This window comes from Neobacillus niacini, assembly GCF_023715415.1.
Classification (GTDB): domain Bacteria; phylum Bacillota; class Bacilli; order Bacillales; family Cytobacillaceae; genus Neobacillus; species Neobacillus niacini_C.
In genome coordinates this window covers 115,344-173,014 of sequence record NZ_JAMBOB010000009.1, presented here as the reverse complement: position 1 = coordinate 173,014, position 57,671 = coordinate 115,344, and the positions used below count along the sequence as shown (strand labels likewise).

At 38.3% G+C, this 57,671-nt stretch carries 56 protein-coding genes (1 of these 56 only partly in view); 12 read left to right on the top strand and 44 right to left on the bottom strand.

Annotated elements, in window-relative coordinates:
- Positions 1-4: 4 nt before the first annotated feature.
- The 10 genes from M3189_RS20985 to M3189_RS20940 form a co-directional block, all read right to left on the bottom strand.
- The gene (locus M3189_RS20985) at positions 5-733 is read right to left on the bottom strand and encodes a Type 1 glutamine amidotransferase-like domain-containing protein (protein ID WP_251637481.1); all 729 of its coding nucleotides are present in this window, start codon (positions 731-733) and stop codon (positions 5-7) included.
- A 24-nt stretch (positions 734-757) separates the two neighbouring features.
- The gene (locus M3189_RS20980) at positions 758-1,618 is read right to left on the bottom strand and encodes a phosphotransferase family protein (RefSeq protein WP_251637480.1); all 861 of its coding nucleotides are present in this window, start codon (positions 1,616-1,618) and stop codon (positions 758-760) included.
- Between the two features lie 81 nt (positions 1,619-1,699).
- Entirely contained in the window at positions 1,700-2,167 is a 468-nt protein-coding gene (locus M3189_RS20975) for an SRPBCC family protein (protein WP_251637479.1), read from the bottom strand.
- Positions 2,168-2,186: 19 nt separating this feature from the next.
- A complete protein-coding gene (locus M3189_RS20970) occupies positions 2,187-2,909 on the bottom strand; it encodes a GDSL-type esterase/lipase family protein (protein WP_251637471.1) in 723 nt (240 codons plus the stop codon).
- A gap of 105 nt (positions 2,910-3,014) precedes the next feature.
- Entirely contained in the window at positions 3,015-3,581 is a 567-nt protein-coding gene (locus M3189_RS20965) for a DJ-1/PfpI family protein (protein ID WP_251637469.1), read from the bottom strand.
- Positions 3,582-3,583: 2 nt separating this feature from the next.
- Complete coding sequence (locus M3189_RS20960) at positions 3,584-3,961, bottom strand: cupin domain-containing protein (protein WP_251637467.1); 378 nt, start codon at positions 3,959-3,961, stop codon at positions 3,584-3,586.
- Positions 3,962-4,098: 137 nt separating this feature from the next.
- On the bottom strand, positions 4,099-4,464 hold the full coding sequence (locus M3189_RS20955; RefSeq protein ID WP_251637465.1) for a DUF488 domain-containing protein: 366 nt from the start codon (positions 4,462-4,464) through the stop codon (positions 4,099-4,101).
- A gap of 97 nt (positions 4,465-4,561) precedes the next feature.
- Positions 4,562-4,792 (bottom strand): excisionase family DNA-binding protein, encoded by a 231-nt coding sequence (locus M3189_RS20950; protein WP_251637650.1) that lies wholly within the window; start codon positions 4,790-4,792, stop codon positions 4,562-4,564.
- A gap of 5 nt (positions 4,793-4,797) precedes the next feature.
- Positions 4,798-5,826: a P1 family peptidase gene (locus M3189_RS20945; RefSeq protein ID WP_251637463.1), complete on the bottom strand. Its 1,029-nt coding sequence runs from the start codon at positions 5,824-5,826 to the stop codon at positions 4,798-4,800.
- Entirely contained in the window at positions 5,823-6,758 is a 936-nt protein-coding gene (locus tag M3189_RS20940) for a dipeptidase (protein WP_251637461.1), read from the bottom strand. Before M3189_RS20940 ends, M3189_RS20945 begins: the two co-directional genes overlap by 4 nt.
- A gap of 207 nt (positions 6,759-6,965) precedes the next feature.
- Here M3189_RS20940 and M3189_RS20935 point away from each other — a divergent pair, with 207 nt between their 5' ends.
- Positions 6,966-7,112: a hypothetical protein gene (locus M3189_RS20935; RefSeq protein WP_251637459.1), complete on the top strand. Its 147-nt coding sequence runs from the start codon at positions 6,966-6,968 to the stop codon at positions 7,110-7,112.
- A 133-nt stretch (positions 7,113-7,245) separates the two neighbouring features.
- Positions 7,246-7,881, top strand: coding sequence for an FMN-dependent NADH-azoreductase (locus tag M3189_RS20930; RefSeq protein WP_251637648.1), 636 nt, complete (start codon positions 7,246-7,248; stop codon positions 7,879-7,881).
- 313 nt (positions 7,882-8,194) lie between these two features.
- Here M3189_RS20930 and M3189_RS20925 read toward each other — a convergent pair whose 3' ends face one another.
- The 6 genes from M3189_RS20925 to uraD all read right to left on the bottom strand — a co-directional run bounded on the left by M3189_RS20925 (position 8,195) and on the right by uraD (position 14,150).
- Positions 8,195-9,436, bottom strand: a complete 1,242-nt coding sequence (locus tag M3189_RS20925) for an ArgE/DapE family deacylase (RefSeq protein ID WP_251637457.1) — start codon at positions 9,434-9,436, stop codon at positions 8,195-8,197.
- A gap of 18 nt (positions 9,437-9,454) precedes the next feature.
- Positions 9,455-10,675: a M20 family metallo-hydrolase gene (locus M3189_RS20920; protein ID WP_251637455.1), complete on the bottom strand. Its 1,221-nt coding sequence runs from the start codon at positions 10,673-10,675 to the stop codon at positions 9,455-9,457.
- A gap of 4 nt (positions 10,676-10,679) precedes the next feature.
- A complete protein-coding gene (allB, locus tag M3189_RS20915) occupies positions 10,680-12,053 on the bottom strand; it encodes an allantoinase AllB (protein ID WP_251637453.1) in 1,374 nt (457 codons plus the stop codon).
- A gap of 8 nt (positions 12,054-12,061) precedes the next feature.
- Positions 12,062-12,421, bottom strand: a complete 360-nt coding sequence (gene uraH, locus M3189_RS20910) for a hydroxyisourate hydrolase (RefSeq protein WP_251637451.1) — start codon at positions 12,419-12,421, stop codon at positions 12,062-12,064.
- Positions 12,418-13,365, bottom strand: coding sequence for a factor-independent urate hydroxylase (gene pucL, locus M3189_RS20905; RefSeq protein WP_251637449.1), 948 nt, complete (start codon positions 13,363-13,365; stop codon positions 12,418-12,420). Before pucL ends, uraH begins: the two co-directional genes overlap by 4 nt.
- Positions 13,366-13,649: 284 nt before the next feature.
- On the bottom strand, positions 13,650-14,150 hold the full coding sequence (uraD, locus tag M3189_RS20900) for a 2-oxo-4-hydroxy-4-carboxy-5-ureidoimidazoline decarboxylase (protein WP_251637447.1): 501 nt from the start codon (positions 14,148-14,150) through the stop codon (positions 13,650-13,652).
- Positions 14,151-14,485: 335 nt separating this feature from the next.
- Between uraD and M3189_RS20895 the strand changes: the two genes are divergently transcribed.
- From M3189_RS20895 to adhE, 5 genes are all read left to right on the top strand, one after another.
- A complete protein-coding gene (locus M3189_RS20895; RefSeq protein ID WP_251637445.1) occupies positions 14,486-14,956 on the top strand; it encodes a nucleoside deaminase in 471 nt (156 codons plus the stop codon).
- 24 nt (positions 14,957-14,980) lie between these two features.
- A complete protein-coding gene (ade, locus tag M3189_RS20890) occupies positions 14,981-16,711 on the top strand; it encodes an adenine deaminase (protein ID WP_251637443.1) in 1,731 nt (576 codons plus the stop codon).
- 119 nt (positions 16,712-16,830) lie between these two features.
- A complete protein-coding gene (locus M3189_RS20885; RefSeq protein ID WP_251637441.1) occupies positions 16,831-17,220 on the top strand; it encodes an SET domain-containing protein in 390 nt (129 codons plus the stop codon).
- Between the two features lie 166 nt (positions 17,221-17,386).
- Positions 17,387-17,614 carry a hypothetical protein gene (locus M3189_RS20880; protein WP_251637439.1) on the top strand — a complete coding sequence of 76 codons (228 nt, stop codon included), beginning with the start codon at positions 17,387-17,389 and terminating at the stop codon, positions 17,612-17,614.
- Between the two features lie 93 nt (positions 17,615-17,707).
- The gene (adhE, locus tag M3189_RS20875) at positions 17,708-20,311 is read left to right on the top strand and encodes a bifunctional acetaldehyde-CoA/alcohol dehydrogenase (protein WP_251637437.1); all 2,604 of its coding nucleotides are present in this window, start codon (positions 17,708-17,710) and stop codon (positions 20,309-20,311) included.
- Between the two features lie 93 nt (positions 20,312-20,404).
- Here adhE and M3189_RS20870 read toward each other — a convergent pair whose 3' ends face one another.
- The 13 genes from M3189_RS20870 to M3189_RS20810 form a co-directional block, all read right to left on the bottom strand.
- Positions 20,405-21,064: an HAD family hydrolase gene (locus tag M3189_RS20870; protein WP_251637646.1), complete on the bottom strand. Its 660-nt coding sequence runs from the start codon at positions 21,062-21,064 to the stop codon at positions 20,405-20,407.
- Positions 21,065-21,114: 50 nt separating this feature from the next.
- Positions 21,115-21,798, bottom strand: coding sequence for a fructose-6-phosphate aldolase (locus tag M3189_RS20865; protein ID WP_251637435.1), 684 nt, complete (start codon positions 21,796-21,798; stop codon positions 21,115-21,117).
- Positions 21,799-21,898: 100 nt separating this feature from the next.
- Positions 21,899-22,261, bottom strand: coding sequence for a PTS glucitol/sorbitol transporter subunit IIA (locus M3189_RS20860; protein ID WP_251637433.1), 363 nt, complete (start codon positions 22,259-22,261; stop codon positions 21,899-21,901).
- An 84-nt stretch (positions 22,262-22,345) separates the two neighbouring features.
- Positions 22,346-23,353 carry a PTS glucitol/sorbitol transporter subunit IIB gene (srlE, locus tag M3189_RS20855; RefSeq protein WP_251637431.1) on the bottom strand — a complete coding sequence of 336 codons (1,008 nt, stop codon included), beginning with the start codon at positions 23,351-23,353 and terminating at the stop codon, positions 22,346-22,348.
- A gap of 13 nt (positions 23,354-23,366) precedes the next feature.
- Positions 23,367-23,912, bottom strand: a complete 546-nt coding sequence (gene srlA, locus M3189_RS20850; RefSeq protein ID WP_285889761.1) for a PTS glucitol/sorbitol transporter subunit IIC — start codon at positions 23,910-23,912, stop codon at positions 23,367-23,369.
- Between the two features lie 4 nt (positions 23,913-23,916).
- Positions 23,917-24,357, bottom strand: coding sequence for a transcriptional regulator GutM (locus M3189_RS20845; RefSeq protein ID WP_251637429.1), 441 nt, complete (start codon positions 24,355-24,357; stop codon positions 23,917-23,919).
- A 29-nt stretch (positions 24,358-24,386) separates the two neighbouring features.
- The gene (locus tag M3189_RS20840; protein ID WP_251637426.1) at positions 24,387-26,309 is read right to left on the bottom strand and encodes a BglG family transcription antiterminator; all 1,923 of its coding nucleotides are present in this window, start codon (positions 26,307-26,309) and stop codon (positions 24,387-24,389) included.
- An 88-nt stretch (positions 26,310-26,397) separates the two neighbouring features.
- Positions 26,398-27,198 carry an SDR family oxidoreductase gene (locus M3189_RS20835; protein ID WP_251637424.1) on the bottom strand — a complete coding sequence of 267 codons (801 nt, stop codon included), beginning with the start codon at positions 27,196-27,198 and terminating at the stop codon, positions 26,398-26,400.
- A gap of 192 nt (positions 27,199-27,390) precedes the next feature.
- On the bottom strand, positions 27,391-29,271 hold the full coding sequence (htpG, locus tag M3189_RS20830) for a molecular chaperone HtpG (protein WP_251637422.1): 1,881 nt from the start codon (positions 29,269-29,271) through the stop codon (positions 27,391-27,393).
- Positions 29,272-29,548: 277 nt separating this feature from the next.
- Positions 29,549-29,908: an ArsR/SmtB family transcription factor gene (locus tag M3189_RS20825; protein WP_251637420.1), complete on the bottom strand. Its 360-nt coding sequence runs from the start codon at positions 29,906-29,908 to the stop codon at positions 29,549-29,551.
- On the bottom strand, positions 29,909-30,328 hold the full coding sequence (locus M3189_RS20820; protein WP_251637417.1) for an SRPBCC family protein: 420 nt from the start codon (positions 30,326-30,328) through the stop codon (positions 29,909-29,911).
- Between the two features lie 164 nt (positions 30,329-30,492).
- Positions 30,493-31,479, bottom strand: coding sequence for a bile acid:sodium symporter family protein (locus M3189_RS20815; protein WP_251637415.1), 987 nt, complete (start codon positions 31,477-31,479; stop codon positions 30,493-30,495).
- Between the two features lie 16 nt (positions 31,480-31,495).
- A complete protein-coding gene (locus tag M3189_RS20810; RefSeq protein ID WP_251637413.1) occupies positions 31,496-31,825 on the bottom strand; it encodes a rhodanese-like domain-containing protein in 330 nt (109 codons plus the stop codon).
- A gap of 179 nt (positions 31,826-32,004) precedes the next feature.
- Here M3189_RS20810 and liaG point away from each other — a divergent pair, with 179 nt between their 5' ends.
- Positions 32,005-32,853, top strand: coding sequence for a LiaG family protein (liaG, locus tag M3189_RS20805; protein ID WP_251637411.1), 849 nt, complete (start codon positions 32,005-32,007; stop codon positions 32,851-32,853).
- A 113-nt stretch (positions 32,854-32,966) separates the two neighbouring features.
- Positions 32,967-33,356 (top strand): hypothetical protein, encoded by a 390-nt coding sequence (locus M3189_RS20800; RefSeq protein WP_251637409.1) that lies wholly within the window; start codon positions 32,967-32,969, stop codon positions 33,354-33,356.
- Between the two features lie 60 nt (positions 33,357-33,416).
- On the opposite strand, the gene M3189_RS20795 is transcribed toward M3189_RS20800, so the two are convergent.
- On the bottom strand, positions 33,417-35,648 hold the full coding sequence (locus M3189_RS20795) for a sensor domain-containing protein (RefSeq protein WP_251637407.1): 2,232 nt from the start codon (positions 35,646-35,648) through the stop codon (positions 33,417-33,419).
- A 191-nt stretch (positions 35,649-35,839) separates the two neighbouring features.
- Between M3189_RS20795 and M3189_RS20790 the strand changes: the two genes are divergently transcribed.
- A complete protein-coding gene (locus tag M3189_RS20790) occupies positions 35,840-37,192 on the top strand; it encodes an MATE family efflux transporter (protein ID WP_251637405.1) in 1,353 nt (450 codons plus the stop codon).
- A gap of 56 nt (positions 37,193-37,248) precedes the next feature.
- Here the strand turns inward: M3189_RS20790 and M3189_RS20785 are convergent, their stop codons facing one another.
- From M3189_RS20785 to M3189_RS20770, 4 genes are read right to left on the bottom strand one after another with little or no spacing between them, the layout of a single operon-like run.
- Positions 37,249-38,217, bottom strand: a complete 969-nt coding sequence (locus M3189_RS20785; protein ID WP_251637403.1) for a sugar phosphate isomerase/epimerase family protein — start codon at positions 38,215-38,217, stop codon at positions 37,249-37,251.
- Complete coding sequence (locus M3189_RS20780) at positions 38,214-39,233, bottom strand: Gfo/Idh/MocA family protein (protein WP_251637642.1); 1,020 nt, start codon at positions 39,231-39,233, stop codon at positions 38,214-38,216. The genes M3189_RS20785 and M3189_RS20780 overlap by 4 nt, the downstream gene beginning before the upstream one ends.
- A gap of 1 nt (position 39,234) precedes the next feature.
- Positions 39,235-40,266, bottom strand: coding sequence for a Gfo/Idh/MocA family protein (locus tag M3189_RS20775; RefSeq protein ID WP_251637401.1), 1,032 nt, complete (start codon positions 40,264-40,266; stop codon positions 39,235-39,237).
- 2 nt (positions 40,267-40,268) lie between these two features.
- The gene (locus tag M3189_RS20770; RefSeq protein WP_251637399.1) at positions 40,269-41,027 is read right to left on the bottom strand and encodes a sugar phosphate isomerase/epimerase family protein; all 759 of its coding nucleotides are present in this window, start codon (positions 41,025-41,027) and stop codon (positions 40,269-40,271) included.
- A 134-nt stretch (positions 41,028-41,161) separates the two neighbouring features.
- On the opposite strand from M3189_RS20770, the gene M3189_RS20765 reads away from it, so the two are divergent.
- Entirely contained in the window at positions 41,162-41,938 is a 777-nt protein-coding gene (locus M3189_RS20765) for an AraC family transcriptional regulator (RefSeq protein ID WP_251637397.1), read from the top strand.
- Between the two features lie 125 nt (positions 41,939-42,063).
- On the opposite strand, the gene M3189_RS20760 is transcribed toward M3189_RS20765, so the two are convergent.
- The 5 genes from M3189_RS20760 to M3189_RS20740 form a co-directional block, all read right to left on the bottom strand.
- Positions 42,064-43,722 (bottom strand): glycoside hydrolase family 13 protein, encoded by a 1,659-nt coding sequence (locus tag M3189_RS20760; RefSeq protein ID WP_251637395.1) that lies wholly within the window; start codon positions 43,720-43,722, stop codon positions 42,064-42,066.
- Positions 43,719-44,771 (bottom strand): LacI family DNA-binding transcriptional regulator, encoded by a 1,053-nt coding sequence (locus M3189_RS20755; protein WP_251637394.1) that lies wholly within the window; start codon positions 44,769-44,771, stop codon positions 43,719-43,721. The genes M3189_RS20760 and M3189_RS20755 overlap by 4 nt, the downstream gene beginning before the upstream one ends.
- Positions 44,772-44,844: 73 nt before the next feature.
- On the bottom strand, positions 44,845-45,681 hold the full coding sequence (locus M3189_RS20750) for a sugar ABC transporter permease (RefSeq protein WP_251637392.1): 837 nt from the start codon (positions 45,679-45,681) through the stop codon (positions 44,845-44,847).
- A gap of 1 nt (position 45,682) precedes the next feature.
- Positions 45,683-46,969 (bottom strand): sugar ABC transporter permease, encoded by a 1,287-nt coding sequence (locus M3189_RS20745; RefSeq protein WP_251637390.1) that lies wholly within the window; start codon positions 46,967-46,969, stop codon positions 45,683-45,685.
- Between the two features lie 157 nt (positions 46,970-47,126).
- Positions 47,127-48,392, bottom strand: a complete 1,266-nt coding sequence (locus tag M3189_RS20740) for an extracellular solute-binding protein (protein WP_251637388.1) — start codon at positions 48,390-48,392, stop codon at positions 47,127-47,129.
- 265 nt (positions 48,393-48,657) lie between these two features.
- Here M3189_RS20740 and M3189_RS20735 point away from each other — a divergent pair, with 265 nt between their 5' ends.
- On the top strand, positions 48,658-50,415 hold the full coding sequence (locus tag M3189_RS20735) for an alpha-glycosidase (protein ID WP_251637386.1): 1,758 nt from the start codon (positions 48,658-48,660) through the stop codon (positions 50,413-50,415).
- A 36-nt stretch (positions 50,416-50,451) separates the two neighbouring features.
- Here M3189_RS20735 and M3189_RS20730 read toward each other — a convergent pair whose 3' ends face one another.
- The 5 genes from M3189_RS20730 to M3189_RS20710 form a co-directional block, all read right to left on the bottom strand.
- Positions 50,452-52,044, bottom strand: coding sequence for a glycoside hydrolase family 13 protein (locus M3189_RS20730; protein WP_251637640.1), 1,593 nt, complete (start codon positions 52,042-52,044; stop codon positions 50,452-50,454).
- Between the two features lie 196 nt (positions 52,045-52,240).
- The gene (locus tag M3189_RS20725; RefSeq protein ID WP_251637384.1) at positions 52,241-52,963 is read right to left on the bottom strand and encodes a ThuA domain-containing protein; all 723 of its coding nucleotides are present in this window, start codon (positions 52,961-52,963) and stop codon (positions 52,241-52,243) included.
- Positions 52,964-53,238: 275 nt separating this feature from the next.
- Positions 53,239-54,066: a glycerophosphodiester phosphodiesterase gene (locus tag M3189_RS20720; protein ID WP_251637382.1), complete on the bottom strand. Its 828-nt coding sequence runs from the start codon at positions 54,064-54,066 to the stop codon at positions 53,239-53,241.
- Positions 54,067-54,271: 205 nt separating this feature from the next.
- Positions 54,272-55,861 (bottom strand): response regulator, encoded by a 1,590-nt coding sequence (locus tag M3189_RS20715; protein WP_251637380.1) that lies wholly within the window; start codon positions 55,859-55,861, stop codon positions 54,272-54,274.
- Positions 55,858-57,671, bottom strand: the 3' portion of a protein-coding gene (locus M3189_RS20710; RefSeq protein ID WP_251637378.1) for a sensor histidine kinase. Its footprint extends 118 nt past the window's final position; the window shows 1,814 of its 1,932 coding nt (coding positions 119-1,932); its start codon lies beyond the right edge, outside the window; its stop codon occupies positions 55,858-55,860. The genes M3189_RS20715 and M3189_RS20710 overlap by 4 nt, the downstream gene beginning before the upstream one ends.

Below are 57,671 nucleotides of genomic sequence, written 5' to 3'. Positions count from 1 at the left end.
AGAACTATATGAACATGTTTCTATTGGAGACAAATTTATAAGAATTTAAGAACGTTGTTTGAAGTTCGGTTTCTACCACTTTTTTTTCGTAGGAAACACGATACGCCTTGCTGGTTGGTCTAGAGCTGACAATGTTACTTATTTCTTGATCAATGTAATGAATAGCAACACCATCATCTGCTGCAATTCCTGCCTGTATTTTCTTTGTGCCAATTAGATTCTGGTAAGCCGGTCTTCGTTCTGCTTCCCCATCATAATGTGGACAATTGCTGCCTTTTAAGAAACCCAAACATTTGAGTGGCTCAAGTCCTTCGCCATAGGAGTCCGTTACACCTTCCTCGAACCAACAAATGGAACCCGCACTAATCCCCGCTAAAAGGATTCCTTGATTCCAAGCTTTTCTCAAAATAGTGTCTAATCCCCAATCCTTCCACAATGCTAACAGATTCTTTGTGTTTCCGCCGCCAACATAAATAATATCCTTCTCCAAAATAAAACTCTCCAAATCCCTGGTCGGCGGTCTGAATAATGATAGATGTGATGGGCTGCAGTTTTGGTTTTTGAAAAAACTATAAAACTTTTGAATATAATCCTCTGAATCTCCACTCGCAGTGGGAATAAAACAAATTTTTGGGTTTTCTTTACCTGATTGCTTAAGAATATAAGAGTCCAATAATGTATTCTCTGGTTCCATCGAGAAACCTCCGCCGCCAAGAGCGATAATTTGCCTCATATGTCTCTCCTCCAATTTAGACTTTTATCTATATGCTTTTATACCATTTTCAAATGCTTCTATATCGTCATTTTCCACACCATGTACGGCTTCTTGTAACGCAAATGTACTTCTATAAAACCTCACTCGTTCAGCTATTTCGGTTCTATTTGGATACAAATTCAAACACCTATTAAAAAAATCTTCCCCGTAACTGGATAGGATTCCTGCAAAATCATAGGCGGGGTCACCTATATCACTGCCGCCAAAATCAATAATCCCCGATATATTATAGGTATAAGGATTCCATAAAATATTGGTGGCCCCAAAGTCACCATGGATCAAAGTGGCGTTTAAGTTTAAGCATGTTTTGCTATCTAGAAAGGTTTCAAAAGAAGTTGAAATTTGTCGTTGTGATTCTTCCCTCATAAATGGATACAGTTCATTTTGTATCCTTTGATAAAGGTTGACCATTTCTTCTCGGGGATTGGTTTCCTCTAATGGCAGTGTTTTTTTAGAAATTGAATGTATTTCAATTAGGAAGGTAACAAGCTGTGATGCTAGCCTTTTTAACACTTCTTCATTTTTAATACTTGCGAAACTTTTTTTCCATAGTGGAGACCCTTGGATTAACTCATAGCCAACAAAAACCTTCCCTGCTTCCCATTTTTCAAAAGATTGATAGATAGGATTGGGTATCGGAATGGATACCTTATTCTTAATAGCTTCCAATATCACAGTCTCTTTTTTCAGACTGTCTATCCCCTTTTTGTATTTCGGAAATCTGAATACCATGGTTCGATTTACAATTACTACATCATTATTTTGGCCAATTTCATTAAGCTGCCAATCCTTAATAGAAAGGCTAGGGTACACCTGATTAATACGTTCAATATAGTTCACCATTGTCTGTACTCCCTTTTAACTCTGCTCATATCAAGTCAAAACGGCAGACTAAATCCATGTAGATTTAGCTGCCTATTACTATTACCAATTTACATTCGCATCTGGTGCCTTGTCGGCTACAAGATTTAATAGAATGTTGTGCTCTAGATACGCCTTTAATCCAGAGAGTACCATTGTGTATCCTCCCATTGAATCAACCGCTTGGTTTACCATTTCATCGCCATCGCCAGAAAAGCCTGAGTTTGTGATGGAGACAAAGGTTTGATTATCTGTTCGGGGGGTAAATATCCACTCCACCTGGGTGCCGTCGGTCCATTCAATTCCAATTACCTTGTTTTGCTCTAATTTCTTAACATATAACTCATCCCCAACACCATACATTTCCCAGTCCCATCTAATCGTTTTACCCTCTTCCAATCTTCCGCTGCTTTTAGTGAACCAGAACTTTGTAGTGATTTCAGGGTTGATAAAAGCTTCATATACTTCCTCAACGGGTTTGCGAATGAGCATTTCTGCTTTTACAACGGGTTTTTCGTTTAGTGTTATCATTGTAATACACTCCTTTTCCTTAGTTTAAACTAAGTTCTTTTAATACTGTTTCAGACACCCGCTCAGCGATTAGTTGATATCCAGCCGGATTGGGATGTAGGGAATCACTGAAATAGGTACTTTTTGGTTTCTCTTGAAATAGGTCCAGGGTGGCAACAAAGTAAGTTTGATCAAAATGATCCGCCACTTTGACAATTTCATCGTTCCAATCTTTTATCGTGCTTAGAATTTCCTCTCGATTCGCGTATTCGACATAGGGTTGATATAAACCTAGAACAAAGATAGGAGCTGCAGAATTATTTTTTCTTATACTTTCAAGAATTTTAGTAAGGTTGGTAGTGAATCTTACTTTACCATCATTTATTCTTTTTACATCAAGTGGGTTAAATTGATAATTAGCACTCTTTCTAAAATCATTCGTTCCGATATAAAGAATGATATATTTACCCTTTTTTATCTGTGCGTTGATTTTTTTATCCTGCAGTTGTTCGAGAACTTTATCGGTAGAATACCTTGGTATAGCGAAGTTACTCACTTTGATAGGAGTTTTATGTACTTCCTCCAATTTTTCTTTAACTCCTTCTATATACCCCTCATTTGTAGGGTCCCCTACTCCATGTGTGATGGAATCACCTAGGGCTACAAGATTAATGACCTTTGTACTAGCCGAAGAACCACGAATACCGGTATAGGTACCAAACAGTATCAGAATCATACAGAGTAAAAAGATAATATTTTTCATAATAAAACTCCCAGTTGTGTTGACTTATTTAGGAGTTTTCCCAGTGGTACCTTCACTCATGTAGTATCAATAAGAATTAACTCCAGTTGGTATGCAGTTCATTATTTAACTCATTGATGGGACCCGAAAATATGCAAGGGGGTCTTTCAAATCATCTGTAAAAACACCCATATTTCTGAGAACAGCCTCAGCAAAATTTAAATAGTTCGAACCCGTCGATGTAATTACATTTTTATCAATAACAAGATGTTCTTTTACCTGATTTCTTGGAACTAATACATGACTGTATAAAGGATCGTCAGTGTCTAACGAAGCAGTATATTTTACTTCTTCTAGTATGCCTGCTGCACCTAAAATAGCAGGACCTCCACAAATTGCTGCAATTTGTTTCTTTTTTCTATAAAAATGCTGCACTATTTTCTTTAGGTCTGAGTTATCAAGGAGAGGGGCTGGGTTGCCGCCAGGTATGATTAATACATCAAAATCCTCAGGGTTCACTTGATCTATCGTTAAATGGGGAATAACCTGAAATCCAGCACAAGACTGAATTGGTCTTATCTCATTTTCAACAGTAAAAGAATTTATCTGGTACGTTGAATCTATACATGTTAATAAAATCATGACTTCAAAATCAGCAAAAGTATCATAAGTTAATAAGAGTGCTTGTTTCATATTTATCTTTCTCCTTTTGAGTTCGGAATGATGTTTGGCATAAAGGATGAGGGATTTAGTTCTCCACTTTCAATGACAATAGCCGTTAAGCCTTTTGTTGTCTTCGTTTCATGCCACTCATCTTTTTCCCAAAACACAGCGTCTCCAGGCTGTACTTTAAAATATTTTTTGCGATCAATACTAACCAAACCTTCTCCACTTATGATTAACAATAGTTGAGGTCCAACTGCTTGGTGATAACCTATCAAGCCATTTTCCTCTAAATGCATACAGCCAATAGAAGCAGCACTATTTGTTTGAATTATTCGAGTCATAATAAAATCAGAATTAAATTTTGTAATCTGTTTACCACTCTCTTTATTAAAGTTATAAAATTTCATAATCTATGTACCCCCAAAAACTATTTATATCTCCTACATATTCAAGAAATTTATGTAATAATCCTCTAAGAAATAAAGCATATATAAATAAAAGAGGAGCCCCTTTTTATCGCGGAGCTCCTCTTTTATGCTTTTACTTAATCTATAATTCTGTTTAGCTCTTCTCGTAAAACAATCGCATGATTATATACAGGATCTTTTGCACCGTAAAGGAGAGTAACGTTCCCTTCAGAAGTCAGTTGAATTAATTCATCCATAATCCTCCGCTTCTGTTCATCCGTACGTAATTCCTCTATGTATTTAACACGAAACTCCTCAAACAACTCAGGCTTGTGGCAAAACCACTTACGAAGCTCAGGACTAGGAGCGACCTCCTTCTGCCAAGCCGTTAACCTAGCAGCCTCCTTCGAGATGCCACGAGGCCACAATCGATCCACCAAAATCCGAAAACCATCAGACTCATCATACGGTTCATAAACCCTCTTCAAGAAAAACTCCCCCACTAGAAACCAGCTCCTATTTCAATTTTTCGGAAAAGTGTCCATTCCACGTGGACACTGTCCACGGACGGTGCCTGTCACCATATTATAATGCTTCTAATTAGTCCTCATCTTTGATGTCGTGGTCTTCGGGTATGGGTTCGCTTAGGATTTCTTCGACTAGGTGTTTGTATTTTTCGATTTGTTTTAGGTGGGTGTTGAATTGTTCTTTGTTGATGATCCAGCCTTGTCCGTCATGGATGGCTCGGATTTTTTTTTGTTTGATTAGTTCTTCTATTTTTGATTCTGGCATGGATAAATATTCTGCGGTTTCTTTAATGGTTAAATACATTTCGTTCATTCCTCGCCCGTAAAGGTAATATTATTTACAACTCTTCCTGCTCTTCCTTTTGTGGTCACTGCTTGGGAAAGTGAGTTAAGAATCGCTTCCTCTGCTGCTTCTGCCGCACCTGTGAAAAGCTGATTCATCAGGAGGTGATCCTCACGGAGTTGAATTCTTTGCTCCGTTAATTCTTCCGTAAAATGTTCTGATTTATGAGCTGTCGAAAAAGCAATGACAATATCCCCGCTGCCATGACTGAAATGACTGCCTGTTCTGCCGAGACCAATTCCACAGCGTTTTGATAAACGCAATAGCTGCCTGTCACTTAAAGGAGCATCCGTCGCAAGCACAATGATGATGGAGCCATCTGATGTATCCGACAGCCCCTCGGTCTTTGAATAACGCAATCTTTGATGTTCTTCTTTTTTACCAAAGTTACTAAGGATTAAACAGCCAATGGTGTATGCTTCAATGGTACGTGAAGACGTACCAATCCCGCCTTTGTAACCAAAGCAAACCATCCCTTTTCCAGCACCAACAGCACCTTCCTCAGCCTGGTTGTCTGACGCCTTTTTAATCGCTTCAATCGCATGCTCCGGTTTAACTGGAAATTGCCTAATTGAATTCAAGTAACTATCATTGCATTCTCCAACCACTATGTTAATTGTACCTGTTGTTTCCCCAATCTCAGGATTCTCCGCCAGCATGTATTCTAAAGTCCCTTGAGTGACAGCAGGTACTCCAAACGTATTTGTTAACATAATCGGTGATTCGAGCTGTCCTAATTCATTGACTTGAACTAGGCCGGTTGTTTTTCCAAAGCCATTAATCACATAGCTCGAAGCGGTTACTTTCTGTTTAAATACATTGCCTTTGTGTGGTAGTATCGCGGTTACTCCCGTACAGGCATAATCATTACCGGCTTCATCAAGCGGATAATCAAGTGTTACATGACCTACCATTACGTCCGTAACATCAGTAATGCAATTTTTGGGACCTGTTGGCAGCATACCAACACTTATTCCTGTCTGTCTAACCTTCATCCTAACACTCCTGGCCGGTGGTCGAGGAAGTTTTGATAAGCAAAGCCTCTCACTTCATCCTCTTTAAAGTGCTTTAATAATTCATTTATGAGATTCTGGGATTTAGAAGCATCCTCCAAATTGGTGATGAACGTAGAGATTCCATCGAAATCAGAACCTAATCCAATATGCTTCACACCGCCTAGTGAACAGAAGTGGTCAATATGATTTATTAAGTCTGAAATTTTCACCTCTCCAGCTTCCTTTACGAATGGAGGGTAATAGACAACATGAACCATCGCATTTCTTTTAAACATCGCAGACGCTTGTTCATCAGTTAAGTTGCGGAGATGGTTACAAAGAGTTCGTGAGTTTGAATGACTTGCAATAGGAAATTTAGCTAATTCAATAACCTCCCATATCCCCTTGTCACTTAAATGAGAGATATCTGTCAGGATTTGATGTTCATTATTAAACGTAACAATCTCTTTCCCGAAAAGTGTGAGCCCGCCGCCACGCGGTTCACCTGCACCATCTGCAGCCAAATTCGCATTATTCCATGTTAACCCTACTGAACGAACCCCCAGCTGATAAAGGATATTCAGTTTCGTTAGGTCGTTGCCGATGGCGTCCACCCCTTCAAGGGTCAGCATGGCACCAATTTGGCCGATAGTAATTCTTTCAAAATCTGACCATTCCTTAATGTGAATCATATCTTGGTTTTTCCCGAGTATTTCCTTGTAAAAATAATCGATTTGTACGAGTGCTTCTTGAAATTTCTGGTCTGAAGGAATGTCTGGCTCAATAAAAATGGCAAAGCACTGAACCTTGACCTGCCCTTTATGCAGTCTCATTTTATTCGTTTGCAATTCCTTTGCATTTGCAAAACGAAGCGAGCCTTTCCCTTCTGAAAGTTTAAGTAATGCATCACAATGGAGATCAATTAATTTCATAATAAAGCCGACTCCTTTTTTTAAAAATTTTATCATAAATATCGAAGAAAGGTTATAGAAGGAAAAGCACATTACCAAAAACTAACACTTACTTAGTAAATAATTACCAGTAAAAATAACATTTAGAATATTATAAATTACCTATTAATCGTGATAAATAAATAGTAGAATTATGTATACAATATAATAACGGAGGTGGATTTACCCATGACAAATAAACCAATTCATTATGATGGAAGTATCCAAAACAATGAAACTTCTACTGCTAATTCAACAGTAAATGAGGCATTTGTATTAACGGATGAAATGCGTGCAAGCATCAGTGGAAACCCTTACTTCACCGATAATAACTAAAAATAAAAGGAGTTTGCTTTTGATGCAAATTCCTTTTATTTTTGGGTTTATTGGTCTTTGTATCTGCATAGATTTACATTCATTGCACAAACTAGAATGCATGATGCTAGATATAGAAAGGACCGATACGAAAATGACAAAAGTATTGTACATAACTGCTCATCCTCATGATGATACTCAGTCCTATAGTATGGCAGTAGGAAAAGCATTTATTGATACCTATAAAGAAGTGAATCCTACTCATGAAATTATTGATGTTGATCTTTACAAAGTTGATGTTCCACAAATTGATGTAGATGTCTTTAGCGGCTGGGGAAAACTTCGTTCAGGTACAGAATTTGACCAGCTATCAGCGGAGGAAAAGACAAAGGTTGGCAGACTTTCTGAGATTTGTGAGCAATTTATTTCTGCAGATAAATATATTTTTGTCACACCATTATGGAATTTCTCCTTCCCGCCTGTTATGAAGGCCTATTTAGATGCCGTATCGGTTGCAGGAAAAACCTTCAGGTATACGGAAAAAGGTCCAATTGGCCTGTTAACAGACAAGAAGGCTTTACATATTCAAGCCCGTGGCGGTATCTATTCCGAAGGACCTGCGGCAGCCATGGAAATGGGTCATCGCTACCTCGATATTATGATGCAATTCTATGGAGTCCCTTCTTTTGAAGGACTATTTGTTGAGGGTCATAACGCTATGCCTGATAAAGCGCAGGAAATCAAAGAAAATGCCATCGCACGTGCGAAAGATTTAGCACATACTTTTTAAATCAAGTCTCAGTTTTATTCATTGTGGTTTTTCCCGTTCTTATGAGAATTCATAGGCGGAGAATTTCCGGGTAATGGAATAAAGGAACCTTAAGAAGCAGATATAAGCGGAGATATTCCGGTTAACTGCCTTAAATTAGACAAAATCCGAGGATTTGTATACAATAAGCGGAAAAAGTCCGCTTATTTTTAAGGAAATATGGCTATATCCCAATTTAATCGGAAATTCTCCGCTTATTTTCCAAACACAGTGAAATCAACATTCAGTTGTAACAAAGCCGAAATCAAAGAGCCAACCGGTTGGCTCTTTTCATTTATTTTTCCGCTAATAAATCATAGAGGGTACAGGCGATGATTTTGGTAGCTGCCTGCAGGTCAGAAAGTCGGATATTTTCATCTGCCCGGTGCCCATTTGCCTCTTCTAACACTTTTGGCCCCACTCCGAACATAATCGTAGGAATTCCCGCTGCAAAGAAGTGGCGGGCATCTGTATATAACGGGACTCCGTGGACCGGTAACTCTCCTTCCTCTTTTAAAATCGACTTCCAGTTATCTGCCAAAGATTGAACTAATGGAGTTTCCTCTTGAACGGGACCAAAGCTTTTTGCATGGAGGACTTTCCTTATTTCAACTTTTATCCCTGGGATGTCTGATACTGCCTGTTGTACGAGTTCTCTAAACTCAGCTTCTGCAGTAACAAAGTCCTCTTCAGGGATTAATCGACGGTCTACTCTAATCATGCATTCATCAGGAACTACATTGGTATTAATGCCTCCCGAAATGAGTCCCACATTCAAGGTCGGAAAATCAATGCCTGGTATCGATGATTTTTTTCCTGCAAGTGTTTTCCGATAATCATATAAAGCATTTACGATTTTAGACGTCGCCTCAATCGCATCAATCCCTGTATGTGGCAGGGCAGCATGTGCGGACTTTCCGGTTGTTTTGATTTCAAAATGTAAACAGCCATTATGAGCGTTAACAGCCGAATAGGAAAAACCTGCTACTATGGCTTGATCAGGCTTGATATAACCTTGGTCAATCAGCCATTTTGGACCTATTTCTCCTCCAGTCTCTTCATCAAAGGTAAATGCCAGGTCCACCCTTCCAGAAAGCTTTTCTTGGACCTGATTTAATGCAAGTACAGCGTAGGTATAAGCAGCAATATCAGACTTTGACACAGCCACTCCTCTCCCATACATTTTTCCATCAATAATTTCCCCTCCATATGGGTCGACACTCCACCCTAATCCAGGAGGTACCACATCTCCGTGGGCGTTTAACACAACATTTGTCCCTTCACCAAATACGGTGGTGACAAGGACGTTGGCCATACTAATCATCCCATTTGCTTTAACGCTTTCTTCGTCTACTTCAAGAAGAGATACATTCTCAAACCCAAGTCCGTAAAGCTGCTTCTCTAAAACTCTGGCTATCGGTATACAATCGCCAGCAGGATTATCTGAAGCTGTTTGAACCAATTTTTTTAAAAAAGAGATTAAACCTTCCTCATGTTCCTCTATCCACTGCACCATTTTTGCTTTATCCTGATTCAAAAAAAAACCTCCTCTGTGCTAGTACGCTAATTGATGTAATAATTGTATAAGTACCTCTAAACCTGTTTCTAAGTCTTTGGGCGAAGTATACTCGAGTGGTGAATGACTTATTCCGCCCTGACTTGGTACAAATAGAATGGTGGTAGGGCAAACCTGTGCAAAAAGCTGGGCGTCATGCCCCGCACCACTATTCATCCAATGGGAGGAAATCGTGCTTCGAGTGCAGATACTTTGGATGATTTCATTAAGCCCACTATCCATCTGGGCAGGGTGAACTTCATGCCACATCTCTACTTCGATATCCAAGTCGAGTTTTTTGGCATGTTCTTGAAACATTTGTGTGAATTGCTGACAAAATGAATCTAAAACCGATTCATTAGGATGTCTGGCGTCAACTGTAAACTGAACTTGATTGGGTATCACATTAGGTACATTGGGCTCCACAAATAACTGCCCCACACTTGTTACCAGATCTTCGTCGTATTCCTTCACACTTTCATATAAGTCATGAATCATGTTTACTGCCCCATGAAGAGCGTCTCTTCTCCATTTCATTGAGGTGGTACCAACATGGTTAGATTCACCCTTTACCGTAACCCGATACCGTTTTTGACCGACAATCGCTTTTACTATGCCAATGGATTTTTCTACTTTTTCAAGGGTGGGTCCTTGCTCGATATGTAGTTCAATAAAGGTTTGAATATCCTTTCGGACCCTGTATTCAGAATTTCCAAATCCAGCAGCCATCATGGCGGTTTCAAAGCTAATTCCCTCTGAATCCTTCATATCCACACTATCGTTAAAAGAATATAGACCAGTCATCATGCCTGAACCCCACAATGCCAACGGAAAGCGGCTCCCCTCCTCTTCGCAAAAAGAAACCACCTCAAGGTGAATGGCCGGCTGCCCAAACTGTTTTTTTAAATACTTTAATGCCAGTACCCCTGCAATAATTCCATAAGCGCCATCATATTTACCACCAGATTTAACGGTATCAACATGTGATCCAATAAGGATTGTCTTGGCATTGTGATGCGGTGAAGGCAATCTTCCAAATAAATTTCCAATAGAATCATAATTTGTTAGCAGCCCCACTTCCTCCATCCAGCCCTTTAAGGCTTGCTGGGCTTCTTTCCAAGGCTGGGAGTAAAGTGTTCGAGTTACCCCTCCATCTTGCTCTCCCCCAAATGAAGCCAACCATTCAATTGCTTCGTCTATCTTAATGGGGTATTGACCCATAATCTCACTTCCTTGGCTGAATATACTGACCATACTTTTCTTCCGTTACCCCAGTTTGATCATCATAAATTACTTTTCCTCGCAAAATAGTCTTTTTTACTTTTAACAAAAAAGTTCTATTTTCATAGGGAGAATATTTATTTCGAAAAGCAATCGAAGGCTGGTCGACAACCGTTGTTTCATCCAATGAAATCAAGACTAAATCCGCATCCAATCCAGGTTGAATGCTTCCCTTTTTTTCAGATATACCAAACCGCTCTGCAACATTTTCTGCCCCTAAGGGAAGGACCTTTTTGAGAGGAATCCTTCTTTTTAATGCCTCGTCTAGTAATGCAAGCCAGGTAAATTGCACCCCCTGAATTCCACCCCACGCCTCCCAAATGGACGTAGTGTTTTTCATGGAGTAAAGACATGGCGAGTGATCGGAGCCAATTGTATCAATCCAGCCATTTGAGATACATTCCCATAGCCCTTCTACGTCTTCCCGCGGTCGGAGAGGCGGTGCACATTTGAGGATGGCACCCGTTTTAAGAAAATCCTCTTCATCAAAAATTAAATAATGGGGGCAGGTTTCTACGGTAACGTTCATTCCACTTTTCTTAGCCTGTTGAATTCGTTCAACTACTTTTGGTGAACTAATATGAACGAAATGGATGGCCGTCCCATATTTTGCAGCTAACTCTAGTGCAGTGTTTACAGCCTGTTCTTCTGCAGATATGGGCCGGCTGGCGAGAAAGGCCATTCGCTCATTTATGTTATTTTGATTTTTATAGAAGATGGTAAGACTATTAATCTCTTCCTGCCATTCTGCATGAAGAGCGAGGATTTTATTTTGTTCTGCGGCAATCTTCATAGCCTGTGTTAATTGCGCTGGTGCAACATATGGAAAATCAGCGATGCCGCTATCTGACATAAATGCCTTCCACCCGATAATTCCCTCAGACATTTGGGTTAGTTCTGCTTTATCTTGAACGTTATGACCCGTCATTCCACCCCACAGTGCATAGTCAATATAAGAATTAGAGTTTAGATAATCTCTTTTATTTTGTAAATTGACCATGTTTTTCACGGACGGATAACAATTCAGGGGCATATCAAAAATAGTAGTAGTGCCACCAATGGCGGCGGCTTTGCTGCCGGTCTCGATTCCTTCCCAATCCGTCCGGCCCGGATCGTTAAAATGGACATGGGCATCGATAAATCCTGGTACCACTAAACAACCACCTGCATCAATCATATTATTCTCGTATTCTTTTTGTGGTTCGATTTCACAATCCTGTAGAGCCTCTATTTTCCCATTTTTAATTTTTATACTAGCAAACCGAAAACCTTCACTCGTAAAAACATATCCGTTTTTCACCCAAAGTTCTGTTTTCATTTTTCCTCCTAACTCCCTCGGTAGGTACTGTAGCCTCCTGGTGAGATTAAAAGCGGCACATGATAATGGGAATATTGTTCTGAAATACCAAAACGAACGGGCACACAGTCTAGGAACGAGGGATCTTCAGTGGATGCTCCTCGATTTCGGTAATAGTCTCCTATATAAAAATGAAGCTCGTAGATTCCCTTTTTCATAGAATCTCCCTCTAAAAGGGGGTGATTTAATCTTCCATCTTCATTCGTATAGGCAGAACGGATGATTTCTATCTTTTTATTTGGACAAACACGCACTAACTCCACTAACACACCGTTTGCTGGCTTTCCAATACTGATGTCGAGGATATGTGTTGTCAGCTTTCCTGTCATTTACTCGGGTCCTCCTTGAGGTCATCACGGTTCATTGAAAAACATTGGAAACCGTATGGAGGACGTGGTTCAGTAAATACTTTTCCTTCTTGTGAGGCAGGAATTTCATCTAAAATCGTTTCCCAAGTCCGGTTGTTTGATTCGAAACGTACCTCTGTTAACTGTGGAAAGCGTTCTAGGATTCTTGTACCAATTCGGTAAATCAGATTTTGGATGGAAGGTGAGTTTTCCTCATGAAAGACGGTGTAAGCTATATCTCGTACCTGTTCTGCGGCCACATATCCATCAGCTGTATTTCCTCTTGCATCCTCAAGATCGTTGTAACGCCAATCAATATTTAAAAAGATAAACAGCGGGCGATCAAAGGATTCAGGTAATGTCGTATACTCATCCTTCACGTAGCCGAAGAACGAGCTCCCCTTTACCTTAATCAATTTCAGACCCTTTAAACTGCTTACTTGATTGGTAGTGGTGGTTTCGTTTTTATTACGTTTCACCTCAACAGAGGCACCGGCCTGTTCATTTAAAGAATAACGGAATACGAGCGGACTTGGTTCAAAGGTTCCATTTGTGGGAACAGGAAGCTCTTCGAAGGAAATTTGTTCTCCTGAGATGCTGACGCCTGTCATATGGGAATAGGTTTCAAGAAAGCGATGGGCGACAAATTCAAGGAATCCCTCTTGTGTTGCACCCTGATAATCTCCTGCATGCTTGAGGATGAAGTTTTTCATTGAATCGGTTGCGACTACTAAAGTGTTATCGCCATCTTTAAATGAAGAAAAAAATGCTTCACCTTCTACAGCGACTTTTACATTCATACCAAACAGGATGTTTTTTCGGCCGGAGAAGGTGGACTCTGGAATAGCGCGGACTCCCGTTAATGGTTTAGCGTAGGTGCGATAAACCCAAACATCCGCTTTTCCGTAGCTCATCGTTCTTTTCATAGCAGTAGCCTCCTTTAGCTTTTTTTGCAGGCTTGGAAAAAATAGATTATGGTAGCTCTGCATTTACCGTAAGTCCTGCTTTTTCTTTGCTTCGGTCACTCCAGGCACTCTGCATTGACCGTAAGCCCTGCTTTTTCTTTGCTTCGGTCACTCCAGACACTCTGCATTGACCGTAAGCCCTGCTTTTTCTTTGCTTCGGTCACTCCAGACACTCTGCATTGACCGTAAGCCCTGCTTTTTCTCCCCTTCGGTCACTCCCATTGCATCTAAAAGGACAAACTCTATTAACTTTTGAAAATATCATTCAACCGGAAGCCAGCGATTTTATAGACTTCATGTAACGCTATGGTAAACTCTTCATGGTAAGCATGATGAATCCTTTGTTTCATGGCAGCAAGAATACTTTCTTTACTTTGACCCTTCACAGCCAGAATAAAGGGAAAATTAAATTTCTGGACATATTGCTGATTAAGGGAAACAAACTCCTCAAATTCCTCCATTGTAAGCTGATCAAGCCCGGCTACAGCTTGTTCTTTCTGGGAGACCTCTGACATTTGCAATCTAGATCCTAAGTCTGGATGTGCGCGAAGTAAAGCTAACTTCATAGGTTCCTCTGCATTTTGAACAATTTTAATCATCGTTTGTAAAAGGTGATCATGCGATTCAAACGGCCCATTCTCCCAAGCTGCGGAAGTCACCCACGGTGAGTGTTCAAACACCCAGCCTACCTTTTGTATAAACTCCTTCCTGTTCATTTGATTTACTTCCTCACTATTTATACCCAAGCCTTCACCTCTCCCTTTTCAAAAATTTCCTGCTCTATAGCCATGGGCTACTGTAAAACTATATATATTCTAAACCCCTTAAAAATACTCATCCCTTCTCTCTATTTAAATAAATGCATCATAAATTGTTTGAATGCTACATAAGTGTCAAATAATCTACCATCATTTTTTTTACCTGAAAAAGGATGGCAGCAAAGCTAACAACAAGTAAGAAAATCTATGTATGATACTGAATAATGTAAATAAACGACCTAACTTTCACAAAACCCCAACATGTTTGGGGCCTATCAAGCGTATTTTATAAATAAAATTATACGAAAGAATGGAGAGGTTACATGTCAGATATTCATTTCATGCAAAAAGCGATCGATGAAGCGCTCCAGAATGTTCTATCCAATCACGGCGGTCCGTTCGGGGCCATTGTGGTAAAAGACGGAAAAATAATTGGTATTGGACGAAATGAGGTAACGGCTTCAAACGATCCAACAGCACATGCAGAAGTCCAGGCGATTCGTAATGCATGCAAGTATTTAAACGATTTTCAGCTGACAGATTGTGAAATTTATACAAGCTGCGAACCTTGTCCAATGTGCATCGGTGCCATTTATTGGGCAAGACCAAAGGCTGTATATTATGCCTGTACGAAACAGGATGCAGCAAAGATTGGGTTTGATGATCAATTCATTTACGAGCAGCTGGAACTTCCGGTAGAACATCGAAAAATTCCCATGAAACAAATTTTCACTGACAAAGGAGATCTACCTTTTCGTACATGGGAAGGTACTAATAACAAAGTAGAATACTAATTTAAGAGTAGAGGGTGTTAGGCAATGGACAGAAGTCAAATACGGCGAAGAATCTCTGTGGCTTCAGGAAAAGAACCTGCGGATACCGTCATTAAAAATGGGAGAATTGTGGATGTTTTTAATGGAGAAATAATAGAAGAAGATATTGCGATTGTAGATGGGTATTTCGCAGGGATTGGACACTATACTGGGAAAAATATTGTTGATGCTAAGGGAAGGTATGTCCTTCCTGCCTTTATTGATGGTCATGTTCATATCGAATCTTCCTTGGTGACACCAAGTGAATTCGCAAAAGTCCTGCTGCCGCATGGAGTAACGACCGTTATTGCCGATCCCCACGAGATTGCAAATGTATCCGGCACAGCGGGTATTCAATATATGCTAGATTCTTCTGAGAACCTTCCCTTCGATTTTTATTTTATGCTGCCTTCTTGTGTTCCTGCGACAAGCTTCGAAAACTCAGGTGCAATTTTAAAAGCAGAGAATTTAAAACCCTTTTACCAACATCCACGAATCCTGGGATTAGCAGAGGTCATGAATTTCCCTGCCGTTCTTCATGCTGAGGAGGATATGCTGAATAAAATATCTGATGCAAAACGACATGGCAAAAAAGTCGATGGTCATGCAGCAGGGTTGTCTGAGAGAGATATAAATGTGTATATGGCTGCAGGGATTGTGACAGACCATGAATGTACCACAGCGCAAGAAGCGAAAGAGCGCCTTAGGAGCGGAATGTATTTAATGATTCGTGAGGGTACGGTTGCTAGGGATTTACGCAATTTGATTCCGGTTGTAAATCGGTACAATTCCCGCAGGTGTTTATTTGTAACGGATGATAAACATCTTGACGACCTTGTACTCGAGGGCAGCATTGATCATAACGTAAGGCTGGCGATTGCAGAAGGACTTTCCCCTATAACTGCTATTCAAATGGCTACCATCAATGCAGCAGAATGTTTCGGGCTTCAAGAAAAAGGGGCGATTGCAGCAGGTTACAAAGCAGATTTTTCCTTTGTGGATGACCTGGAAACAATCAAAATATCACATGTATACAAGGATGGAATGGCAGTCGTCCAAGATGGAAAATTGATACTTGATTGCAGTAACAACCATGAGAATTTTATGAATCAATCTGTTCACTTTGATGAAATCTTGAAAAGTAATTTAACTATCTCTTTATCCTCTAAAAAAGCAAACATCATTGAAATCATTCCTAACAGCCTTATCACACGGCATATCATGGAAGAAGTCGATATTTGCAATCAAGGATTCTTCCAGCCCTCTATTGCAGCTGATCAATTAAAGCTAGCCGTAATTGAGCGCCACCATATGACAAAGCAAATTGGTTTAGGAATTGTCAAAGGCCTAGGGTTAAAAAATGGTGCTATTGCCACCACGATTGCCCATGATTCACATAATCTCATTATTGCTGGAACCAACGACGATGATATGGTACTAGCCGCAAATACCATTAAAGAAATGCAGGGTGGGATGATTGTCATTAATGATGGTCAAATCCTGGCATCATTAGAATTGCCCATTGCAGGGTTAATCTCCGACTCTCCTTACCGGGAAGTTTATACGAGTCTAAATAACCTTCATATTGCTCTTGATAAGCTTTGCGCAAATCATCATTTCAATCCTTTTTTAACCCTTTCCTTTTTAGCTCTTCCCGTCATTCCGGAACTAAAGCTTACGGACAAAGGCTTGTTTAAGGTATCAAATTTCGAACATATTAACATCAGTTCTGATTAATTTTCGAGCTTATTAGACATACTATCATGCGAGTTAACCGAAAAACGGTTGATTTCAAGGCCATTACCTGTCAAACTAGTAGGATAACTGACTTCATAGAAAGTATGTAGGTGACAATCATGATAGAAATTAAAACATCAACACTCAGCGATGGTGAGTTCAATAGGGGTGTATTTGCAACACGTGATATAAAAAAAGGCGAACTGATTCATGAAGCACCCGTTATCGCCTATCCAAATGCGGAGCATGAACATATTGAAAAGACACTGCTTGCTGATTATGCGTTTGAATATGGAATCAATCATACATGCCTTCTCTTAGGTTACGGAATGCTATTTAATCATTCCTATCAACCAAATGCTACTTATGAGATAAATTTTCCAAACCATACCTTTGACTTTTTTGCGTACAAAGACATTAAAGCAGGCGAAGAGATTCTTATCAACTATAATGGCGATGAAGAAGATCAAGAACTGCTTTGGTTTGATAAAGAAAAACAAGATAACTAACAGTCCATCAAATGGGCTGTTTTTTTGCCTCTCGTCCTCCATTTAGGTAAAAAGGACCATTTTTTGTATATTTGTTAATAGTTCAAAGTTTGTTCAATATTTCACAAACTTTTATTAAAAATCGATGGTAATATAAAACTATAAAGACCACAAGGAGTGATATGACATGATGCTTTGCGAATGGCGATCCTTTTCAACAGACTCTGAAACCTATACACAAGAAACCTTTGAAGAAACTGTTGGTGATGAATTTGAGGCGATGATGTTTAAAGATAACGAAAACATTCCTAGTTATATATGGACAGTAAACTTTGTCATCCTTGTAAAACAATATTCAAAGGTCCTTACTGACATCTCCTTTGAAAAGATACCACGTAACCCTGTATGCGAGTAACCATGTAAGTTCATCTAAATTCTGTTTGTAATTATTTTTTTATAAATTCTTGTGAAATACTTCACAAAGTCTTGAGTAATTGGAGGAATTAAAATGGCAGTGGCAGAAAAAATGGGCAAAGATGTGGATAGTGTAACTACAATGGTGGATACCTTGGTGGAAAATGGTCTAAAAGCGTTAGAAGAATTCCGCAGCTTTGACCAAGAAATGATTGATACGATTGTGAAGCAAATGGCCTTGGCTGGCCTTGATCAGCATATGCAGCTTGCAAAACTTGCTGTTGAGGAAACCAAACGAGGAGTTTATGAAGATAAAATCATTAAAAATATGTTTGCGACTGAATATGTCTATCATAATATCAAATATGATAAAACCGTCGGAATCATTAACGAAAATGAACACGAAGGAATTATCGAAATTGCCGAACCGGTTGGGGTGATTGCAGGAGTTACACCAGTAACCAATCCCACATCAACAACGATGTTTAAGTCTCTTATTTCGATAAAAACGAGAAATCCAATCGTTTTCGCCTTCCACCCTTCTGCACAAAAATGCAGCAGTGAGGCAGCAAGAATCCTTAGGGATGCAGCGATAAAGGCAGGTGCTCCTGAGAATTGCATCCAATGGATTGAGACGCCATCCATTGAGGCTACACAAGCATTGATGAATCACGCAAAGATATCCATGATCCTTGCAACTGGCGGCGCAGGAATGGTTAAATCCGCTTATAGCTCTGGTAAACCAGCCCTCGGTGTCGGACCGGGTAACGTTCCATGCTATATGGAGAAATCAGCCAATATTCATCAAGCAGTGAATGACTTGATTTTATCAAAGACGTTTGACAATGGAATGATTTGTGCATCTGAACAAGCCGTTATTATTGATAAAGAAATTTATTCCCAAGTCAAAAATGAAATGATTGCAAATAACTGTTATTTTTTAAATGAAGAAGAAAAAGCAAAAGTTGAAAAATTAGTGATTAATGAAAAATCATGTGCGGTTAACCCGAATATTGTTGGAATGGCTGCTAGCAAAATTGCCGCTTCGGCGGGAGTAATCGTTCCTGAAAACACAAAGATTCTTGTAGCTGAATTAAATGGTGTTGGACCAGATTACCCGCTATCAAGAGAAAAGTTAAGTCCTGTCCTTGCATGTTATAAGGTTAGCAGTCTGGAAGAAGGGCTAAATAGAGCAGAAGAAATGTTAGAATTTGGCGGTTTAGGACATTCTGCCGTTATCCATTCCCAAGACCAAAATGTCATTAAGCAGTATGGATACCGGATGAAAGCTGGAAGAATCATTGTCAATGCCCCTTCTTCACAAGGTGCCATCGGTGATATCTACAATGCTTATATGCCATCTCTTACACTTGGCTGTGGTTCATATGGAGGAAACTCTGTTTCTACTAACGTTGGTGCGATTCATTTAATCAATATTAAAAAAGTAGCCCAAAGGAATGTTAATATGCAATGGTTTAAAGTACCGTCCAAAATCTATTTTGAGAAAAATTCAACTCAGTATTTAGCGAAAATGCCGAAAATTTCTAAAGCATTCATTGTAACGGACCCTGGAATGGTGAAGCTTGGCTATGTTGATAAGGTCCTTTATTATTTAAGAAAACGTCCAGATTATGTTCATTGTGAGATTTTTTCTGAGGTAGAACCTGACCCATCCATCGAAACGGTAATGAAGGGCACCGAAATGATGGCTAAATTCCAGCCGGATGTCATCATTGCCCTTGGCGGCGGCTCAGCGATGGATGCGGCTAAAGGGATGTGGCTATTCTATGAAAACCCAGAAACTGAGTTCTTTGGTTTAAAGCAGAAATTTCTCGATATTCGTAAACGAATTGTTAAATATCCTAAGTTAGGTGAAAAGGCACAATTTGTAGCGATTCCGACTACATCAGGTACAGGTTCAGAAGTAACCTCATTCTCAGTTATAACTGATAAAGAAGCCAATATTAAATATCCGCTCGCCGATTATGAATTAACACCAGATGTAGCGATTATTGATCCACAGTTCGTTATGACGGTTCCTAAGCATATTACAGCTGATACTGGAATGGATGTATTGACCCATGCCATTGAGGCATATGTATCTTGTATGGCAAACGACTATACAGATGGACTTGCAATGAAAGCGATCCAGCTTGTATTTGAATACCTGCCAAGAGCATATCGAAATGGCAGTGACGAATTGGCACGTGAGAAGGTGCATAACGCTTCAACAATTGCTGGAATGGCCTTTGCGAATGCCTTCCTTGGTATCAATCATAGCCTTGCCCATAAACTTGGCTCAGAATTCCATATCGCTCACGGACGTGCAAATACAATATTACTGCCACATGTTATTCGCTATAATGCTGCCAAACCGAATAAATTTACAGCTTTCCCGAAATACGCTCACTTTGTTGCAGATAAGCGTTATGCGGAAATTGCAAGAACACTTGGACTGCCTGCGAGCACAACGGAAGAAGGAGTGGAAAGCCTTGTTCAAGCAATCATCCGTCTTGCAAAAGAGCTTGACATTCCAATGAGTATAGAAGCAAATAATATTGATGCTGATATGTTCAAAAGTAAGGTTGACTATCTGGCAGATAAAGCATTCGAAGACCAATGTACCACTGCTAACCCTAAGCTTCCTTTAGTAACAGAATTAGCTGAAATCTATCGTAAAGCCTATAAGGGAGTTTAAAAGAGTTTTATAAACAAGCTGAAAAAGCCATCCAAAACACTGGATGGCCTTTATTAATCTATCAGTAACCGAAACTTGTAGTTGTATATCGTTTTAAATTTTTAATGTCTCAATTTTCTCTATAACCTTATAGAGCTCCTTTTCTTTCATACTATTTAATCGCAGATGAAAGGATTTAAATTCTAGATTCTCCGTAACCTTGTTCGGAACAATAACACATTTCAGTCCGGCCGCTATTGCCGCCTTTGACCCATTTACAGAGTCTTCGAATGCAATTGCTTCAGATGGTTCTATTCCTAATAGATTGATAACATTTTTATATAGTGTTGGATCAGGTTTCACTTTTTCTACATCATCTCGGGTTTGGATGACATCAAAATAATCTAGAAGGTTTACTTTTTCAAGAAAATAAGTTACCCACTCCCTATTGGAACTAGAAGCTAATCCAATTTTCAACCCTCTACTTTTGGCTTCCTTTAAATATTCATCTACTCCATCACGGGGAATTGGAAACTCCAGTTTTTCCTTATGTAAAGTATGTGATTTTTCAATGATTTCTTCTTTTGTCATTATTCCGTTTGTTTTATTCACAATGAAGTTATAAAGTGCAGTTGAATCGGTGCCAATATAATGAGCATATTCATCGATAGGTAGTTCACTAGATTCTATTTTAAGTAATTCACAAAATGCCTCATAAAGTGCGAATTCAGTATCAATGATTAACCCATCAAAGTCACAAATAATTGCCTTAATCACTAATTTCACCTCAACCTTTTAATATTTCTATTAGTTCAATATCCACGTTATTTTGAAGAATTTAAGAGTAAGCTTTCTTTCCCGTACTCATCAAACCAATCTTTTCTAAACTTTTCAACATTCTCTTTAATTGAAGGATGTTCAACCAGTGCCTCAATTAATTCAGGTGCAGCAGTGATTCCATGGGCACCCGCTAGAGAAATGTTATGAATTTGTTGAACGTTTTTAAAGCTTGCTGCCAATACCTTACAAGATAAGTGATGACGTTTGAAAATTTCTATAATTTCAGATACGACTTTCACTCCATCACCTGTTAAATTATCAATTCGGTTAACATAAGGTGCAACATACTCTGCACCAGCTTTTGCTGCCAAATACGCATTCATCGGGGTATAGATGGTGGTAGCTAATGTACGAATTCCTTCTACTTTAAGTAGTTTTATTGCCTTAAGCCCTTCCATGGTTACTGGAACTTTCACCAAAACATTTCCAGACAATGCTTCACAAATAAATCTTGCTTCCTCAACCATTTCCTTCGCATTCTTAGCGATTACTTGTACAAAAAGTTCCCTTTCTTCACCAATCAGACTTCTAATTTCTTTTAACAAAGGGAAGAATGGTTTTTGCTCATTTACAATTATACTCGGATTGGTTGTAACTCCATCAATTGGAAAAAATTCAATTAACTTATTGATACTTTCAATATTGGCTGAGTCAATAACTAACTGCATATGTCCCTAACCTTCCTTTCTTAGAAAAAGAAAGCTTAACTCCTGCAATTTCACCCTTCCAAAGTGGTCTACAAAAGTTAAGCTATTCTTCATTCATGGTTTATGAAAAAATTCGAATTTGATCTCCTGTTTTAACTTCTTGTATCTCAGTATCCTCTAAATATAATGTTCCAGGTAATTCAGGATTTTCGGAACCATCAAATTTTAATGTAATATGACCTAACGATGATAAATTCTTTTTAACTGCGTCACCTACAGCAGTGATTTTATATTCATGATTACCGAGTAGAAGTTTATCACCGACTTCAATGTCACCCTCTACATTTTTCACATTGATTAACAAACAATATTCTGCTAATTCTGCTGGAGCATTTTCCCCAAATAAAATCAGCATTTTTTCACCAAGAAAATCAGTTACTGAAGGACCAATATTATTTATTTGTGTATCAAACTTTGTATGCATGTAATATGTCTCCTTTACGTATAACTTAATATTGATTTACAGGATAATTTTAGAATCCTGGTCTGTATTTACCCTTTTATATAATTAATCATATAAACCAAAGCTAGCTAACCAGGCAATAAAGACCGTCGGTGCCCCAGTTAAGAACCTTGAATAAAGAACGGATGGAACCCCTACTTCTACAGTTTCTACCTCAGCTTCTGCCAAGCCTAGACCTACTGGTACGAAGTCTGCTGCAGCCTGTGCATTAATTGCAAAAAGGGCAGGTAATGCTAAATGAGCCGGAATATTTCCTTTTCCTATCTCTACTCCTATCAGAGTTCCTACCACCTGGGCAATTACCGCACCAGGTCCTAAGAACGGGGATAATAGCGGGAAGGAACATACTAGAGCAATGACAATTAAGCCCCAGATTGAACCAGCAAATGGTGATAAGAATTTAGCAAAAAGGTCACCGATACCAGACTCAAGAATAACACCAATTAACATTGCAACAAACGCCATAAACGGTAGAATTGTTTTGATAACAGTATCGATAGCATCACGTCCAGCTTGATAGAAAACACTGGTTATTGACCCCATACCCATACCAACTTTAGCCATTATGCCCTTTGGAGTTTGTTGTTCACTAATTTTCTTACTTGTACTATATTTAGGCTCCTTGATTGTTTGATTATTTTCTTGAACTGTATCTGCTTTAGGTGCCTCAACAATGTTAGTGTCTGCCAGCTTAATATGTTCAGTTTTTACTCCAGATACATATATATCCTCTGTAATATGCTTTGCTAGTGGGCCGCTTTGTCCCGTAGGCATAATATTAATTGTAGGAATTCGCTTCTGAGGGTATAACCCACAGCGTAATGTTCCCCCACAGTCAATGATGACACATACCATTTCGTTTTCCGGAACACTTGTTTTAAACCCATCAACAAGATCACAACCAGTAAGGTCAGCAATTTTATCAGCAATATCCGGCCTTTGCCCACCGGTAATATATACAACTTTATTCTTCTCAGCTGTCGGTGAAATTACTAAAGGACCACCGAAACCTCCGGATCCTTTTGATACGATAATTGATTTAAACGTTGTCATTTTTAGACACCTCCTATAATTGAACTGTATCTTTTAATTTTACATTTTGTTGTTTTGCGATATATGCTGTCGTTAAATCAGTTACCCAGCCTCTTAAGAAGTTCGTTACAATCCCTACTAAGAAGTAACGAAGTGCCAACTCTGTTACATCATGACCTAATGTTGTTATACCTGCTGCAATTCCTAAGAATACAAACAATTCACCTGGATTAACATGCGGAAATAATCCATTATGCGTATGACAAGAATACGAAGCGGCCGCATAGTAACTTGGTTTGTATTTTTCAGGTAAAAATCTTCCAAGTGACAGAGTCATAGGGTTTGCCAAAATGAATGTTCCAATAATCGGGAGTACAAAATATCGAGTAAATGGATTTTTTCCTGACTTCTTTGCAAGTTTTTCAACTTTTTCTTCCCCAACTAAGCGAATAAGAGCGTTCATCGCTACTAACAACATAATTAATAATGGTACAATTCCTGTAACAAGATCCATAAATGTTTCTCCGCCTGTACGGAATAAATTCATAAATCCTTCAGCTAAATTAATAATAATATCCATAATTTCACCCTCTTCTTATTTCTTTCTTTTTTGGAATTAAATAGTCAATCCAACCTTTTTTCACTCTTAGCTCTCCACCCTTAGAAATAATGTCATAGCTTCTAAGTGCGTCAGCAATCGCTAGTTTTGTTAATTTATCAATACTCTTAAAGTCTTCCTCCGAAATTTTCAACAAATATTTTCCTTCAAAACCCTTTAAATCTCTTACACGAGAAAAAACGGTTACCCCTTGCATTTTTGCTGCTTTTATTATTTTATTTCTTTTATCGATTGCAAACATGACAACCGTCCCGGCACGAAAGGCTCCTGTTTTCTTTCCAATCGCAACCCGACCTAAAGTTCTCATTTCGGCATATCTTTTATTAAAATGCTTAATTTGTATGAAACCGAATATGCTTTGGACAAGCCATGCGGCTCCAATTAAGATAATTAAGTAGACAACCATTCCTCTCATCCCCTTCACAAGTACTTCTATCAAATGCTTGATTGTTCGATGACCTGCTTGAATTCCTCATAAGTGCAAACGTTCCCCAAATGATCTATTAAACGTTGGTTATTAGCGATTCGAATAATTTCGTCATAGATTTTGACAATTAAATGCTCATTGTGGTCATTTTGCTGTTCCGGTAAGCCGAGCAAGAACACGAGCTTGACTTCCTTCCCATCTGAAATTATCTTTTTGGGAAACATGCCTATTGCAAGCTCGATTGATTGAGATTGGTGGTTAAACGTATGTGGAAAGGCAATAAAGCGATCAAACACCATAGATCCTTTCTCTTCTCTATCTTTTAATCTTTCTTTAAACCCCTGATCGAGTCGACCAATCTGGACTAAGTGTTCAACCATATCTTGTACATTTTCGTGATAGCCTTTTTCGCTATCCAATAAAAAGAAATTTTCCTTGGTAACCAAATGGGTAACAACGGATTGATAGTCATTAGCATTTTTGATTTTTAGTTTTTGCATATAGGTGACTTTTTCAATTTCTTTTGTCACATTCTTCTCATCAAAAATCTCTTTAATCATAATAAATGGTGTGTTTGTTTCAAAAGGTAGTTTGACAGTTGAAAAAACAAGATCATATTGATCTAACATCTGTTTAGTTACGTCTCTTTCTGAGAATAGATCAATCTCTGTATTTTCATTGAGAACACGTTCTAACTGAATAGCCACTAATTTCGCTGTTCCCCTGCCAGTTCCGCATACGACAGCCGCCCTTTGAAACCGCTTTACTTTTATATCACTCTGACCAATAAATACACCAAAGTAGAAAGCTAGGTAACCTAGCTCATCCTCAGGCACTTTAAGCTCATACCTTTTTTCAATCACTTGCCCGGCAAGCTCTGCCATTTTATACGCAACAGGATATTTACTCCTCACATCGGCTAGTAAAGGATTTTTCAAACGCAGCCCAAAAATCAAACGGTTTAACATGAAAGTTAGATGATATTGGAGGTCTTTAAAAAATGACTCATTTTCCTGAATAATTTCCTTTTTAAAACCTACTTGTTCAACAATTTGTTCTAATAATCTTTTTACATCGTTAGTTATTGTAATATCTGCTAATGTTCGATTGTTTGTAGGTGTTCTTCTACCTGCAATCGGAATGGTTATAAATAAGATTTCAGACTGAGGTATTTCAACCGGAAGCTGACGTTCAATTGCTTGGACCATCTCTAAAGCTATTTGATATTCCTTTGTATTCAGTAGCTTTTTATGTTTTTCTTCTATTTCTGTAAGCGGATGATTTTTTAAAAGTCGATCCAACATAATAGTGATAAATTCCATTAATCTAGTTTGAGTCGTCGATTCTAAGTTGTACTTATTTGATATTCTCTCGATAGCCTCTGTAATATCAGCATCAAGTGGGTAATCACCATACAAGACATCATAAATGTTATCTAGAATATAGAAGCGAAGGTCTAATTCCTTGCCTTTTAGCTCCATTCCTCGGTTCGGTTTTCCTTCAATAATTAATTTATAGGTTTCTAAGGAAACAGCTGCTTTTTTTATCTCATTGACAAGTGTTGTTCTGCCAATATGCATTTCAGAAGACAAATCATCCAGCGTATATGTCTCCTCTGAATTAATTAGTTTGTCAATAATAAATGCGATTCTCCCCTTTTGGGAGTTTAGTAAATCTTCCACTTGGCTATTATTTTCCAGTAAAGATTCGAATGCTTGCTTGTCAACAATATTTAAACGGTAGCCTTTGCCTCTTTCATTTGTAATGGAAGCTATCCCTATTAAATCATCGTTTATTTGTTTAAGATAATTGCGAATTGATCTTGTGCTAACTTCCATATCTTCCGCTAGTTCTTCTAGGGAAAAGTAGTTTTTTGCTCGAGCAATTGCAATTATCTTTGTTGTTCTTTCATCTACAGTTATGTCAGACATTCCATCACCCCTTTATAAAATGAATGCCCTTTTTGTTTCTCCCGTTTGGTCTGGCATTCATAAAGGCTTTGATTTGTCCTTTATTTCATTACCCGCGAGACTTTCCGCCTGAGATATTGACAGTTGTACCAGTAATATAACCGGCACGATCCGAAGCAAGGTAAGAGACTAAATCGGCTATTTCCGATAGTTTACCTTCACGCCCTAAAGGAATAGATTTACTATAATCAGTTGACAAACCATCTACGGTGACACCGCGAGTATATGCCAATGCCTCATTATACGCATCTGTTCTTAAACCAGTAGTTTCAAGAATGCCAGGAGCGATTGCAACTACGCGTATGTTGTGTTTTCCTAATTCCTTTGCCCATGCACGAGTAAATGCAATTACAGCACCCTTTGTTGCAGAGTAACAGCTTTGTCCCGCAGATCCCTCTTGTCCAGCCTCTGAGGAAACATTGATTATAACACCATTACTTTTCTTTAACATTTCTTTTGCCGAAGCTTGTGCAAAAAGATATGGTCCTTTCTGATTAACCGCAACCATAAAATCAAAATCTTTTTCATTTAATTCGTACTCAGGCTTTTCACCCTTGTCATCGACTAGTAGTCTAGGCAGGTTAACTCCTGCGTTATTAACTAGGATATCCAATGAACCAAATAACTCAACCGTTTTTCTAACCGTAAAGTCAACGCTTTCCTTACTTGTTACATCACATTTGATGAAATAAGAACCATTAGACTGTTGTCCCTCTTCCCCATTCAAATCAGCGACAACTACTTTTGCACCATTATTTATAAGACCATTTGTTATATTTAAACCGATACCAGAAGCACCACCAGTAACAATTGCAACTTTCCCTTCTAAATCAAGCCAAGAACTATTCATTCGTAATTCGTCCTCCTTCTACACTTCTATTTACAAAACTTTATCGTTTATGAGTTTAGTATAATGAAAGAGTAGATAGAAATTAATACAGTCTTTTTCACACAAAAGTGAAAAAGACTGTATTATTACGAAGATTACTTATTTTATAAACAGCTGAAAAAGCCATCCGCAGTGGATGGCTTTTTCGGTGTTTTACACCATTATCTTACAGATGTCATTCGTAAATTCAACTGGGTCTTGGATTGGTAAACCTTCAATTAGCAGTGCTTGATTATATAGCAACTTCGTATACAATTCTAATTTTTCTTTATCATTTTTAAATGCTTCTTTTAAGGATTCGAAGACTTCATGATTTTTATTAATCTCTAAAACCTTATCTGCTTTGATATTTTGATTATCCGGCATGGCTGCTAGAATTTTTTCCATTTCGATGGAGATATCACCTTCGGTTGCAAGGCAGACAGGGTGAGACTTTAAGCGTTTTGAAATTCTAACATCTTTAACCTTATCAGCTAGGATGTTTTTCATATAGTCAAAGATTTCTTTGCTTTCGTTCACTTCTGTTTCAGAATCGTCCTTGTTGTCTTCGCCTTCAATTCCTAAGTCGCCACTGGAGATGGATTTAAATTCTTTCTCCTTGTAGGTCATCAGCATCTTGATTGCAAATTCATCAATATCCTCAGTGAAGTAAAGAATTTCATAGCCTTTTTCAGAAACAAACTCTGCTTGTGGCAGTTTGTCGATTCTCTCAATCGAATCACCCGAAGCATAGTAAATATACTTTTGCTCTTCGGGCATTCTTGATACGTATTCATCTAAAGTAACGAGCTTCTTCTCTTTAGAAGAGTAGAACATGATGAGGTCCTGTAGTACCTCTTTATTCGCTCCGAATTCACTATAAACGCCATATTTTAATTGACGGCCAAACGATTTATAAAATTCTTCGTATTTTTCACGATCATTATTAATGAGGCTTTGTAATTCACTTTTAATTTTCTTGTTAATGTTTTTAGAAATCAGCTTTAATTGGCGATCATGCTGCAGCATCTCACGAGAAATATTTAGCGATAAGTCCTCAGAGTCAACCATCCCTTTTACAAAACTAAAATGGTCTGGAAGCAGGTCTGCACACTTGTCCATAATTAAGACGCCGTTTGAATAAAGCTCCAAGCCTTTTTCGAATTCTTTTGAGTAGAAGTCATATGGCGTTTTTTCTGGGATATATAAAATGGCATTGTAACGGATGGTCCCGTCAACACTGATATGGATATGTTTAATCGGCTTATCAAACCCGTAGCGTTTTTCAGCATAGAAATTCGCATAGTCTTCGTCGGTGAGTTCGCTTTTATTTTTTTTCCAAATTGGAACCATGCTGTTGATGACTTGTTCTTCAACATAGTCCTCAAACTCATTATCGCTGCCCTCTTTTGGTCTACGACTAGAAACATCCATTTTAATTGGGTAGCGGATAAAGTCAGAGTACTTTTTGATAATCGACTTTAAACGGTACTCTTCGATGAACTCATCATAATTTTCATCTTCCGTGTTTTCTTTGATTTTAAGAATAATCTCCGTACCAACAGAATCTTTTTCGGCAGTTTCAATACTGTAACCTTCTGCCCCATCTGATTCCCACTTATAAGCTTCCTCGCTGCCTAATGGTTTACTTATTACAGTAACAACATCTGCCACCATGAAAGCCGCATAGAAGCCGACACCGAATTGGCCAATAATGTCATAGCCGTCTTTTATTTCTGTTTCCTTTTTAAAAGCTAGAGATCCACTCTTGGCAATCGTTCCAAGGTTAGTCTCAAGCTCTTCCTTCGTCATACCAATCCCAGTATCAATGATTTTCAAGGTTCTATTTTCCTTGTCAGGGATTACTTTAATAAAGTAGCTGTCCTTGTCGAAGCTTAAATTGTCATCCGTTAATGCTCGGTAGTAGATTTTATCAATCGCATCACTTGCATTTGAGATTAACTCTCGTAAAAATACCTCGCGGTGTGTATAAATAGAGTTAATCATCATTTCTAACAGCCTTTTAGACTCAGCTTTAAACTGCTTTTTTGCCATAGAAACCTCTCCTTACTCAATATGTTAGATAGATTTTTCTTCGATTAGCACTCTTACCTTAAGAGTGCTAATGCCGACATTAATTAAATATCATATTTCGGTAGACTATGTCAATGAAATAGCGGCACACTTTTGTATGTGCCACTTATTTTAGTCGTTGGAGTTACCCATATGCTTTTTCTGCATGCTCTTCGGTAACTCCATACCCCATGGAGTTACCCAAACGCTTTTTCCGGATGCTCCTCGGTCACTCCAGATTCTACTAAAAAAACCGACATCAATCTTTGTCGGTTTCATCTGATATATTAACTTTCATGCTTGGGTTTTCAACGATATGCTTAAGGATTGAAAGTTTGTTTTCCCAAAACTTTTCGTAGTAGGACAGCCAGTCTTTTAGTTCTGTTAACGGCTCTGGATGAAGCCGGTATATTTTTTCTCTTCCTACTTTTCTTCCACTCACTAATTCAGCTTCTGATAGAACCTGAAGATGCTTGGCAACGGCCGTTCTGCTTATCGGAAAATGAGAGGTTATTTCAGAAATAGGTAAATCCTTTTCCGCAAGCAGTCTTAGTACCTCTCTCCGGGTTGGATCAGCGATTGCTTGAAATACATCATGCTTTTGAACTGAAGATGACACTTAGCTCTCCAATAGCGTACGAAGCTTTTCTAAGATGCCTGTCCAGCCGTGCGACATGCGCTCACGAATAACAGAAGCCTTTTCGCCTGCTTTTCCAACCATTTCATCCGCTGCTTTCCATCCGCCATGGATTAAAGTGAATTCCGTTTTATCTCCCAAATCCTTTAAGCTAAATGATAAAAACCAGCCATCTGTATCCCAAGTGAATGAAAGAGAATTTGGCGGGTCAAATTCGGTTACTTTACATGGTGATGGACCAAATGGAGATTGAATATGAAATTCATAGCCTACTTCTGGCTTAAAGTCATTTGGCATGAACCAGGCTGCGATCCCCTCTGCTGTGGAAACCTGATCCCATACCTTTTGAATAGGTGCATTAATGACGACTGTTTGTCTAATATCTTCTAATGTATTTTGCAAGAATTTCTCCTACCTTCATCTTTTATATAAAACCTTTTGGTTTCACTTTCTGTATTATATAAAACCTTTTGGTTTCATGTCAATCCATTTTCTTCATTTACTTTACCCTAAATAAAAGTTTAACAATCAAAAAAAGACACTTCTATTTGAAGTGCCCCTTCGTGTCATATTCCTTCATTTTTGTTAACACCTTCAAGATTTATATATAACGTTTTCTTGTTAAAATAACGGGACATAGAATATCCTGCAAAAGAAGCAAGTACCTGCTGGAACAGCATAGCGACAACCACTGGAACCGCCACTGCTGCTGGAAAATAAGTGACCGCAATTACAGCTCCTGCACTAATATTCCTCATTCCGCCAGAGAAGGTCAGAGATACGACCGTATCTCGGTCACTTCTGATTAGTTTACCAATTAAGAACGAAAATACATAACCAGTGGCAGCAATAAAAAGGACCACAAGAATGATACTAATTAGTTTTAAATTAATGTTTTTCAAATGAGGTGCAATGACTGCACCGTTAAGCATGACAACTATTCCGAGACTAATTTTTGAAAAAGGTGCCAAAGTCGAGCTCAACTTTTTGGTTACACTGCCCTTTAAAAATTGATTAAACAGCATTCCAAGTACCGAAGGCAGCACAATCATTCCAACTAAACCTTGCATGATTCCGAACATGTCCATTTCAATTTTTTCACCTATTAAAAATGTTAGACAATAGGGTACAATTAACGGGGAAAGGATCGTATCGATTAAGATAATGGATAAGGTCAACGGGATATTTCCTTTATAAATCGATACCCAAATAAAGCTCATTACACCCGTTGGAATGGCCATTCCTAACACTATACCGGTAATGGTAAAGATATCATCGTGGAAAGTAATATGCCCAACACTCCAAGCCCAAATTGGCATGAGTATGTGTAATATAATCATTGCAGCAAAGATTGGAAGTGGATGACGTACCACATCCGATAATGATTTGAAATTAGAGTTCAGGCTCCCAGCAAATGTCATAAAGGCAAATATCCAAGGAATTAAATACGAAAAGTCCTTTATATAGGCAGCTAGTAATACACCCAATACAACACTCGTGGGAGTGATTAAAGGCATTATTTTTTCAAGTTGTTTATTTAACGTTAGCAGCATATTGTTTCTCTCCAAGCTATTTTCTATATTCCTTCCAAGCGGTAAGGCCGCCTTCTAACACTTCAACTTTATAGCCAAGATTATCAAGAATCCTCGCACACTTTGCAGCTGAGTTTCCAGTCGTACAAGTAACAACAACAGGCTGTTCCTTTGGTAGCTGTTTAAAATCATCACCATCTTTAAGATTAAAGATTTCTGTCTTCGGGATATTCAGGCTCACCAACTTAGGGTCTTCGATATGGAATTCATTAAATTTTTCAACTGCTCGAACATCAAGAAGAACAATCTGATTCTCACCTAGAATTCTCTCATGAAGTTCACTAGGGGAAATATTTTTTATTGTCATCGTTAACACCTCCAATACAAAGAATATCACACTATTAATCGTTCGGAAATCGAATATGATTTCCACATTTCTGCCATTATACGTCTCTAGTCTTAGAAATAATTAAATCTCTGGTTCATTGGTGCTTTATGGTAAATCCATTATTATTAAACTATAAGAAATGAAGGGCAGGGATTTATTTGAAGAGGATTGTGATTCTTTTATTAATCATTACCGGGTTATATATTTTATTTAATCAGTCTTTCCAATTTGATGGTTTTGCATTTGGAAGCAATAAAGATGGGAGAGCATCGCTATCAAAAACAATAGAAACCATTGATATTAAAGTGGCTGGCGTAAAAACGACGATTATTCCTGAGAACCGTGATGATGTTGAGGCGGTAATAACAGGAAAAGGCTCGCTGACTGTTAAAGAAACAGTCAATAGATTAGTAGTTGAAACGAAAAATAAAATGTTTAATTGGTTCTCCTTCTCTGAAAAGAGCCAACTAAAAATCTATATTCCTGAAGAGTATAACCGTGATATGACCATTCAGATTGGCTCAGGCATCTTAAATTTCTCTGGACAGTCGATGAAATTAAATGAACTTTCTTTAGATATTGGTTCTGGGAATGTGAATATTGATCATTTAGAAGTAAATGAGTTTACTCATGATGGTTCATCAGGCATTGTTAAAATTGATACATTAAAGACTAAATCAAGCACCTTTGACCTTAGTTCTGGAAATTTAGAGGTTAACCACTTTACAGGCGCACTGAAAGCAGATGTTTCATCTGGAAGGTTCTCCATGCAGATGGATAAACTTAATGATCCGATTGAGATTGACCTTAGCTCAGGGAATGTAAATCTTGATTTACCTGATAATGCGGAATTCAACTTAGATGGCGAAGTGAGCAGTGGAAATATTTCGAGTGATTTTCCACTAACAAGTAATGGATCTGATAAAAAGAGTTTAAAAGGAACACATGGCTCCGGGAAGAATCAAATAAATGTTGAGGTATCCAGCGGTAATATTCATATATTCTAATAGTGTAAAGAGCGCTTGGAGCCAAACTCCAGGCGCTCTTTCCTTGTAACCAAAAATGTCCAACATACATACCGTATATTGCCTTGTGTTTTTACTATGGAAGGAGCGTTACCATGTATTATTACCACTATCCTTATCCACCATATCCTCAGCCCCCTGCTTACCCAGGTTATTACTTTTATCCCCCAGTAACCAGGCAATATCCGCAGGTGGATGTAAATATTTTCACGAAGTCCATTAAATCCTATCGGCTATTAATGGACCAAGGCAGTATCCTGTTGGACCGGTTAGGTGATGAAGATTTTGATGTTAAGTTAATGTCTTTTGCTCAACAGGGGAACAAAACGGAAGTAGATAAATTAATCAAAACGATTGGTCTTAAAGTACCTGTAGAAACAAAATATACGCCGACCGGTATAACTTTTGAGCTTTCCGCCCATCCCGACCTAAGCAGCCCCATATCTTGCTGTACCTTAACCGTACACATGAAATGGGGAAGCTAAAAAACCTTCAACTAGAAGGTTTTTTTCAAAAAAAAGAGGCGGAGTGTTTCCGCCAGTATTCTATTTAATAGAAACATTGCCTTTTACCAAAAATTCTTCCAGCTTCTCAGCAGATAACGGTTTACTGTAGTAATACCCTTGTCCAATCTGGCAAGCATTCCGCGTTAAGAATTTAACCTGCTCTTCCGTTTCAATTCCTTCTGCTATAACACCAAATTTCAAATTCATCCCCATATCAATAATCGTTTTCACCATCATTCCTTGATTAGAGTGATAAATAATGTCGTCGACAAAGGATTTATCAATCTTTATTTTATCAATAGGAAGATGTTTTAAATAGCTTAAAGAGGAATAGCCCGTACCAAAGTCGTCCACCGCTAGAAGAACACCTAACTTCTTTAATTGATTCAGAATGATGGTAGAGTTTTCTAGGTTTTGCATAAGACTTTCAGTAATTTCACGTTCCAAGTAATTTGCCTCTAAACCAATTTCCTCGAGCATCTCCGAAATAAAATGGATAAAATGTTCGTCCTGAAATTGTCGGACAGAAACGTTTACTGCGATTGGAAAGTCTTCATATCCCGCATCTTTCCACGCCTTCCTCCGTTCACATGCCTCTCTTAGTATCCATTTTCCAAGCGGCACAATAAGACCCGTTTCTTCTGAAAGCGGGATAAACTCAGAAGGAGCTATATAGCCATATTGTGGATGATTCCATCGAATCAATGCCTCTACCCCGACAATTTTCCCAGTACGTAAATCGAGCTGAGGTTGATAGTGAAGGGTCATTTGCTTTTTATCCATCGCTCTTCGTAACCAGTTCTCTAATTTCATTTTCCAGGTGGAAATACCATCAAGGTTATTGGAATAGAATTGATAATTATTTTTTCCGTTTTCTTTTGCCTGGTACATGGCAGTATCAGCATTTTTTATAAGTGATTCTTCATTGCGTCCATCCATTGGATAAATACTAATACCGATACTTGTAGTGACGTAAAATTCTTCACTATTCACTTCAAAGGGATAGGAAAATTCATTAAGGATTCGTTTAGCCACATTTGAAGCATTTTCTTTGTCCACATCTTCTAGGACAATGATAAACTCATCACCGCCCTGACGTGAGACTAGTCCCTCACTCTGGACTGCTTTCTCTAGTCGACCTGCAACTTTTTGAAGAATAATATCCCCAACAGAATGACCTTTGGTGTCATTAATAATTTTAAATCGATCCAGATCTAGGAATAGTACTGCGTGTTTTTTGTCCTCTTGCTGGTGTAGAATCTCAATAAGATGATTTCTAAATTGATTTCGGTTGGGTAACCTTGTTAACGTATCGTAATATGCCATGAATTTAATCGTTTTCTCCGATTGCTTCCTTTGGGTAATATCACTGCCTACTACCTGAACGGCAAATCGTCCTTCATATAGAATAGACCTTGCAGCCATCTCCACATCAATGCTTTTACCGTCTGTTCGTCTAACCTGAAACTCAAGCCTAAGCCGCTCGTTCTCCAATTTATCCGGTGAGAATACTTTACGTTTAATTAAGTCTGTAATTTGCAAAGGAACAAAATTCTTAACTGATTGCCCAATCACCTGCTCCTGATTATCAGCGCCAATTAATTTGTAGCCCGCTTCATTTATATATTCAATTTTCCCATCATAAACAACAGCAATAATATCAGGGGACATTTCAACTAGACTTTGATAGAGCCCTTCACTTTCTTTTCGATCTGTAATATCGAATAACACACTTGTAAAATCAACAAAGTCTCCTTTTTGGTCAAAGGTTGGTATCCCTCTGTCCTGTATCCAGCGTACTTCACCATCAGGGCGAATAATACGATATTGACTAGTGGCTGTTTCTCCAACTGCAAGTTTCTTTTCTCTATCCTTTAAAACAGGCAAATCCTCTGGAAAAATAACTTCTTTCCAAAGGTTTGTATTTTCATAAAAATCATCCAGCTTATATCCATAGAGTTTTTCTATTCCTGGTGTGATTAATAGCGTGTCTGACTTTAAATCATGGGACCAGATGGCAACATCTAGAGTATCAAATATATTTTTCATTTTCTTCTCGTTAATCGTAAATTCATCGGCTTTCCTATCGAATTCTCTCACTAAGAAGTATAGGAGACCGATAGCAACGATCGAAATAACCGAAGCGACATTGTTTACTATTTTAATAGAATGAAAGAGGTCCGGATTAATTAAATCTATAGCTTGTAAAAGGACAAATAATCCAACAATGAGGATTAACAAAAACCTATATAAATTTCTTTTTGTAAACATATTTGCCCCCATTTTAGTAGTGTTATAGTTTAAAAATAGCAAATTAATAGCTAGATAACAATCTTATTCTTTTTCCATTTGTTAGTCCCTGTATTTGGAATAACTTCAAACAAAAATTTCTATTTATAAAACCCTTCATTAGGAGTAAAATTAAGCATTATTTTTATTAAACAATAGAATTGGAGAATAGTGTGGAGGAACAAAAAAGCAATTATCAGGAACAAACTCTCTTTAGTATTACGTGGCCGCTCTTTATTGAGCTTTCCCTTCATATGGGAATGGGGATTGTGGCTACCTTGATGTTAAGCCATTACTCGGACCAGGCAGTAGCAGGTGTCGGCGTGGCCAACCAACTGTTAAATATTTTTATATTGGTTTTTAATGTTACATCTATTGGGGCAACTGTATTAATCAGTCAAAATCTAGGTGCAGGAAACCTTCAACGTGCGAGGCAATTATCCTATTCTGTATTTGGATTAAATTTCTGGTTTGGAGTAATTATTGCCATTATTGTTTTTATTTTAGGAGAACCACTTCTTCGTCTGTATGATGTTCAAGGTTTGGTGTTCGACTACGGAATTACCTTTGTACGAATATGTGCACTTTCACTCTTTTTCGAATCACTCTCTCTGGCTTTAAGTGCAATCCTTCGCAGTCATGGGTACACGAAGGAATCAATGATGGTTACTGTTTTTATGAATTTAATCAGTATTGGCGGGAATATCATTGCGACTACAGGAATCTTTGGCCTTCCAATTACAGGTGTGACGGGTGTTTCCTGGGCCATTTTTGCAGCTCGAGCCTACGCTGTTTGTGCTCTATTGTATTTGCTTTATAACAGACTTTCTTTAAAAATTGTCATCAAGGACATCTTCAACGCAAAAAAACAAGATATCCGTGAATTGCTCGAGATTGGGATTCCGTCAGCAGGAGAAAATCTTTCCTACCAATTATCTCAAGTGGTTATTACTAGCTTTGTTGTTACAATGGGTACAGCCTCTTTGGCAGGACGGGTATATATCTTAAATATCAGCATGCTTTGCTTTTTGTTCACGGTCGCAATCGCTCAAGGAACCCAGCTTTTGGTAGCACGTTATATTGGTGGGAAACAATATGATCGTGCCTTAAAACGAGGAATTCAAACTCTAAAGATTGCTATGATTGCATCAACCTTAGCTTCACTTATTACCGCCTTCGGAGGAGAATTTGTTTTAAGAGTATTCACAGAGGACCCATCCATTATTATGGTTGGACTTCCTGTTTTATGGGCTATTGTCTTCGTAGAGCCCGGAAGAGCCATGAATATCGTCCTGATGAGTTCACTAAAGTCTGCAGGAGATGTTCGTTTTCCCGTTATCATTGGCATTATTTCAATGTGGGGAGTAGCAGTCACTTTAAGCTATTTATTAGGGGTTCATTATGGATTGGGACTATTGGGAATTTGGCTTGCTCAAGGAACTGATGAGTGGCTGCGTGGCGGCTTTGCATTGAGGCGCTGGCTAAGTAAACCGTGGGAACGGCTTACGAAAGCAGTATTAAATTAATCGAAAAGGTAAAAAAACATAAGGGACGCAATGTCCCTTATGTTTTTTTGTATAGTTTATGCCCACCACATTTGAGAAACAGACTCTTCTATTAAAACAGATTTCAAATTGGTCACGGCACGTTTAAACCCTTCATCTATAGACATGATTGGGTCCTCATGCTCGATACTGACTACATAATCATAGCCATATGTGCGAAGTGCACTCATCATGTCTGACCAATCTTTTAAACTATGTCCACAGCCAACTGAACGGAATGTCCATGCCCTCGTTCTTACTTCCCCGTAGGGCTGCATATCTGTTAGCCCATACATATTCACATTTTCTTGGTCAATGTAGGTGTCTTTCGCATGAAAATGGTGAATCGCATTTTCTTTTGCTAAAATTTTGATTGCAGCTACTGGGTCAATCCCCTGCCACCATAAGTGGCTTGGATCCAAATTAGCACCGATTGCGTCACATGTTTGCTCACGCAGTTTTAATAGCGTATATGGAGTATGAACTAAAAATCCGCCATGAAGCTCGAGCCCGATTTTCACGTTGTGTTCCTTCGCATACTGACCGACTTCTTTCCAGTAAGGAATTAACTTTTCTTCCCATTGCCACTGTAAGACTGAGCCATATTCGTTTGGCCATGGTGTTACCGGCCAATTTGGATATTTTGCACCTTCATGGTCACCAGCTGTACCCGAAAAACAGTTCACAACTGGTACACCTAGAAGTGAGGCAAGTTTAATCGTTTTTAATAGAGTTTCATGGGAAGTTTTCGCAAAACCTTCTTCAGGTGATATTGGATTTCCATGACAACTAAAGGCACTGATTGTCAATCCACGATTCTCCACTTGTTGAAGGTATAGATTACGAGCTTCTTCACTCTCTAATAACCCGTCTAAATCACAATGACTGTTTCCTGGATAACAGCCTGTACCAATTTCAACTGCGTGAAGGCCAGCTTCTTTGACAGTATCTAGCATTTCCTCAAATGATTTTTCTGCAAACAATACCGTAAAAACTCCTAGTTTCATAATTTATTTCCCCCACTCTCATATATTTGATCAATAATCTGCGAAACTTGAAGTGCCTCTTCTGGTTTTACCACTAACTCATCCATGCCAAGACATGCTTCAATAAAGTTCCTAGCCTGCTGCAACCCATGGTCTTCTTTACCAGGAAGCCATGCAGCTTCACTATTTAATAGCATTCCGTTCTTTGTTGTATAAAGTTCGAAAGGAAAGACACTTAATCCCCCGTCCACACCAGAAATGCTAAGATGCTCAGCATCAGCCTTTATATTGGCAGACCATGACGTTTCAAACAACATCGAAGCACCATTTTCAAATTGAATATAGGCTGTCACATGGTCATCGACATTAAAGGTTTCATGGTTAAACGAGCCCCATTGATTCACTTGGTCAGGCATTTTACTTAATGTGTTATAGGTGGTGCCTGTCACCGTTGTATGGTTTGGATTCCCCATCAGCCATAGAGCTAAATCTAACAAATGGCAGCCATAATCAATCAAACTGCCGCCGCCCTGCAGGTCTTTGTTGGTAAATACTCCCCAATTCGGGACCTTTCGGCGTCGCAATGCCTGAACCCTTATTACAAGAGGTGTACCTACGTCCTCCATGGCCTTCTTAGCTGCTTGCGCTTCCTTCATAAAACGATAATGATAGGCAATTGCGAGAACTTTATCTGCATTTATAGAAGCCGTGAGCATCGCCTCGCATTCTTCTGCAGATAAAGCCATTGGCTTTTCACACAATACATGTACTCCCGCTTCAAAGGCTGCAATCGTAATTTCTGCGTGGAATTTATTTGGCGTGCAAATACAAACGGCATCAACCATTGAAAATAGATCGTGATAATCCGAAAAAACATAAGGGATATTATATTTTTCTGCCGTTTCCTGTGCACGTTCGACATGAATATCACTTAAAGCAGTAATCTCACAACGATCCTTTAACTGTAGAAACGAAGGAATATGGCGGCCTAAGGCAATACCTCCAACCCCGATGATACCAATACGCAGCTTTTTCATCTTACTCACGCACTCTTACAATTCGCTTTGTTTCATTGGACTCTAATGCTGCCAAAATAACCTCCAATGATTTCATACCTTCTTCCCCGGTGACAGGCACCTCACAATCCTGTATCACAGCAGCAACAAATTGATCAATGACACGAGAATTATTTTGCCCCCCAGCTGCATTGGATTGGATTTTACCAAGCTGATAATTTACTAATTCTCCGTTCGCATATTGAACGACAAGGGAATTTACAGGATCATCCTCTAAACGAAGTATCGCTTTTTCTCCATATATAATGGTTGAGTTATCTTCTTTGCTTGTGTAAGCCCAGCTAGCAGCAAGAGTTCCGATGATTCCACTCTCGGTTTTTAATACACATACCGCATTATCATCAACACTTGCAAAATCCTTTGCATTGGTTTCAACAAAAGAACCTACCTCTGTAATTTCTTCACCCAGCACATAGCGAAGTAAATCGGTCTTGTGTACACCCAAATCACCCATCGCTCCAACAAATGCCTTTTCTTTTTCAAAGAACCAACTTTCCTTCCCATCAATACTCCAGCCTTCTGGTCCTCCATGTCCGAATGCTGTACGGAAGCTGTAAATCTTACCCACTTCTCCGTTTTGGATTAACTGACGAGCTCTTTGATGTGAAGGTACAAATCGCTGATTATGAGCAATCATTAGCTTTTTGCCATTGGCATTTGCTGCCGCAATCATCTCTTTTGCTTCTTCCCTGGAGGTGGCCATTGGCTTTTCACAGAGAACATGAAGACCAGCGTTTAAGGCAGCAATCGTAATGGGAGCATGGAGATAATTTGGTGTACAGACACTTACTGCCTCTACCAAACCGCTGCTTATTAATTCTTCATAGCTACTATAAGCCTTTGCCCCATATTTTTCAGCAGTTGCTTGTGCACGTTCCTCATTGATATCACAAACAGCTATCAGTTCAACATTTTTATTCGAACTATATTCAGGCAAATGACGATGGATGGCAATACTGCCGCAGCCAATTACACCAACTCTTAATTTTTTCATTATTATCCCTCCAATTTTTGTTTTAAATAGTTGATACTAATTTCAATACTGTCAAATGGTGTTAGGCGACTTACATCCTGCTCAATAATCCACCACTGTACACCCGCTTTTTCACCGTTAAGTAGGATTGATTCAAGATCCACCCCGCCTGTTCCAAGCTCCGCAAAAAAACCTTCCTCATCCATGGTCATGTCTTTTAAATGGATAAGCGGAATTCGATTTTGATATCGTTCCATCCAATTAACTGGGTTTTCCCCTGCTTTTGTCAGCCAATAAACGTCCAATTCAGCCTTTAAAAAGTTAGAACTTGTATTGTCATAAATGGCTTCAAGTGCCATTCTCCCGTCTGATAACTTATTCAATTCAAAATCATGATTATGATAGCAGAGCGTTATCCCTTCATTCGAACAAATCTCACCTGCATGGTCTAAAAATTGAATTAGGGCTATATAATCTGCCTCACTTCTAGAATCAGGCATTAAATAGGGACAGACGACATAATGACAGCTTAAAGTTTTTAAATCCTCAATAACCTGATACAAATTATTCTCTAATTCTTGTAGCGGGATATGACATGCTACAGCTTGTAAACCAAGTTCATCAATCAAAGCCTTGACCTCTTGAACAGGTAATCCTCCATAACCTGCAAATTCAACACCGTCAAAGCCAAGTTCAGCCACTTTCTTTAATGTTCCAGCAAAATCTTGTTCACTTTCTGCTCGCAACGTATACATCTGTACTGCAATTGGAATGTTTGTCACCTTTACACCTTCCTTTCCATTAACCTTACTAATTTGATACCATAATAATTCCTTTCTCCATAAATAAACATAGATGATATAATTGAAACATCTACTATTTTGCTATTTTTCTCTTTTTTTATTGGGGGTTTAGGATGACAAACATATTATTTTGCGGCTATTCTTATCATACAAATGGGTATCACTCGCAGCATAAATCTGGATACCCCTCTTATTTGTTACGCCTGCAGACAGAAGGTCTCTGTGAAGTTGTGGTAAAGGGACAGAAAATGAAGCTTGAAAAAGGGGATCTCCTTTTAATTCAACCGGGAGATCACTATGAGCTACTCGTCAAAGATGGCCAGATCAGCGGGGATTATCACCTAGTATGTGAAGGTAATTGGGTAAATGAATGGTGGGGACGAAATAAAAAACAAAATGTTTCCCGGATCCATATCGATGAAAAAATGCTATCTCTATGGCGTCAAATTATGATGGAGAAACGCCGTCCTGCTTCTAATCAGGACGAAGAACTTACCACCTATTTGCTTAGGGCGCTCTGTTTATTTTTAGAACGGGCAGTTCACGAGACAGCCCCCTCATTCAACCGGCCCTACTCGGTAACACGAATGATGCGCTACATTGAGGAACACGCTACCCAGCCATTTAAGTTAGAGGATGTTGCACAGCATGCTGGCCTAAGCATTTCCCGTACCGTTCATCTTTTCAAAAGTGCCGTCGGGAAAACGATTATCGAATATGCTCTCGAAATTCGGTTAGCCGCGGCTGTTGAGCAAATGAAATATACCGCCTTGACGCTAGAACAAATTGCCGAGGACTGCGGCTTTGGCAGCTATCCTTATTTTCATAGGGTATTTCATAAAAAGTACGGTGTTGCACCGGGCGTATATAGACGCATCGAATTGGCATAGAGTTATATAATTTTTATTCCAATAAGTACAGTACGGGCTCTCAGCCTATATTAATCTCTACTATAGGACTGAAACCCAAAAGGACGATTTCAAAATTTGAAATCGTCCTAGGTTTATTTGTGCTATTACATCCGATATACTCTCGCCTCGTATGGCTGTAAGCTTAAAGTCGTACCTTGGTCTTTGACATCATAATTACTCAAAATTAGATTGTGAATATCTACGTTTATCTCTTCAACTTTAGCAGGTTTTACAGAAAGGTTTACTATAACCAATACCTTATCTTGGTTTAATGTTCTTGTGTAAGCATAAACCTGTGGATCTTCTGCCAATAGTAAATCATAGGTGCCATACGTAAACACTTCGTTATTCTTTTTTAACTGAATCATCGCTTTGTAAAAGTTCAATATCGATGTCTCGTCTTTTTTCTGAGATTCCACATTAATAGCTTTATAATTTGGGTTAACTTTCATCCATGGACTGCCTGTAGAGAACCCGGCATTTCGTTCATCTGACCACTGCATTGGAGTCCGAGAATTATCACGACCAGAAGCCCAAATCACTTCCATAATCTCTTCATGAGATGCGCCTTCTGCTTTTTTCAACGTGTACATATTTTTTGCCGATACGTCATTATAGTCATCAATGGAATCAAATTGAACATTTGTCATACCAATTTCTTGTCCTTGGTAAATGAACGGTGTACCTTGCATCAAGAAATACATAGCAGCAAAGGCTGTTGCACTTTCACGCCAAAACTCTTGGTCATTTCCCCAAGTGGAAACCACACGAGCTTTATCATGATTCTCAATGAACAGGGCATTCCATCCTTTACCTTCAAGCCCCTTCTGCCATCGGGATAAAACATCCTTCAGCTCAATAATATTAAGTTCCTTTTTCACTTCTGCATCCCAAAGATTCAGATGCTCAAATTGAAAAACCATATTGAACTTTCCGTGCCTTTCGCCAACCCACTGATCAACATCCGCTGCATCGTCAACTGTTACTCCATTCGCTTCGCCTACAGTCATGATGTCATACTTAGAAAAAGTCTCTTCCTTTAGCTCTTCTAAAAACGTATGAATACCATCAACATTCATCATTTTGTCAAAGCAGGAAACATATTTTAATCCTTTAGGATTTGGCATATCCTCTAGTCCAGCTTCTTTTTTGATATGGCTGATAGCATCGACACGGAAACCGTCAATTCCTTTATCGAGCCACCAATTAACCATGTCATAGAGCGATTGTCTAACCTCTTTATTTTCCCAATTAAGGTCAGGCTGCTTTTTCGAAAAAAGATGCAAAAAGTATTGGTCGGTTTCTTGATCATACTCCCAAGCAGAACCGCCAAAAATACTCTCCCAATTATTCGGCTCTTTCCCGTCTTTACCATCTTTCCAAATATACCAGTCCCGCTTTGGGCTTTCTTTTCTAGAGCGAGATTCTATAAACCATTGGTGCTCATCACTTGTATGATTGATCACTAAATCTAAAATCAGCTTCATGCCGCGTTGGTGCGTTTCATGTAATAGCTGGTCAAAATCAGCCATCTTTCCGAATTCCTTCATTACTTCTTGATAATCACTAATGTCATACCCATTATCGTCATTTGGTGATTGATACATTGGACAAATCCAAATCACATCAATTCCTAGTTCTTGTAGATAATCTAACTTAGAAATAATTCCTTGAATATCACCTATTCCATCCCCGTTAGAATCCATAAAGCTGCGAGGATACACTTGATAGGCAATCGCTTCTTTCCACCATATTTTTTTCATGTTAATTCCTTTCCAATCCTCTTTCCCGGATTTGGCTTTGTGCACGATGAACGTTCAATTATTCGATGAGAAATGATCAAGCGTTTAGTAGGTTCATTGCTATTTTCCACCATAACAATTAAGTTTTTCGATGCCTGATAGCCAAGCTCAAATATATTGATATCCACTGAAGTTAATGGCGGCCTTGCCAATTCTGCAAGCAGCACATTATTAAAGCTTACGATAGATAAATCATCTGGTACATTAATTCCGAGTTCATCCAATTTATTGAGAACACCTAATGCCATAAAATCATCTGCTACCACTAAGGCTGTTGGCGGTTGCCGAAGGGCCATTAATTCACGAACAGCCCCTTGACCACCTTCTCTTAGAAACTCTTCATGGATCATATATTCGTTGCTAATGGTAAGACCGGCATTTTTCAAAGCTTGTTGATATCCCGCAATACGATCGACCGTTACCATAAGCTCTTTACTTCCGCCGATAAAACCAATTTTCTCATGTCCAAAGCTTATTAAATATTCCGTCGCTTCTTTCGCTGCACGGACATTATCATTATCAACATGAGTTATTTCTTCCATATCCAGATAAGGCTTTCCGATTAAAACAAAAGGAAACCTCTGCTCTTTTAGATAAGATATAACTCGATCATCAACATTAGAATAAAGAAGTATCACTCCATCTACTCTTTTTCCTTGCACCATTTGAATCACAGCATCAAGAACTTCCTGCTCTGATTTACCTGTTGACATTTGCAAGGCATAATTTTTCTCCTGTGCCCCTTCGCTAATTCCCTGCAATACTGTAGGGAAAAAGGGATTTTGAAATCCAACATCCTTCGAACTCGGCATGACAAGACCTAACACCTGAGTGGATTGGCTTGCTAGATTTCTCGCATTTAAATTGGGATGGTACCCAAGCTGCTCCATTGCCTTTTTTACTCTTTGCTTTGTTTCATCACTAATTCTTGGACTGTCAGCTATCACTCTTGAAACCGTTGATGGAGCAACGTTAGCGAGTGCTGCAACTTCCTTAATCGTAACTGCCATTTCCTGCGCCCCTCTCAAAGGGTGTTTTAAATTAATTATAAAGGCGAGGATTACTATTTTCTACCTCAGTACTTTAACCTTTTGTTCCTCCTGCTGTTAATCCTGACACGAAGAAACGTTGGAAAGATAAGAATAGTATCGCTATTGGAACAGCAATCAATACAGCACCCGCTGCAAAAGTAGTAAATTCAGCCCCAAATTGTTTTGCTACTAACTCGTAAAGTCCAACAGCAAGTGTATAATTTTTTTCTGTCCTCAGTAAAATACTTGCGACAATGAAATCCGCAAAAGGTGCAATGAAGGAGAAAAGTGCTACTACCGCAATAATAGGTGTTGCAAGCGGCATGACAATTTGAAAGAAGATTCGTAAATGTCCTGCTCCGTCAATTTTTGCTGATTCATCGAGTTCCTTTGGAATCGTATCTAAGTACCCTTTCATTAACCAGGTATTCATCGGTATTTGTCCTCCGACATATACAAGGATTAGACCTAAATGAGTATCGATTAAATGAGTCAACATAGCTAAAATGTAAATGGCAATGAGCGCAGCAAAGTTTGGAATCATTTGTAAAATCAAAAATGTCATCAAGCCATTTTTACGTCCAACAAATCGATACCGTGAGAATGAGTATGCTGTAAAGCTTACTAAGATAACAGTAAATAGCATGGTTAAGATACTAACTTTTAAAGAATTAATATACCAATATACATAATTACTTTTACTTGTATCAAATAACTCTTTATAGTGGGCTAATGTCGCATTCTCAGGAATGATACTTGATCCTGATAAACTTTGACCCGGGTTAAAAGATGAACCAATGATCCATGCGAGTGGATATAGGATAATAACAAACATGATTAGGACAACGAGATACGTAAGGGTGAGTCTAACAAAATTTTGTTTTTTCATATTACATCATATCCTCTTCTTGGAATGATTTTGTTCGTCTAAACTGCCAGATGGCAACTGTTATAACAATAATTGATAACAGCATGGTTAGCGTCGCTGCCTTCGAGTATTGTGCCGAAGTCATTGTCAGGCGGTAAATCCAAGAAATTATGATATCTGTTCCGCCGGCGTTTTGGCCAGTTATCGCTGGTCCTCCGCCATTAAATAAATAAATGATATTAAAATTGTTAAAATTAAACGTATATTGTGTAATTAAAACTGGTGCAATTGCGTATAAAACAAGCGGCAACGTGATGTTTTTAAACTTTTGGAAATTGGATGCACCGTCAACAGTAGCGGCTTCATAAAGGTCCTGTGAAATAGACTGCAGGACACCTGTTGTCATCGCAAAAATGAATGGGAAACCAAGCCATGTTTGCATAAATATCAGTGCTATTCTTGTGAATATCGGCTCTGTCATCCATGGAAGTCCTTCTATACCGAGGAATCCCAGAATGTCTCTGTTTATCGCACCAAAGGATTCATTAAACATACCTGCGAATACCAGAATAGATACAAATGCTGGTACCGCCCACGGAAGAATAAAAACAGTTCGGATGATTGCCTTTCCTTTAATTTCCTTTTGGTTAACAATAATCGCTAGGAAAATTCCCAATGCGACTTGGAAGGTTGTTGCCACAAAGGTCCAAACCAAGGTCCAAGATAAAACGGAGAAGAAGGTTTGACGCCACATATCAACCTTAAAGATATCAACAAAGTTTTTAAATAATACCCAGTCCACAAGCTTAGCAGGCGGAGAATGATAAAGGTCGTAATTTGTGAATGCCAGTAACAATACGAATAGAATTGGAAAAACAACGACGAAAACAAGCAATAAAAATCCAGGAGACATGATTAAATAAGGAAAACCATTATCAATTAGATTTCTATATTGTTCTTTTACAGTACTAATAGGTTCATGATTATCGCGAGATAACCCTACCTTATAAGCGTCGCGTAGGTTAAACAAATAAAACCCAATTCCAAAGACTAAAACAATAAGGGCTAGAATTCCGTAGACTAATAAGAAAATAGAATGGTCTGTAAATGGTATTTCTCCTAATGTAACTAATCCCCATAATCCTATGTTTAATAAATCATAAAAAACATAGAAAAAAGCTGCACTCATAATGAGAAAGGAGGCTCCCTTTAAAAATTGTTTGTTATATAGCTGACCTAACCCAGGAATAATGGAAAGAATCAACGCTTTCTTACGGTGACTGGTTGCATAGGATAAATCTTTAGACATCCTAAACTCCCCTTTCTAATGTCATTTTATAAGCTTCAATGCTTGATCAAGGAAAAGATTTGTTTTTCCTTCATAAAGCAGCAAAACAATCATAATTGGTCGGCAGTACCCCAATCTTAAGAGATACTGCCGATTAAACTATTTACCTATTAAACTATTACTTTGTAGAAGCAATATTTGCTTTAATTTGTTCAACTGAAGAATCAAGAGCTGCTTTTGGTTCTGTTTTACCAGTTACAACTGTTTGAAGTGATTTAGCCATAGGATCCCAAACCTGACCCATTTCTGGAATGTTTGGCATTGGAAGCGCATATTGGGATTGCTCAGCAACAGCCTTTGCACCTTCATTTTCCTTGATTGCAGGATCATCAACTAATGCTGTATTTGTTGGAACTTCAGCAGTTTGTTCAAAACGGTATTTCGCGTTTTCATCATTCGTAATAAACTCTAAGAATTTAGCTGCCCATTCTTGGTTTTTAGAGTAAGCAGATACATGCCATCCTTTAACACCCATGAATGTTTTAACATGGTCACCATTTGGAAGAGTTGGAAGAGCAGAAACTCCGATATTAATACCCGCATCTTTATAAGGCTGGAATGACCATGGTCCGTTCATTACTGCAGCAACTTTACCCTCTGTGAAAAGACCATCCATTGCTGATCCGCCATTTTCACCAATAATACCATTAGGGAATAATCCTTCTGAGTACCATTTTTGGATGTATGCAGTACCATCAACAGCACCTTTGCTATTTAAGCCAATGTCTTCAGGATCAAGGGTTCCATTGTTATTATTGAAAACATATCCTCCCATACCGCCGATGATACCGTAAGCGAAATAGAAATTATCCCAAAGCGCTAAGAAACCGAACTTTCCATCTTTCGTGAAATCTTTAGAGAAAGTGTAAAGCTCGTCCATTGTCTTTGGAGCTTCTGCCATTAAATCTTTATTGTAAACAAATACTGGTGTTTCAGAGGACTTTGGAAGTCCGTAAACTTTACCATCATACGTCTCGGCATCAATAGATGATTGAGAGAATTTATCCGTAACTTCTTTATCTAATTTAAGTTCAGCAAGAAGCCCTTCTGTTACGACTTGACCAATTTGATCGTGAGGTAATGTTACGACATCTGGGCCAGTCCCTGCTGGGCCGTCAAGACGAAGCTGATCGCGCATTTTTGTTGCCATTTCAACTTCTTTATACTCAATTTTAATTCCATATTCTTTTTCAAAATCAGCTGCTACCTTTTCAAGCCAGCCAGATTTATCTTTATCTTCCCAAACTACTAACTTTTCTGGTTTTGCTGTTTCTTCTTTTTTCCCAGTGTCATTCGTGCCTGCTGTTTCTCTTTTTGGTCCACAAGCCGCAAGAACGCCTAACACTAAAACAACCATCATGAAAATCGAAAGTGCTTTTTTCATTTCTTCTCCTCCTGTATTTTGAATAGGAATTATTCACATTGCACAAATAGTAGTCAGCGCTTTCATTTGCGAAAACGTTTGCGCAACATATTTTCATTATAAGCCCATTTTTTTATTTTACAACAACTTTTTTAATAAACTTGTTCATAAAATTTCTCAATCCTAATATACTCGAGTGATTCACCATCTTATTTTTTATACTATTGACAAGCTTTTACGGGTACAATAACCTTTAATCATAAGAATCAAGAAGGAGCTGGCTCAATTGTTTAAAGAAGCAATTTATCATCGACCGAAAGATAATTATGCATACGTTTGCACAGAAAACGAATTACATATTACCATCCGCACAAAAAAGAATGACCTTAAAAAGGTTATTCTTGTCCATGGGGATCCCTATGAATGGACCGAAAATCAATGGCAAACAACAACTACTCCTATGAGGAAAAGTGGTTCAGACCAGTTATATGATTATTGGTTTGTAGCTATTACACCACCATTCAGACGACTTCGCTATGGATTTATTTTGGATGACGGTACCGAAACACTTTGTTTTACTGAGAAAGGTTTTTATTCTGAGCCGCCATTAGATGATACTGCATACTATTTCTGTTTTCCTTATATGAACAGAGCAGATATTTTCAAAGCACCTTCTTGGGTAAAGGATACAGTATGGTATCAAATTTTCCCTGAAAGATTTTCAAATGGAAATAAGAATCATGACCCTGAAGGTGTGCTAGCTTGGGGCAGTGAAGAACCATCACCCACGAATTTTTTCGGAGGTGATTTAGAAGGAGTTATTCAAAATATCCCTTACCTAAAAGAACTAGGTATAACAGGGATATACTTTACTCCTATATTCAAAGCATACTCCAACCATAAATACGATACGATAGACTACATGGAGATTGATCCACAGTTCGGAACAAAGGAAACCTTTAAGGAATTAGTGAATGCTTGCCATCAGAATGGAATTAAAGTAATGCTGGATGCTGTATTCAACCATAGTGGATTTTACTTCCCTCCTTTTCAAGATGTCTCGGAAAAAGGAGAAAATTCATTATATAAAGATTGGTTTCATATCCATGAGTTCCCGGTGAGGACAGAACCACAAGCAAACTATGATACTTTTGCCTTTACTCCCTTTATGCCTAAACTAAATACGGAGAATCCTGAAGTTAAGGAATATTTGTTAGAGGTTGGGCGTTATTGGGTAAGAGAATTTGATATTGACGGCTGGAGGCTCGATGTCGCAAATGAAGTAGACCACGCCTTTTGGAGAGAATTCCGAAAAGAGGTAAAGGCTGTCAAACCGGGCCTCTATATATTAGGGGAAATATGGCATGACTCTATGCCTTGGCTTAGGGGAGATCAATTTGATGCTGTCATGAATTATCCTTTCACAACGAATATTCTTAAACTGCTTGCAAAGCAAAGCATTACTGCGAAAGATTTTGTTGAGAGCATGACTGGGGTGATTCATATGTACACGAGGAATATTAACGAAGTCGCTTTTAATTTAGTTGGCAGCCATGATACTCCTAGAATCTTAACGGAATGCGAGGAGGATATGGACAGGGTCAAGCAAGTATTCACCCTTTTATTAACCTTTATTGGAACTCCTTGTATTTATTATGGGGATGAAATAGGAATGAGTGGAACTCAGGATCCAGGATGCCGGAAATGTATGGAATGGGAGAAAGACAAGCAGAATGCTGAGTTGTTTACCCACATTCAAAAACTGCTGCAACTGAGAATGGCGCATCCTTTACTTAGGAATGCAGGCGAACTTTCCTTTATTGACCCTGAACACCACGATAAATGCCTGGCATATACGAAATCAGATGATGATAACACGATATTGGTCATCCTTAATACGAGTGAAGGTTCGGTGGAATATCCAATGCCTGAAAAGTTAAGAGGAAAAACAGTAAAAAACCTTTGGGAAGATGAAGAAGTGGATCTATCCATTGATACTATCCAGCTTGAGGGCAATGGATTTGCAATCTTGGAATTTAAGTAAAAAATAAAAGGGCTCTACTAGGGGCCCTTTCATTTTTTAACTTTTTAACACAAAAGACTCATATGGACGTAAAATACTCTTATTATCAGGTTCGTAATTGGATATAACTAGTTGATAGTCCTGCATTTTTTTCAGCAATTCTTCATCCTCAATCACAACTTCAGATGAACTAAAATTACACAGTACAAGAAGTTGTTCATTCTGCCAATTGCGCTCATATGCAAATACTTCTGTACTATCCTTTAACAGCAGTTTAAAGTCTCCTTCAATGATAATATCCATTTCTTTTCGTAGGGCAATTAATTTTTGATAGTAATAGAAAGTAGATTGCGGGTCCTCTAAAGCTGCTTTGACATTAATTTCATCGTATCTTGGATTTACCTTTATCCAAGAAGTTGCAGACGTAAAACCACCATTGGCAGTATCATCCCACTGTATTGGTGTTCGGGCATTATCCCTGCCTTTCACATAAATAGACTTCATGATTTCCTCATGGCTATACCCTAAAGCTATTCTTTCTTTATACATATTCATCGTCTCAATATCACGATAATCTTCTAGCGAATCAAATTTCACATTCGTCATACCAATTTCTTCACCTTGATAAATATACGGTGTTCCCTGCATGAAGTGAAGACAAGTTGCGAGCATCTTTGCAGATTCCACTCGGTAGTTTTGATCATCTCCGAACCGGGAAACAATTCGCGGCTGGTCATGATTGTTCCAATACAAACTGTTCCAGCCTTTATTGTGTAAGGCAGTTTGCCACTTCGCCAAGTTCTCTTTTAAATCTGGCAAATGAAGAGGCTTTAGGTTCCACTTTCCTCCTGGTGCACTGTCTAAATCCATGTGTTCAAAAGTAAAAATCATGTTTACTTCTTTTCTATCAGGATCTGTATAAGTAATCGCATCATCTGGTGATGCCCCAGGCATTTCACCAACGGTCATTGCTGGATAATTCGATAATACTTCTTGGTTCATTTCATGCAAAAATTCATGAATCCTGGGTCCATTCATAAAGTATGGACTGCCATCACCAAATGTTTGTCCCTCACCTTTTGCACCATCGGGAAATTCTGGATGTTTGGAAATAAAATTAATAACATCCATTCGAAAACCGTCGATTCCTTTGTCGAGCCAAAATTTCATCATTTGGTAGACTTCTTCTCTAAGCTTAGGGTTTTCCCAATTTAAATCCGGCTGCTTTTTTGAAAATAAATGAAGATAATATTCATTTGTCTTTTCATCATACTCCCATGCAGACCCGCCAAAAACCGATCCCCAATTATTGGGTTTCTCACGCCAAATGTAATAGTCTCTATAGGGATTGTCCTTCGATTTTTTTGATTCTACAAACCAATCATGTTCATCCGAAGTATGGTTAACCACCAAATCCATGATGAGCTTCATGTCTCTTTTATGTATTTCTGCAAGAAGCTGGTCAAATTCATCCATGGTTCCAAACTCATTCATGATTGCTTGGTAGTTTCTGATGTCATACCCATTATCGTCATTTGGTGAATCATAAACTGGACTCAGCCAAATAACATCTATACCTAATAATTTTAAGTAATCAAGCTTTTCGGTAATTCCCTGAAGATCACCGATTCCATCTCCATTGGAATCCATAAAACTTCGTGGATAAATTTGATAGACGACACTCTTCTTCCACCATTGGTCATTTTTTTTCAATCTATTACCCTCCCACCAATTTAATAAAAAATACTATAACACAAAAAAACTCCTCACCCCAATAGGGTGCTGAGGAGTTATCTTCATAATTCTATATCTGGAATATTCACGCCTACTTAACATTTTTTCCATTTTATTTTCCTGCAATAACTTCTAATGGTTTTGCATTTCCATAGACTGGACGTTCACGCTTTACCGGCTCTGCCCATTTCACTGCATTGCTAATGACACGTTGAATGTCTTTGTTGTGGTAAGTAGGATATGTTTCATGGCCTGGACGGAAGTAAAATACTTTTCCATTCCCACGATTGTATGTACAACCGCTGCGGAATACCTCACCTCCTTCAAACCAGCTTGTAAAGATTAGTTCATCTGGCTGTGGGATATCAAAATGTTCCCCATACATTTCTTCCTTTTCTAATTCAATATACTCTGAGATACTTTCTACAATGGGATGGCTTGGGCTTATGACCCAAAGTCTTTCTTTTTCGTCTGCTTCCCGCCATTTTAAATCACAGCTTGTTCCCATTAATGTTTTAAAGATTTTTGAGAAATGCCCGGAATGAAGAACAATCAGACCCATGCCGTCAAGGACACGCTGCTTAACCTTTTGAACAATTTCATCCTTTACTTCACCATGTGCTAAATGTCCCCACCAAACTAATACATCTGTAGCGTTTAATACTTCATCCGTTAAGCCATGCTCTGGTTCGTCTAGAGTAGCAGTCGATACTTCATGACTGTTTTCCTCTAAAAATTCAGCGATTGTACCGTGAATCCCATTAGGGTAAATATCTCTTACAACTGGGTTTTTTTGTTCGTGACGATTTTCATTCCATACTGTTACTTTAACCATAATTACCAACTCCCATATGAATTTAGCTTTTAATAACCTTCCTTATTTGATTACATCTTACATTCTTTTACAGCATTTAAACATAGATTATATAGTTAAAACATCTACTATTTTACTATTTTTTTATAATGATGAAGTTTTTTTTTACGACTATTCGTATCACACAAATGAATAGTTATTTCATAAGAAGAATGGCGTTGTTTCCAGGTGTATGAAGACGACTGGAATACAAAAAAGAGGGATGAAAGCTTTCCCTCTTTTGGTAATAGTTTGTCCTATTTTCTTGGATCAACATAATCAGGATAATCCGTAATAATTCCATCTACGTTCATTTCTAAAAGGAAATCAGCTGCTTCTTGACTGCGAACCGTCCAGGATTGAATTTTCATTCCAAGCGAATGCACTTGATCAACCAATTCTTTTGATACAATTCCATAGCTCGGGTTAAAGTAATCAGCATATGTTGCAAATTCTTTCAAAGCTTGTTCTGTTATGTGGGCTCTATTCGATGTAAGGACACCAATCGGCACCTTTGGAAGCAAACTGTTTGTTTTTTTCATAGATTCAAAATTAAACGATTGAATAATGATCTTTTCATTTTGCGGTTTATCGAGGTTTCGTTCTTTTAATTTCTTTGCAACCTGTGCTTCAATTCCAGGATAAAGCTCAGGTGCCTTTAATTCTATTAAAATACCAACTTTTCCATGATAACGGTCAAGAATTTCATCGAAGGTAGGGATTTTTTCTCCTTTGAATTCTTCACCCTTCCAGCTGCCAGCATCAAGGCTTCTGATTTGTCCAAAGGCTAAATCCTTCACACTTCCTGTTCCATCAGTTGTTCTGTCAACCGTTGTATCATGAATGATGACCAATTCCCCATCCATGCTTCTTTGGACATCAATTTCAATATAATCAGCTTTCATTTCGACGCCTTTATCAAAAGCGGCAATCGTAGTTTCCGGTGCATAACCTGCTGCACCTCGGTGAGCAACATTATCCACTTTTCGTAACTCCCCAGTTGTTTCTGCTGCAAAAGCCTGTTGAAAAGGACTCAATAATAAACTGAAAACAAGGCCAGCTCCAATCACAATTGCTTTTTTCATTTTTTCCCATCTCCCTCTTATATGTCTGCTACTACATATAAAATTGTACGGGAGAATTGTTTAGCACATATGTATTTACCATTTAGACTTGATTAAAGTCCTGTAAATAAACATAGTGAAATATTCATACATAAATTTACAAAAAATTCGTTCTTTTTCCTATTGTAAAAAAAATAAGCAGAGCATAGAATCCTATCTCTGCTTATCACTGTTTCACATATTCTGCTCGATATTTATTTGGAGTAATTCCCTCGACCTTTTTAAATACCTTTCGAAAATACTTGTCATCCTGATAGCCAATCATGCCCGCAATCTCATAGATTTTTAACTGACTATTCTTCAATAAAGTCTTTGCTTTATCCATTCTGATTCTTACAATGTAATCTGAAATGTTCTCATTGAATTCCTGTTTAAATTTCCTAGAGATATATTCTCTACTGATATAAAAATTGTCTGAAATCTCCTGCAGCTTTACATCCCGGTCAAAATTTTCCTGAAGGTACTTTTCAATATCAGTAATGATATTATTACTTTTTCGCAGTGTGCTTTTCTTTACTTTTTTCAAAAAAACAGCCATTTCACGCCTTTTTCTCTCTTTATACTCTTTAAGTCTAAACATTCCGTTTGAATCAAAAAATAAATCAACCCGCTGTTCAATATCTTCTGGTGCCCTAAATGAAAGATTGTACTGTTTAAACCACTTATTGCTGATGACCAAATACTCAGTTTCTAAATTCATCACCTGTTTTACAGATAAGTATTCCATTTCTGTAATGTCCTTTTCGATTCGATTCATTAATTCTTTAAAAGCCCCAATTTCTCCCGTTTGGATAGCCAATTCAATATCTGAAGAATATACAATCAAACTCTTTAATGAGGGAGCTGCCTCTAAATCCGACATATAGACTCTATTTACACTATCATTCAATATATTTCTATTTAATAAAACTTTTCTCGCATGGTGATAAGAATCTATCAACTTGGAACTATTATTTACAGCTTTCCCGACAGCAATCGGACAAGAGATATCTAACATATTTTTTAGCGTCTTATAGATACTTACTAAAATCTCTTCTACTAACTCGAACTTGTCCCAAAAAATTAGTACAATTTCAAGTTTTTTAGATAAGTAACGAAACCCAATTCCACTTCCATTTTCCTTCATGATTTCGTTAATAATATTCAAAATCGCAAAGTAGGTTAAATCTCGATCTCCTTCAAATGCCTCCATTGTTTTTCCGTTAACTCGGACTAGGGCGACTATGTAATCTCGTGACTGTTTTAACCAGCCGAGTTCTTCAAATAAATCTTTCTGGAATTGATCGCTATTCACTAGCTGTGTTAGTTTGCGATCTCGATAAACAGGAGTCATTTCATTAATCAGCAGTGAGCTATTTTCTTTCCTCTGCCTGTCAGCTTCTTCTTTCTTCCATTCATTAACCGCTTTTTCCAATGTTTGATTTAGAATTTCCGGTTCGATAGGCTTTAAGAGATAGTCAGAACTGCCGAAATGGATCGCCTTTCTCATATAATGATAGTCATCGTAGCCAGTCACCACAATTGTCTTACTGTCTGGTTGATTTTCTTTTATCCATTGTAAAAGCTGAGTTCCATCCATTTTTGGCATCTTCATATCTGAGAAAATAATCTCTGGCCGAACGGTTTGGATAAGCTGAATAGCTTCTTCACCGTTTCCTGCCTCATATATTTCTTGAATTCCATTTTGTTCCCAATCAGCTAGTATCTTAATGCCTTCTCGCACATGTTTTTCATCATCAACAATTAACGCCTTCATGAATGTTCCACCTCTTTCGGCATTACCTTTGGAATCACGATTGTAACCGTAAAACCGCCTTCTGCATTGCGGTTAACAGACATGTTTGCCTGATTATGATAATAAATCTGCAATCGGTCAAAAATATTTTTCAGCCCAATTGCTTCTCTTTGCTTTTCTTCTTTTGAAATGCCATAGAACAGTTCAAGTCGGATTTTTTCAAGTTGCTCATCGCTTGGGCCGGTTCCATTATCCTTCACTTGAATCCATACCTGATTGTCATTCTTGAAGATGGCCTCCATTTGAATCCTTGCTTTTTCTACCTCTTGATCAAAGCCATGCTTAAAACAATTCTCCACAATGGGCTGTAAAATCATTTTTGGAACGAGTATCTCTTTGACTTCTTCCTCGATATTCAGTTCAAAATCAAACTGCTCGTCAAATCGCTGTTTTTGCAATAATAGGTATGATCTAACATGACTCAGCTCTGCTGTAAACGGAACAATATCGTCCTTCATATTCATGCTGTATCTCATGATATTTGATAAAGAAGTGAGGAGGGTATAAACCGGAACCGCTTTAGACTTGAGCGCCAATGTTCCAATAGACTGAAAAGCGTTATACAGGAAATGCGGATTAATTTGCGATTGCAGCACCCGCAGCTGCGATGCTTTATTTTCAATCTCCAATTTATATTCTCTTTCAATTAATTCATCGATTTTGGTAATCATCAATTTAAAATGCCTTCCCAGCATGCCAATTTCATCCGTCCCGAGCGTATCAAAATCAGCCTTGAATTCACCATTCTCAACTTTTTTCATATTTCGAATTAACACCTTTATAGGTGCAGTGAGCTTAAAGGAAACAAACAGGGTTCCAAGTAAAGCAAATACAAGTGTAATCAAACCAATCAAAATGTTAATTAAGGCTGTTTCTCTAGCACCTTCATAAAGAACATCGTATGGAATTCGTTTCACCATATACCAATCTTTAAATGATTCCGAAAACTTTTCATGGACGATGAAACCCGAAAACTGCTCATCCTTCCATTCAAGACTTTTCCCGCCTTCCGGCTCCTTCTTCACCTGCTCAAACCACTTTTCATTATTGACCTTTCCAAGCTCTATTTCATTGGAAGAGTATATAATTATGTCATTTTCATCCATAATATAAAAATCCTCTGAATCTTTCGTATACAAACGTTCGGAAATGGCACTTATTTTTGAAAGATTAATATCAATCGATAAAAAGCCTAAAAATCTCTCTAACGGAACATCTCGAATGATATTATGGAAACTTAATACAGCTTTTTTCTCCGAATTTGGAATTACAGATATATCGTTATAACTATAGATTTCATGTGGTGGTTCAGCAATTGAAAAACCGGGTACCCGCATTAATTGGTAATAGTAGGGATGTGAAAATACATCCTCATACTTCGCCCTGCCGCTAATTCTTGAATGATAATTCGTGTAGGATTCTTTATCTCGGTCAATATATAGATGCATCTGTTCAATTTCAGGACGAGAATTGAATATGTAAGCAAGTGCTCTCCGTATTTCTTCTTGATTACTACTAATGTTCTGTGAGATACCCTCTCTCATCACATTCATAAATGGTGTATACCTATAAAGAACAGATGACATTTGCGCTACATCGTTTAAATAAGTAGTCAGTTCTTCTTCTCCTTTTTCAATCAACTCGTGATTGGTAGAAACAAAACGTTCATCAAGTGACTTTGTCGTGTGAAAGTAAGTAATACCAATGGAACTTCCAAAAGGGACAACGGTAGCTAAAAGTAAGAAGATAATCAGTTTTTTCCGTATACTCC

What these genes read in the sequence shown, in the direction of transcription:
- M3189_RS20920 (WP_251637455.1), bottom strand. Translation starts at nt 10,675, where the DNA reads ATGGGTCAATACCCCATTAAGATAGACGAAGCAATTGAATGGTTGGCT.
- ade (WP_251637443.1), top strand. Translation starts at nt 14,981, where the DNA reads ATGGACAGAAGTCAAATACGGCGAAGAATCTCTGTGGCTTCAGGAAAA.
- adhE (WP_251637437.1), top strand. Translation starts at nt 17,708, where the DNA reads ATGGCAGTGGCAGAAAAAATGGGCAAAGATGTGGATAGTGTAACTACA.
- M3189_RS20945 (WP_251637463.1), bottom strand. Translation starts at nt 5,826, where the DNA reads ATGAAGGTTAGACAGACAGGAATAAGTGTTGGTATGCTGCCAACAGGT.
- M3189_RS20810 (WP_251637413.1), bottom strand. Translation starts at nt 31,825, where the DNA reads ATGACAATAAAAAATATTTCCCCTAGTGAACTTCATGAGAGAATTCTA.
- M3189_RS20840 (WP_251637426.1), bottom strand. Translation starts at nt 26,309, where the DNA reads ATGTCTGACATAACTGTAGATGAAAGAACAACAAAGATAATTGCAATT.
- M3189_RS20845 (WP_251637429.1), bottom strand. Translation starts at nt 24,357, where the DNA reads ATGGTTGTCTACTTAATTATCTTAATTGGAGCCGCATGGCTTGTCCAA.
- M3189_RS20815 (WP_251637415.1), bottom strand. Translation starts at nt 31,479, where the DNA reads ATGCTGCTAACGTTAAATAAACAACTTGAAAAAATAATGCCTTTAATC.
- M3189_RS20960 (WP_251637467.1), bottom strand. Translation starts at nt 3,961, where the DNA reads ATGAAATTTTATAACTTTAATAAAGAGAGTGGTAAACAGATTACAAAA.
- srlE (WP_251637431.1), bottom strand. Translation starts at nt 23,353, where the DNA reads ATGACAACGTTTAAATCAATTATCGTATCAAAAGGATCCGGAGGTTTC.
- M3189_RS20765 (WP_251637397.1), top strand. Translation starts at nt 41,162, where the DNA reads ATGACAAACATATTATTTTGCGGCTATTCTTATCATACAAATGGGTAT.
- M3189_RS20865 (WP_251637435.1), bottom strand. Translation starts at nt 21,798, where the DNA reads ATGCAGTTAGTTATTGACTCAGCCAATATTGAAAGTATCAATAAGTTA.
- M3189_RS20985 (WP_251637481.1), bottom strand. Translation starts at nt 733, where the DNA reads ATGAGGCAAATTATCGCTCTTGGCGGCGGAGGTTTCTCGATGGAACCA.
- M3189_RS20715 (WP_251637380.1), bottom strand. Translation starts at nt 55,861, where the DNA reads ATGAAGGCGTTAATTGTTGATGATGAAAAACATGTGCGAGAAGGCATT.
- M3189_RS20970 (WP_251637471.1), bottom strand. Translation starts at nt 2,909, where the DNA reads ATGAAAAATATTATCTTTTTACTCTGTATGATTCTGATACTGTTTGGT.
- M3189_RS20785 (WP_251637403.1), bottom strand. Translation starts at nt 38,217, where the DNA reads ATGAAACTAGGAGTTTTTACGGTATTGTTTGCAGAAAAATCATTTGAG.
- srlA (WP_285889761.1), bottom strand. Translation starts at nt 23,912, where the DNA reads ATGGATATTATTATTAATTTAGCTGAAGGATTTATGAATTTATTCCGT.
- M3189_RS20885 (WP_251637441.1), top strand. Translation starts at nt 16,831, where the DNA reads ATGATAGAAATTAAAACATCAACACTCAGCGATGGTGAGTTCAATAGG.
- uraH (WP_251637451.1), bottom strand. Translation starts at nt 12,421, where the DNA reads ATGACAGGAAAGCTGACAACACATATCCTCGACATCAGTATTGGAAAG.
- M3189_RS20760 (WP_251637395.1), bottom strand. Translation starts at nt 43,722, where the DNA reads ATGAAAAAAATATGGTGGAAAGAAGCGATTGCCTATCAAGTGTATCCT.
- M3189_RS20720 (WP_251637382.1), bottom strand. Translation starts at nt 54,066, where the DNA reads ATGAAAAAAGCAATTGTGATTGGAGCTGGCCTTGTTTTCAGTTTATTA.
- htpG (WP_251637422.1), bottom strand. Translation starts at nt 29,271, where the DNA reads ATGGCAAAAAAGCAGTTTAAAGCTGAGTCTAAAAGGCTGTTAGAAATG.
- M3189_RS20750 (WP_251637392.1), bottom strand. Translation starts at nt 45,681, where the DNA reads ATGAAAAAACAAAATTTTGTTAGACTCACCCTTACGTATCTCGTTGTC.
- M3189_RS20725 (WP_251637384.1), bottom strand. Translation starts at nt 52,963, where the DNA reads ATGGTTAAAGTAACAGTATGGAATGAAAATCGTCACGAACAAAAAAAC.
- M3189_RS20755 (WP_251637394.1), bottom strand. Translation starts at nt 44,771, where the DNA reads ATGGCAGTTACGATTAAGGAAGTTGCAGCACTCGCTAACGTTGCTCCA.
- M3189_RS20860 (WP_251637433.1), bottom strand. Translation starts at nt 22,261, where the DNA reads ATGCATACAAAGTTTGATACACAAATAAATAATATTGGTCCTTCAGTA.
- M3189_RS20730 (WP_251637640.1), bottom strand. Translation starts at nt 52,044, where the DNA reads ATGGATTCCAATGGAGATGGAATCGGTGATCTTCAGGGAATTACCGAA.
- allB (WP_251637453.1), bottom strand. Translation starts at nt 12,053, where the DNA reads ATGAAAACAGAACTTTGGGTGAAAAACGGATATGTTTTTACGAGTGAA.
- M3189_RS20880 (WP_251637439.1), top strand. Translation starts at nt 17,387, where the DNA reads ATGATGCTTTGCGAATGGCGATCCTTTTCAACAGACTCTGAAACCTAT.
- M3189_RS20940 (WP_251637461.1), bottom strand. Translation starts at nt 6,758, where the DNA reads ATGAAATTAATTGATCTCCATTGTGATGCATTACTTAAACTTTCAGAA.
- M3189_RS20800 (WP_251637409.1), top strand. Translation starts at nt 32,967, where the DNA reads ATGTATTATTACCACTATCCTTATCCACCATATCCTCAGCCCCCTGCT.
- M3189_RS20980 (WP_251637480.1), bottom strand. Translation starts at nt 1,618, where the DNA reads ATGGTGAACTATATTGAACGTATTAATCAGGTGTACCCTAGCCTTTCT.
- M3189_RS20965 (WP_251637469.1), bottom strand. Translation starts at nt 3,581, where the DNA reads ATGAAACAAGCACTCTTATTAACTTATGATACTTTTGCTGATTTTGAA.
- M3189_RS20795 (WP_251637407.1), bottom strand. Translation starts at nt 35,648, where the DNA reads ATGTTTACAAAAAGAAATTTATATAGGTTTTTGTTAATCCTCATTGTT.
- M3189_RS20930 (WP_251637648.1), top strand. Translation starts at nt 7,246, where the DNA reads ATGACAAAAGTATTGTACATAACTGCTCATCCTCATGATGATACTCAG.
- M3189_RS20950 (WP_251637650.1), bottom strand. Translation starts at nt 4,792, where the DNA reads ATGTATTTAACCATTAAAGAAACCGCAGAATATTTATCCATGCCAGAA.
- M3189_RS20780 (WP_251637642.1), bottom strand. Translation starts at nt 39,233, where the DNA reads ATGAAAAAGCTGCGTATTGGTATCATCGGGGTTGGAGGTATTGCCTTA.
- M3189_RS20975 (WP_251637479.1), bottom strand. Translation starts at nt 2,167, where the DNA reads ATGATAACACTAAACGAAAAACCCGTTGTAAAAGCAGAAATGCTCATT.
- M3189_RS20745 (WP_251637390.1), bottom strand. Translation starts at nt 46,969, where the DNA reads ATGTCTAAAGATTTATCCTATGCAACCAGTCACCGTAAGAAAGCGTTG.
- M3189_RS20740 (WP_251637388.1), bottom strand. Translation starts at nt 48,392, where the DNA reads ATGAAAAAAGCACTTTCGATTTTCATGATGGTTGTTTTAGTGTTAGGC.
- pucL (WP_251637449.1), bottom strand. Translation starts at nt 13,365, where the DNA reads ATGAAAAGAACGATGAGCTACGGAAAAGCGGATGTTTGGGTTTATCGC.
- M3189_RS20775 (WP_251637401.1), bottom strand. Translation starts at nt 40,266, where the DNA reads ATGAAAAAATTAAGAGTTGGTGTAATTGGCTGCGGCAGTATTGCCATC.
- M3189_RS20935 (WP_251637459.1), top strand. Translation starts at nt 6,966, where the DNA reads ATGACAAATAAACCAATTCATTATGATGGAAGTATCCAAAACAATGAA.
- M3189_RS20835 (WP_251637424.1), bottom strand. Translation starts at nt 27,198, where the DNA reads ATGAATAGTTCTTGGCTTGATTTAGAAGGGAAAGTTGCAATTGTTACT.
- M3189_RS20895 (WP_251637445.1), top strand. Translation starts at nt 14,486, where the DNA reads ATGTCAGATATTCATTTCATGCAAAAAGCGATCGATGAAGCGCTCCAG.